We start from the raw sequence: 57,671 nt of genomic DNA, 5'->3' as shown, positions 1-57,671 counted from the left end.
AACCACCTTGACCTCTATCATCAACTTTTGGTAAACCTTCAACTTTGTTCAAGGATTTTCCGTCCGCAGATAAAATGGTCATGTATCCGGTTTTATCGGTTACAATAAAACGACCGTCAGGTAAATTTGCGATTCCCCACGGTTTATTTAAATTGCTGTTTACCACTTCTACGTTGTACGCGGTGTTTGTTTTTACACCTTCAATGCGTGTTTGTCCGGGAAATGCAGGGTTGTATTCCGGTGAATTTTTGGCGGCGGTCTCCGGATTTGGCATCGCCTGGTTTTCGGTTACCGGCGTAGACTCTTCTGTGACGGTATTGTTGCCGTTACACGCAGACAGAAAAAAAACCGCAATATAGGCGGGAATTTTTAAGATGGAATTTTTCATAACAGTGTGATTTTTATTCCATTAAATTTACAAAAAAAAGAAAGAACCGAAATTCCTTCTTTTATCTCAATTCAAACTCCACCGGCTTAAAGGATTTCTCGCTTTCAGGTGAGAAATAAATACCGTTTTCTTTTTCCGAACCTTTCACCTTATAATTAAGGATTTTCCGCGTTTCCGCAATTACGTTTATCCGATATTTCAAACCGTTTTTATCAGCCGGTGATATGGTTTTTTTTATTCTGTTAATTACCACTGCAGCGGGTTTTACATTATCATTTGAAACCTCAAATTCTACAATATAACCACGTTCACCATTAATTTGGTAAGGTTTATAGGTTGCATTTTTAACTTCTGGATAAGATTTTTGTCCTACACAGGAAAATATCCAAGCAAAAAGCGAAATTATTATCAATTTGCTAGAAATATTTTTTATATTTTTGAGTTTCATAATTACAAATCTATCAAAAAAAATGAATTTTAAAAAATACCTAGTAGTTTTCGCAGCGGCAGCGCTTGTTAGCTCATGTTCCCGTGATGATGATCCAACGCCACAGCCGAAACCGGAAACCGCTGTAACGCCGGTTCGCGCCAATGATTTTGTCTGGAAAGGACTAAATTCCTGGTATTACTGGCAAAAAAATGTACCTGCACTTGGCGACAGCTATTTTAAAACGCCAAATGACTACGCAAATTTTGTAAATGCTAAAAAACCTGATGATTTATTTTACAGCCTGCTGTACGATTATCCAAATAAAGACCGTTTTTCCTGGATTGTTTCGGATTATAAAGAACTGATCGCTCAGTTTGCCGGAGTTTCCAAAAGTTCCGGAATGGACCTGAGTTTATATTTGAAAAACTCGGGAAATACCGATGTTGTAGCAATTGTAAACTACATCGTTCCGAACTCACCTGCAGCAGCAGCCGGTTTAAAAAGAGGTGATGTCATCAGCGCAGTAAATGGCGCAGCATTAACCGTAAGCAATTATACCGCTTTGTTTGCGGACCAGTTTTCTGTAACAGTTGCTAAAAATGTTGCAGTATCATCAGCAGGTATTATAACCTCCGGAACTGCAAAAACCGCCAACATAACCGCGGTGACATTAGAGGAAAATCCGGTCGCTTACTACGAAACCAAAAAAATTAACGGTAAAAACATCGGATATTTGGTTTATAACGGCTTCCAGTCTAATTATAACGATGAGCTCAACGCTGCCTTTGGTCAGATGAAAGCTGATAATGTAACCGATCTTATTTTAGATTTACGATATAATGGCGGCGGCTCCGTAGAAACCGCTACAGCACTTGGCCAGATGGTAACAGGACAGTTTACCGGTAGCCCGTATGTTATTTTGGATTTTAACGATAAGCACAACCAGTATGACGAAACCGATAATTTATCTACGACGGTAAATACCTATAGTTATAGCAGTGGAGGCGTACAAAATACCGGTGCAGTTCCAGTAAACAGTTTGAACTTAAACAGAGTTTATGTGCTGACTTCCAGCGGTTCTGCATCTGCAAGTGAATTGACGATCCAGGGACTGAAAGCGTACATTAATGTAACCACAATTGGTGGTGAAACATACGGAAAGTTTGTGGGTTCCATTACCTTATACGATTCTCCAACTTCCGATTATACCGATGTTAATACGCGTAATATGTCGCATACGTGGGCAATGCAGCCGATTACTTTCTCCTATTATAATGGGAAAAAACAGGAAAATCCAGTCTCCGGCGGTATTGTACCGAATTATGTTTTCGCGCCGGCTGATTATTTCGGAAAGCTGAAAGAATTTGGTGATGTCTCCGGTGATGTGGCTTTAGCAAAAGCGTTGGAATTGATTACAGGTGTAAGCGCGGGAGCCAACAAAATGGTAAGTCCGTACAACCCGAAACTGAAGTTCCTGGGCACAAATTCTACTCTAACTCCATTCGGTTCCGAACTTTATTTGGAACATCCGGGAAAATATCTGAAAAAATAATTTGATAGAAAATCGAAAAAAAACCGCTGTTTAAGGCGGTTTTTTTTATGTCTGAATCTCCGGCGTATTCTAAAAGTTAAGTTTTAGTAAAAAATTTTTAAACAACTGAAAATCGCCTGCCGAAATGATATGAATTAAACTTTCCAATAGGGGCTAAGTTCAGAAAGTTCCAGTAAAAGTGGACATTATTTCACACTAAAAAAATTCAACAATAAATACTGCTTTTAGCCCGGATTTTTTCGGTGAAGAATGTTCGGAAAATTAAATTCCGTATTTTTGCACCATGCAATTTCAACTTCAATCAGAATATCAACCTACTGGCGATCAGCCGACTGCAATAAAAAAGTTAACAGAAGGCCTGGAGATCGGTGAAAAGTACCAAACCCTGCTCGGCGTTACCGGTTCGGGGAAAACTTTTACCGTTGCCAATGTCATCCAGAATGTGCAGAAACCTACTTTGGTTTTGGCGCACAACAAAACTTTGGCGGCGCAGCTTTTCATGGAATTTAAGGAGTTTTTCCCCGATAATGCCGTGGAATATTTCGTTTCCTATTACGATTATTACCAGCCGGAAGCTTTCATCGCTTCCACCAACACTTATATTGAAAAAGATTTATCCATCAACGAAGAGGTGGAAAAACTTCGACTTTCCGCCACGGCGAGTTTGCTTTCCGGGCGGCGCGATGTCCTGATCGTGGCTTCGGTGTCGTGTATTTATGGTATTGGAAACCCGAAAGAGTTTCATAAATCTCTGATTTCAATCGAAAAAAACCAGAAAATTACGCGAACCAACTTGCTTCATTCTCTAGTTAATGCTTTGTATTCCCGGACATTAAATGAGTTCCAGCGTGGGACGTTCCGAGTAATTGGCGATGTGGTCGATGTTTTTCCGGCTTACGCAGACAATGGGATCAGGTTTCAGTTTTTCGGTGATGAAATTGAGACCATTCAAAGTTTTGATCCAGCTTCCGGAAACGTGATGGCAAATTTTGACCAAATTCAGATCTATCCGGCGAATCTTTTCGTCACTTCGAAAGAAACGCAGGTGAGCGCGATCCGAGAAATTCAGGACGATATGGTAAAACAGGTTGATTTCTTTAATGAAATCGAAAAACCTTATGAAGCAAAACGTCTGCAGGAACGCACCGAACTTGATTTGGAAATGATGAAAGAACTGGGTTACTGTAGCGGAATTGAAAATTATTCGCGGTATTTTGACGGCAGACTTCCTGGTTCACGACCATTCTGTTTGCTCGATTATTTCCCGAAAGATTATTTGATGGTCATTGATGAAAGTCACGTGACCGTGCCACAAGTTCACGCGATGTACGGTGGCGACCGCAGTCGCAAAGAAGTTTTGGTGGAACACGGTTTCCGGCTTCCGGCAGCGATGGATAACCGACCGTTAAAATTCGAGGAATTTGAAGGAATTCAAAACCAAGTGATTTATGTTTCGGCAACGCCGGCAGATTATGAGCTTGAAAAATCTGGTGGTGAATATATTGAGCAGCTGATCCGTCCGACCGGATTGCTTGATCCGATTATTGAAATTCGTCCGTCTTTAAACCAAATTGACGATTTGATGGAAGAAATCCAGAAAAGAGCTGAGGTTGATGAAAGAACGCTGGTGACGACATTAACAAAAAAAATGGCCGAAGAGCTCACAAAATATTTCACAAAATTTGGCATTAGAACCCGATATATTCACTCCGATGTAGAAACTCTGGACCGAATCCAGATTATGCAGGATTTGCGCGTTGGTCTTTTCGATGTTTTGGTAGGTGTAAACCTTCTGCGTGAAGGTCTGGATTTGCCGGAAGTTTCGCTTGTCGCGATTCTTGATGCGGATAAAGAAGGAATGTTGCGCTCCCGGCGTTCGATGATTCAAACCGTCGGTAGGGCCGCGAGAAACCTGAATGGCAGGGCGATTATGTATGCTGATAAAATGACGAAATCGATGCAGGCAACGATTGACGAAACCAATTACCGCCGCCAGAAACAGATGGAATACAACGAAAAGCACGGTTTGGTCCCAACTTCTCTGAACAAAAAAATATCCGAAGTTTTGGTGGGTCGCAGCAAGGATTTTCCAGATCCAAAATATACTCAAAAAGAAATTTTACAAAAAGTTGCTGAACAAAAGGCAAATTTCGGCAGTGCTGACATTGAAAAATTAGTGGCTGAAAAACAAAAAGCGATGGAATCTGCAGCGCGAAACCTGGATTTCATTAAAGCAGCAAAACTACGCGATGAAATAAATGCTTTAAAAACTGAGTAGTAATAATCATTTATCTATTTCGAAAAAAAATGCGTCTGAAGCAGGAAATAAATTGAACAGGAAATTTTCGATTTGATTTTGATCGTGCTAAAACCAAAAAATATCGTCTTTTAAGGCGATATTTTTTCTATTTAGAATTTGTAGATTTTCTTTAAAGGTTTCATCGGTGCCGCGCTTTGCCGAAGCGGTTTCAGCAAATCCATTAAACCATTGAGTTTTATTTCATAAATGGTGGAAAGCTGCATGCCCAGTTTTCCTTTCGGCATTCCCTGGCGCTGAAACCATTCTAAATAATTGATGGGTAAATCGACCAAAAAAACGCCTTTATATTTTCCGAAAGGCATTTGGGTTTCGCAGATTTCCTTTAAAATTTCCGGTCTTAATTCTGGTATCATCTTAAATGCTGAGGTCAATTTTTTCTTCAATTTCTTTCGGTTCCGGAAGAATCAGCTCATTGTCGTCATCCGCAAACTCGTCTCGGTAAACCTGGATTAAAAGTACGGTAATGGAAATCAGAATCGGCCCGAAAATCAAGCCCATAAATCCGAAAACATTTAAACCTAAAATAATTCCGAAAACGGTATTTAAAGGGTGAATATTTTCCAGTTTTTTCAGTAAAGTAAAGCGCAGCAAATTATCGGTAAGTCCCACAACGATAACACAGTACGCCGCCAAACCAATTCCCGGCCCAACCTGTCCTTCGGCAATCATAAAAATACAGACCGGAACATATATAATCGCCGCGCCAACAATTGGCAACATCGCACCGACGCATGTTAAAGCAAAGAGCAAAAACGGGCTGGGCGCACCGAAAATAAAGTAGCCAATGATGGCAATAATGCCTTGCCCGATGGCGACAACCGGAATTCCGATCGCATTTGCCATCACCATTTTCTGAATTTTTTCGCCCAAAAGATTGACGTTGGATTTTTTCAACGGTGCGGAACTTCGCATCAGTCTTTCAAAAAGTCGGGGTTTTTCGAGCAAAAAATAAAGAATAAAATACATTGAAATCAAAACGGTTAGCGTATTGAAAGTTCCGCTCAGCGCCGAAGTAGAATATTTTCCAACATTATCTTTCAGCTTGGTAAGATTGTCTTCGCTTAAAACATCAATATGCGTTTTGCTGTAGATATAGTCGTGGATTTTATCAATAAAAATATTGAACTTTTCCATGTACGCCGTTGCATTTCCGAGTTTGGCAATCAGCATATCTATAATGAAATATACGGGTAGAATTAAAATAACCAAAGTGCCCAAAATAATCAGTAACGACGCCGCCCAGGGTTTCCAGTTTTTTTCTTCCTGCAGGTAAAGATTGTATTTCCGTGTTATTACGTACAAAGTAATTGCGCCCAGCAAGGACGGAATAAACAGCGATAGATTGTACGCAATAAGAAGCGCCAAAACTACGATGACGAGCAGCAAAAAAATCTGCTTGATAACTATTTCACTAATCTGGTGTTTTTTATTTGGCATTTTCTGGTATTAAAAAAGCAACGGAAATCCATTGCTTTCAAATGTACATTTATTCCTGAAAAGAATGTTAAAATAATTTAATCTTTCGCGATTATCGGGCGCGGTCTGCCGCAAAAAGCAACGTAGAGTGAATACATTACAACCAGAAAAATAGGCATGGTGAAAACAATCCCAATCCCGCACAGGAAAACGCCGCAAATACTTACCAGTAAACCTAAAAGTGAAGTTCCCAGAAATACGCCGTAATTTTCTTTGGCAATATTAAAGGATTTTTTCAGCGCGTCGGAAAAAGAAGCATTTTCAAATAAAAGAATCGGATAGCCTAACATAAAGAATGGAAGAACGAAAAGTCCCGGGACAAAACACATCGCGAATGAAATTCCTAAAGCGATGCTCATTACTAATGTGTACAACACAATGTTCAGAAAATTCTGTTTAAATCCTATAAATATATCAGAAAAATCAAGTCTTTCATTTAAATTATATTTATTCGCAAGGTAAATGATACCCACATAAAAAGGTGCAAGAAGCAAAGTTACCAAACCGGATAAACCGTAATACGTACGAATGCCGGGAATCGACCACATATTTTCAGACAGTGTTTCGGGTGAATTTTGAATTTCTTCTAATAATTCTTCTGACTGGAATCCCGAAATAGGCTGAATTAAAAATGAAATTAAAAACATGAGTAAAAATGCCCCGATGGCATAGAGAAAAATCCCTTTGTAAATATCGAAAGCGTGCGCGATTATAGCGCCTGCCGACCGCTCCGGCCCGTTTGATTGTTTAAAATCCTGAAAAGTTTCCATAGTTGTTTAGATGTTTTTTCAAATTTATCATAATTTGTAAACATCTCACAATTTTTTCGCACTTTTTGGTTCAATTTCTCGGAAAAATTGTTGGTATAATGCATAAATGACAGCATGCCAAAACGGAAAAGTGAGTAAAAAACCAAAACCGAAAAGCAAAAGCCCGGAAAGACTGAAAATTATCGCCACGATTATCGCAATTAAAACGGTGGTAAAATCTTTTTTCAAGGCTTTAAATGTCAACCGGATTCCCTCAAAAGTATTGATATTGCTAAAAAACATCAGCGGAACCGAAAATGCGGTGAGAATCAGCCAAACCACGCCCAAAACTATTAATGAATTGGCGTAGGAAAAAATAATGAGCCAAAACAGGTAAAAACCAAAAAATTTAAAAAAAGCAAAACCCATATAGCCGGCGAAAAGATCGTTCATCACCACGGGCTGTTTCAGGTCAAGCTTGCGGTAAATCTGATAGAAGCCCACATTCAGTGGATTCAGCAGCGCAAGTAGAATAAAAATTCCAAAAACAAAGCCCTGCATTTGTGGCAGCATTGCAACTTCCTGCATCTTTGCGTTGAAAGCCGGCATATCGGTTTTAATTAATTCAGCGTGAGGTGCCAGCGCGTCCCAAAGTCCGAAATATCTGAAAAGATAAAAATAACCCATAAACAGCAGCGAAAAATACAAAAGACTGTACACGAGTTGAAAAAGCAACGTTTTGTTCCAGTACGCAAACGCGGTTTTCAAAATATCGCTCAGGTTGCCTTTCGACGGGTAATTTTTTTCCATGCCGCAAAAATAAGCAAATCCTGAAGATTAAATTTTTAAAACACTAATTTTGCCAGATGCTGGAAAATAACCATCCGAACTTTTTGGTGATGGACGAGCTTTCGCTCTCGAAAGTTCCTTTCTTTTTTATGATTGATTTTTTGGTGGAAAAAGTGGAAATTTTTGCTGAAGACCAAATTTCGGAAAATGGTTTATCAATTGATTTTCAAAATGTTAAAGCCGAAAAATTTGGTCAAACAACGGCTAAAAAATTCGAACTGAAAGTTTTCCCGGAATCGCCAGAAACTTACCAAAAAGGGTTTGATTTGGTTCAGCAAAATTTGCGGCTGGGCAATTCTTACCTCACCAATTATACCTGCCAAACTGAAATTGAAATCAATTTGACTTTAAAGCAAATTTTCGAGCTTTCTGCGGCAAAATACAAGGTTTTATACAAAGATGAATTTGTGTGTTTTTCACCCGAAACATTTATTGAAATTAAAGAAAACCGCATTTCCACGCACCCCATGAAAGGCACCATTGATGCTTCAATAGAAAATGCTGTTGAGGTTTTGAAAAACAATTCGAAAGAAAAAGCGGAACATTACACGGTGGTGGATTTGCTTCGGAACGATTTAAGCCGCGTCGCCGATGACGTAAAAGTTGATGAATTCCAAAGAATTGATTTGATCAAAACCGCGCAGAAAAATTTATACGCGATGAGTTCTGAAATTTCGGGCACGGTAAAACCAAATTTTCGGGGCAAAATTGGCAGTATTTTTCGTGAACTTTTGCCCGCAGGTTCCATTTTAGGTGCACCAAAACGAAAAACTTTAGAAATAATTTTAGAAGCTGAAAACTACAAGCGTGGCTTCTACACTGGCGTTTGCGGCTGGTTCGATGGCGAAGATCTGGATTCCGGTGTCATGATTCGTTTCATCGAAAAAGAAGGCGAAAAACTTTATTTTAAAAGCGGTGGTGGAATCACACATTTGAGTAATTTTGCCGACGAATATCAAGAAATGATAAATAAAATTTATGTCCCAATTCATTGAAAGTATTAAAGTAGACGACCGAAAGATTTTTATGCTGGAGCTGCATCAGCACCGCGTAAATGAGACGTTCTCTTATTTTGGGCATGAAAACCCGCTTAATTTAGCCCAGGTTTTTAAAAATCTGGATCATCAGGAAGAAGGTTTGTATAAATTTAAAGTGACCTACGGTTTAGACGGAAAATTCCGCACACAGATGATTCCGTACGCGATTTCGGAAAAAGCAAATTTCGAACTGGTAGAAAATAATTCCTACGATTACGCTTTTAAATTCGAAGACCGAACCGAGCTCGAACACATGAAACAGCGCTCCCGTGCTGCGGAAATTATCATTGTAAAAAATAATCATATTACGGACACATCTTACTCAAATCTAATTTTCAAAAAAGGCAAAGATTGGTTTACGCCGAAAAGCTTTCTGCTGAACGGCGTTCAAAGACAACATTTACTGAAAACCAAAAAAATTAAGGAATCTGAAATTACACTTCAAAACATTCACGATTTCAGCCATTTTCAGCTCATTAACGCCATGAATAATCTGGATGATCAGCTGATTTACCCGATTTCTAAAATTAAAAATTTGCCGCAAAAACCGGGAGCTGAAGCTTTTTAAAATTTATTTTAAAAACTTAAAATATTCCTTTAAAATTTCTGCATTTTCAATTTCCGAAGTATCAACTTCGAGGATTTTGGGTTTTTCATCAGCTTTAAAGAAATTATTCAAAACGCGAATCAGGGTTTCTTCCTCATCAACTTTCGTGTAACCAAAACCAAAATGTTTCGCCAAGTGTTCCGCATTTTTATGGTGCGTGGTCATGATAAATTCGTCTAACGCATTTGTAGAACTCGGTCCCGGAATAATTTTAAAGATGTCGCCGCCGCCATTATTGAAAATAATAATTCGGGTGTACGGCGGAATATAATTGTTCCACAAACCATTGATGTCGTAAAAAAAGCTGATTTCTCCTGTGACTAAAAGCGTTTGTACCGGACTTTTCATCGCATAACCCATGGCGGTGGAAGTTGAACCATCAATACCGCTCGTGCCGCGGTTGCAGTAAATGTTGTTGTTCGGAAAATCGAAAAGTTGTGCGTAGCGGATCGCAGAAGAATTGCTGATATGTAAATTAATATTTTTTGGCAGTTTAGCGGCTAAAATTTCAAAAAATTTAAAATCCGAGAATGGCCTTGTCAGGCAATATTCAGCGTGTTTTGCATCTTTTTTATCACGCAGCACATCCCATAAATTGTAATAAGCACTCGGTTCCAATTTGATAAAATTGAGCATTTTAGCAAAGAATTTTTCCGGCGTGGTTTTTATTTTTTCGCTTAACGAAAAAAACGTGTCTGGATGCCAAAACTCATCGATGTGCCAATGGTTTTCCGGTTTTGCGTTGCGTAGAAATTGCTTTACTTTCTTGGAAACTACGTTTTGACCAATGGTAATCAGCAAATCCGGTGCGTAAGTTTTATAATCTTCATCGGTAAAATTGAAAATATACCGGTCTATATGCCCAAAAAATTTCTCCTGACGCAAGTTCGAGTTGGCTTCTTTTAAAACAACAACGCTATGATTTTTCACCAGTTGCGATAACTGCATTTCAAGCTCTTCGCTGTGATCGCGCGTACCAACCAAAATCATAATCCGTTTTGCGGTATTCCAGTCTGCAGGGAAATTTGGTGTAAATTCAAACTGTGGTTTCCGGATGGTTTTTTCCACCGGCGGAAGCTTCGGCAATTCTGAAACCAGCTCATACAGCGGTTCTCCCAACGGAATATTAATATGAACCGGTCCCTGGCGCTCAAAACAGGTTTCAATTGCTTTTTTAATGATGCTGAAATTTTCTTCATCAGCATTTTCTTTTTCGTCTTCTAAAAGCTGAAAATCACCGTATGAATGCTGATGATAAAGATCTTTTTGGCGGATGGTTTGTCCATCGAACAAATCAACATAATCGGTCGGGCGGTCAGCGGTGAGAATTAAAATCGGTGTATTCTGGAAAAAAGCTTCGGTAACGGCCGGATAATAATTCGCTGCCGCTGAACCGCTAGTGCACGTTACAGCAACCGGTTTTCTAAGACTTTGAGCCATTCCGAGCGCGACAAATCCTGCACTTCGTTCATCAACGATGCTGAAGCAATTCAGTTCATCCATTTCCGAGAAATGAATCGCCAGCGGCGCGTTTCGGGATCCCGGAGAAATCACAACATCAAAAATGCCGTATTCCTTTAAAAGATATCCTAAAATCTGAACGCTGCGTTTGGCGGAGAATTGCTTCATAGTAAGAGTTGCTTCTTGCAAATTTAACGATAATTAAGTTGAACCAACTTTCAACACTTTAAAAAACATCAGCTTTTTTAGGTGCTAAATATCACTTTTTTTTCAATTTACTTTTTCACCGTTGATTTAAATCTTTCGTAACTTTAACTACCTAAAAATCAAATGCCAATCATTTCCTTTTTAGCATTTCCATTAAATTATTAAACCAAAATAAGATGAGTGCTAATACCAAAAACCTGAGAAATGTAGTCTTGCTGGGCCATTCGGACAGCGGCAAAACTACGCTCATAGAAACAATGATGTACGAAGGCGGGGCGATTAAGCGCCGTGGCAGCGTAAATTTACGCAACATGGTGAGCGACTATACCGACCTGGAACACGAGAAAGGAAAAACTATTTTTTCGCACCAGATGTTTGTAAACTGGCGAAATAACAGGATTAATATGATTGATACACCGGGATTTGATGATTTTATCGGTGAGGTGGTTTCGTCTTTAAAAGTGGCTGACACGGCGATAATTGTTTTGAATGCCGCAAACGGCGTGGAAGTTGGGACCGAACTCGTTTGGGAATGTGTTGAAAAATACAAAACTCCCGCGATTTTTGTCATCAACCAAATGGACCACCCAAAAGCTGATTTCGAAAAAACTTTAGAGCAGGCAAAAGAACGTTTCGGACCGAAGTTACTTCCGCTGCAGTTTCCCTATAATTCCGGTGCAAACTTTAATTCCATCATCGATGCTTTGCGGATGGTAATGTACGTTTTTCCGGCTGATGGTGGTAAGCCCGAGAAAAAACCCATTCCTGAAAGTGAACTGGAAAGAGCAAACGCGATGCACAACGCTTTGGTGGAAATCGCCGCAGAAAATGAAGACGGCCTCATGGAAAAATACTTCGAAGAAGGTAATCTGTCTGAAGAAGAACTCGCCCAGGGAATTACGCTTGCACTCGCAAAACAGCAGTTTTTCCCGGTTTTCATCACCAGTGGCTTGAAAGATATGGGAAGCGGCCGCCTCATGGGCTTTATTGATGACATTGCACCGTCGCCAGCCGATAGACCGGCACGCAAACTGGAAAACGGTGAAGAAATTTCTTATGATCCCAACGATAAAACCACGATATTTATTTATAAAACCACGTCGGAGCCGCAAGTCGGCATGGTTTCGTATTTTAAAGTTCTGAGTGGAAAACTCAAGCCCGGCGATGAACTCGTGAATGCAGAAAACGGAGAAATTGAACGCATTTCGCAGGTTTTTTTAGCCGAAGGGAAAGACCGGATTGCTGTGGATGAACTGGTCGCGGGCGATTTAGGGGTTACCGTAAAACTCAAAAATTCCCGTTCCAATCATACCTTAAATTCCAAAGGCTTGAACCGCAAAATCCGACCTATGGAATTCCCGGAAAGCCGAATTCGTAAAGCGATTTTCACCGATGTTTCATCCGATATGGAAAAATTGGTTGCTGCCTTGCACAAAATTCAGGATTCTGACCCAACTTTGGTGGTGGAACAATCAACAGAACTCAAACAAACCATTTTGCACGGTCAGGGCCAGCTGCATCTGGATTTGGTGACGCAGCGCTTGGAAAAAGAATTCGGTGTAAAAATGAAATTTGCCGCACCGAAAATTCCGTACCGCGAAACCATTACCGGAAAAGCTGATGCGGATTACCGCCACAAAAAACAATCCGGCGGCGCGGGTCAGTTCGCAGAAATTCATCTTCGCCTGGAAAATTATTATGACGGAATGGAAGAACCCACCGGAGTTAACATCCGCCAGAAAGACATTGAAGAATTGCCGTGGGGCGGAAAACTCGCTTTTTACTGGTGCATCGTGGGCGGCGCTATCGACAACCGCTACATCGGCGCTATAAAAAAAGGCATTATGCAGCAGATGGAATCCGGACCGCTGACCGGTTCGCGTTGCCAAAACGTTCGCGTAACCGTTTACGACGGCAAAATGCACAGCGTAGATTCAAATGATATTTCCTTCCAGCTTGCCGCGGCGGGCGCCTTCCGCGATGCTTTTCACCGCGCAAATCCGCAGCTTTTAGAACCGGTCTATGCGTTGGAAATTTTGTGTCCGGATGAAGATACTGGTGATGTAATGGGCGATTTGCAGACACGACGTGCCATCATCTCCGGCATGGATTCCGAAAAACATTACCAAAAAATTCTAGCGTATGTGCCGCTTGCGGAGCTGGACGATTACGGCTCAACCTTGCGCTCAATTACCGGCGGCCGTGCGAAATTCACCATGAAGTTCGCCGAATACCAGCTCGTTCCAATGAACGTGCAGCAGGAAGTCGTAAGGAAAAATGCACCGCTGCAGGAAGCATAAATTTCCGGTAAAATGAAAAAATATCCGTCTTTAGGCGGGTATTTTTTTTAGAAACAACAAGGGTTTGCATGTGCCCCAAGATGGCAGCCCGCTCTCCGCTGTATCTTTATCCCGGACGCTCCCGGGATAAAGGATGCCGCTGCGATCGGGGTTAGGATTTCTTTTTTTTCTTCTTTTAAAGGGTGAAAGATTTAATGAATCATCAAAAAGCTGATGACCCCAAGACCTAGTAATAAAAACAAAAATGCGAAGAAATTTACCATAAATAGTGCGGTCCCCAATATAAAACTGCGGAAGCCTTTGGTTTTGTAAACGCGCTGGTGCGCCAAAAAGAAGTAAACCACGTTGTAAATAAAAAGCGCGGTGATGAGCAAATAAATTAAAAAGTTCACAAACGAGGAGCTGATCATCGTGCTAAGTTTATAAAGCAGATAAAGCAGTAAGATATTCAGCAAAAGAAAAGCGAAATAATGCAGCGTAAAAACGCCGTGGTCAAAATACCACCATCTTTTCTTGTTATGGAAAATCCATAAAAAGAAGGCAAACAACGGCAAATAAATAAAGAGCGCTTTTGGCAGATTGTGAAAAGAAGTCAACGCAAAGTTCTTTAAAATATCGCCCTTTTTTGCGCCTTTTTCTTTCAGTTCAAAAAACTTGTGCGCCACCGGTTTTTTAATGAAATCAAACATTCCAGGATTTATTACACGCGCCGAATCGTAAGCTTTTTTGTGCGTGTAACCTAAAAATTTCATGTCCGCATCCAGCGATTTATCCATATCAAAGGTTTCTGCGAGATTTCCCATGGCAGCCGAATCCACCATGGCGGCAGAAACTTTTTGCAGCGCTACGGAATCTTCATGGCTCATGTTCGGGAGTGATTTCAGGCTGTCGATCTTTTGCTGTAAAACCGCGGCACTTGCGTCGCTGAAAACTTTGGTTTGCTTTAATTCTTTTGAACTGGCGCCTTCATTAAAATCAATATTAAACGGTGGAAATATGGAGAACAGAAAAAAGGTGATAAAACTGATGAAAATATAAAGTTTTACCGGCGGTACGTAACGCTGTCTTTTCCCTTCCAGATAAGTTTGTGTTAATTTTCCCGGCTTGAAGAGCAAATTTTTTATGCTTCCCCAAAACTGACCGTCGTAATGCGTAAGGTCTTCAATAAAATGCGTGAAAAGATAGTGGAACGGTCTCCGCGTTTCGGTGTTTTCCTGGCCACAGTTCGGACAGAACTTTTCTTCGACGATATGACCGCAATTCAGGCAGTTTTTTTCTTCCCGAAGTTTTCCGTGGCTCATTGGCAAATTTTTTATAAAAATATGAAATAATACGATTGCTGTGAAAATTATTTCGATATCAATAAAAAAACCGCTTCAAATGAAGCGATTTTTTGTTTTTGAGCGAATTGCCTTCAATTAAAAGTTTTAAGCTTCTTTCAACTGAACGGTAAAATGCCGGAGAATTTCAGACTCCCACACGATTTTATAACCTTTCGTAATTTCATTCCGGCGGTCGTAAACATTTTTGATTGCCGCGGCAATATAATCCATATGATTATTGGTGTACGTTCGGCGTGGAATTGCAAGTCTCACCAGTTCAAGTTTTGGATAACGGTTTTCGCGCGTTTCCGGATCTCGATCGGCCAGCAAAGTCCCAATTTCCACCGTGCGGATTCCGGCTTCCTTGTAAATTTCATTCGCTAAAGTTTGCGCCGGAAATTCTTCGCGGGAAATATTTGGTAAAAAACCAAGAGAATCAATAAAAACCGCGTGACCACCAATTGGTTTCTGCACGGGAATTCCGTATTCAATTAATTTATTTCCCAAATATTCCACCTGAGAAATCCGGCTTTCAAGGTATTCGAATTCAGTAGCTTCATTTAAACCAACCGCCAGCGCAGCCATATCGCGACCTGCCATGCCACCGTAGGTAATGAAACCTTCGAAAATAATGGTGAAATTGGAAGCTTTTTTAAAGATTTCTGCATCGTTCAGCGCGATAAATCCACCGATATTTACCAAACCATCTTTTTTAGAACTCATCGTCATGCCGACGCCGTAAGAAAAAGCTTCTTTCGCGATTTCTTTAATGGTGCGGTTTTCCTGACCTTTTTCGCGCATTTTTATAAAATAGGCATTTTCCGCAAAACGCGCTGAATCAAAATAAATAGGAATTCGGTAGCGATCTGAAAGTTCTTTCACCGCCTTCATATTTTCCAGTGAAACCGGCTGTCCGCCCGAAGAATTGCAGGTAATGGTGATTAAGCAAAACGGAATTTTTTCCTTCGGATAGGTGTTATAAACTTCCTCCAATTTTTTTAAATCGATGTTACCTTTGAAAAGGTGTGTATCATTAATATCGAAAGCTTCATCAATGGTACAGTCAATGGCGTGGGCTTTTCGGATTTCGATGTGACCTTTTGTGGTGTCGAAATGGGAATTTCCCGGAATCACGTCGCCGTCTTTCACCAAAACTGAAAAGAGCACATTTTCCGCCGCGCGCCCCTGATGTGTCGGCAAAAGATATTTGTAACCGGAAATATTCCGCACTGTTTCGTGCAATTTTTCGAAACTTCTGGAACCTGCATAACTCTCGTCGCCGGTCATCAAAGCGCCCCATTGCTGGTCGCTCATGGCGCCGGTGCCGGAATCGGTTAACAAATCGATAAAAACCTGGGAAGATTTTAAATTAAATAAATTGTAGTCGGCATTTTTCAGCCAGTTTTCTCTTTCTGCACGAGTGGATTGGTGAATTTCTTCGACCATTTTTATTCTGAAAGGTTCTGCGTAAGGTAATTTCATAGGAGTTGAGGTTTAAGATGACGAGAAGATAACTTTCACTTTCTTCTTTAATTTTTATTAAAAAAATTTGGCGTTAAAAAGGCAAAAAATCTGGAATTTCTAAATGAAATCACTCCGGAGCCTTAAAAACGTTGTCATCTGAATGAAAACCGGCAACGCCGCCGCTCACAGCAAACTTCATGGCTTGTGCTGCGCTTACGTTTTCTAAAGTAACAATATTGGTCGCAAGTACGAAAACCACCCAACCGGAAACCGCGTAAGAATGCGGCAAATACACAGAAACATAATCCGGAAAACCGACGGAAGAAAGATCGCTTTGGGTAAGAAAACCAATTCGCCAAACATCGGGATTATCGGAAGTTTTAATGAGAACCGGGACGTTGAATTTCTTTTTGTCGCCAACAAAAGAAGTCATAACATCTTTCAGCGACGTATAAATAAATTTGATTCCGGGTGTATGTTCCAGCAAATAATCGAAACTGTCGACGATGACGCGGCCGATTATAAATTTATTCCCCACAAAACCCACCAAAGTGATGGTACAGATAACGATCAGAAAGGTAATTCCCGGGTAAACCTGCTCGGAAAGTGCCGGTACAATATTATCGATGCTGGAAACTACGTACCAGATTATCCACACGGTGAGCGCGAAAGGTCCGATGATAAGCAAACCCTGGAAAAACGATTTTGCCAGGACATTGAGGATGTTTTCGATTTTCTGTTTGTTCATCTGCTTTCGTAGGAAATACTAAAATTCTACCGGTAAAAATAGGCAAAATTTAGCTTTTTTAATGGGAAATTTTAGCCGTGGATGCTTTCTTTTTTTCCGTACGATTTTATGATTTCAGCTTCATAATCCAGCCATTCTTCCCAGCGTTTGTTCACCGTTTCGGGATCTCCAAGTTTTCGGGCAAAACCAATGAAAGTGGTGTAATGATTGGCTTCAGAAATCATGAGCTCTTTATAGAAGATTTTCAATTCTTCGTCTTTAATGTTTTCGGTAAGGACGCGGAAACGCTCACAGCTGCGTGCTTCAATTATCGCGGCAAAAAGCATTCTGTCGATAATTCGCTCATCGCGCGTTCCGCCCTGGCGGATAAATTTTAAAAGCTGACCTACATAATCGTCTTTTCGCTCGCGGCCAAATTCGTAGCCGCGTGCTTTAATGATTTCGTGCACCATTTGAAAATGCTCCAGCTCTTCCTGCGCGATTTTTATAAGTTCCGTAATAATCGTAGGGTATTCAGGCAGCATGGTGATAAGCGAAATGGCATTGGAAGTCGCTTTTTGCTCACACCAGGCGTGATCGGTAAGTATTTCTTCCAGGTTACCTTCTGCAATATTTGCCCAGCGCGGATCGGTGAGCAATCTTAATTTGAACATGATGAATTTTTTACAAATTTAATAATTTAAAGCACAGCGAATTATGTTCGCCAAAGTTCTTGATATCGTAAAAAATTTTAAGTATATTTACCATATCGGTTTTCTGGTGGCATAAATGTTGAATAAATAGAAATTAACATTAAAAAAATAAATTATGAACACAACAGCATTAACAAACAGATTTGAAAAATTCGGAATTTTCGTATTGACTTTCTTTTTCAGCGTGATGACATTTGCGCAAACAACCACAAATACTCCTGACGTGGGTGTTGATGTAACGACAACAAAAACTACCAGCACTGAAGAATGGTTTACCAACCCGCTTTATTGGGTAATTGGTGCGATTTTGTTAATTATCCTGATTGCGGTGGTAGCGCGCGGAAATAGAAGAGACTAATTTCTTTTCTCTCAATATGAAACTGCTTCGGTTATGCTGAAGCAGTTTTTTTACGCAGAAATTCTAAAATTTTCCAGCCTAAAACGTCCAATTTTTTCAAACCTTCCGCGATGGCAACTGCTAAACCAAAATTCAGCAAAAACATAATCAGTAAAAATGCGCCCCACGGCAGCTTCTCCTGAAGCGGAACAACAATGAAATAGATTAAAGATGAACTCATGCCCTGCGCAAAATAGTAGAAAATAGCGTTTTTGCCGATATAGGTGATGAAATTGTTTTTTCCGATTTTCAGGCGATTGTACAAAACCAAAAGCGTGAGCAGCGAAAACCCCGACCAAAAAATATAGAGCAATTTGGGCGGAAATTTCATTTTGTTCATTCTTAAAAATAAATCTTTACCGTAATTCCAGAAGAGCAGAATTAAAATAAGGAATAAAATTCCGTAGAGAAAAGGAATCCATTTCGTGGGGATTTTTTTGCCTTTCAGCTGGTTCGCCACCAAAAATATTCCGAGGTAAAATGCGACATAACCAACTTGTCCGGTCGGATAGTAATGCGGCAGTAAGTTGAAAATCAGCGTCAAACCAAAACAAATCGCGATAAACCAATTGACGTGTTTTGAAAAAAATCTTAAGATTAAAACGCCAAAAACCGTCAGAATAAAGTAGACTTTCAGATACCAAAAACTTCCCATTACCACAGGAAAAGTATCCGCATTGGTATATTGGTGAAGATACCAGTTTCCGAGATTTTGCCATTGTGGAACTGGGGAAATATTGTTTGGGACATATTTAGTTCCGAAAGTTGAATAGAAATTTTTCATCCATTCAAGGCCGAAAAAATTCAGTCCGAAAACTTTAAAGAGATAATCGAGAAAAAAGAGAAAAGTCACGAAAATCATGTAGGTGATCTGCAGTTTTAGCAGTCGGTACAGGGTTTTTTCAACATTTCCGCCGGAGGTTAAACCGCTTAAAGCATAAAATAATGGAACATCAATGAGCAAAGAGAGCACGCGAACTTCTGTCGGTACATAATATTGCCCGGACCAAAACACAGTGTGGATGAATATGATAGAAAGTGTGGCAAAACCTTTTGCAAAATCAATATAAAGATCTCTTTTCATAAGCGGTTACTGAAAATCAAAAATACTTAAAAAAATGCCTATTTAGCCGGTTATTTTTTAAATGAGTTCAATTTTATTAAATCCGTTCAACTCCCTGAAATTAAATCTGCTGCGAAATTTTTTGCTGCGTTGTGGATAACTCGAAATAATTTCTTATTTTTGCACCTCGAATTAACTAACAAAATTTATAAACAATGTTTGCAATTGTAGAAATAGCAGGGCTTCAATATAAAGTTGAGCAAGACCAAAAGTTGTTTGTAAACCGTTTGAAAGGCGATAAAGGAGGAAAAGTTTCTTTCGATAAAGTTCTTTTAACTGTAAACGGTTCTACAACCATCGGCGCCCCAGCTGTAAGCGGTATCACTGTTGATGCTGAAATTCTTGATCACGTAAAAGCTGATAAAGTTATCATTTTCAAGAAAAAAAGAAGAAAAGGTTACGAAAAGAAAAACGGTCACAGACAGTCTTTAACTCAAATCGTTATCACCGGTATCACTGGTTTTGATAACAACAAAAAAGAGAAAAAAGCTGCACCGAAAGCCAAAAAAGAAGCAGCAGCAACTGAGCCTGTAGCTACAGAAACCCAAACCAGCGAAAGCGCTGAATAATTTTAACCCAAAAACCTTAAAATAAAATGGCACATAAGAAAGGAGTTGGTAGTTCCAAAAACGGTAGAGAATCGCATTCTAAAAGATTAGGTGTTAAGATTTTCGGAGGTCAAGAAGCTATTGCCGGTAACATTATCGTGAGACAAAGAGGTACACAACACCATCCTGGTGAAAACGTAGGTATGGGGAAAGACCATACTTTGCACGCGTTAGTTGATGGTAAAGTAGTTTTCAGAAAGAAAGCAAACGACAGATCATTTGTATCTATTGAACCGAACGCTTAACAAAAAGTGTTTTAAAATATAAAAAATCCCAATCGCAAGATTGGGATTTTTTTTGCTGCTAAAACGGCCTTTTTTTCTATTTTCCGCGATTCAGGAAAGCGTCCCAGCCCTGGGCATTAAGCGCAATTAACTCATTACTTCCGCGCGCTACAAGGAAATTTCCCTGATCCAAATCTACGGCATGACCAATCAACGTGAAATCCGGGTGATTTTTGATCTTCTCAAAATCGTTTGGTGAAATGGTGAAAAGCAATTCATAATCTTCACCGCCGCTTAATGCGCACATGATGGGATTTAAATTTAATTCCTCCGCCGTGGAAATGGTGAGAGAATCCATCGGAACTTTCTCTTCATAAATCCGGAAACCAACTTTACTTTGATCAGAAAGATGCAATGTTTCCGATGACAAACCGTCCGAAATATCAATCATGGAAGTTGGTTTGATGTCCAGCTCTTCCAAAGTTTTTTTAATGTCAGTCCGCGCTTCAGGCTTCAGCTGTCTTTCCAGAATATAATCGTAACCTTCCATTTCCGGCTGCATATTCGGATTTGCTAAAAAAACCGAATGTTCGCGCTCCAAAATCTGTAGTCCCATATAAGCGCCGCCCAAATCTCCCGTTACGACAAGTAAATCATTAACTTTTGCGCCGCTTCGGGTCACTATTTTTTCAGAAACTTCCAGACCAACAGCCGTAATATTGATGATCAAACCTGAATTTGAACTCGTGGTGTCACCACCAACTAAATCTACATTATAATGTTTACACGCCAGCGAAATTCCGGCGTATATCTCTTCCAAAGCTTCCACCGGAAAACGGTTTGAAGCTGCAATTGCGACCAAAATTTGTGTCGGTTTTGCATTCATCGCAGCAATATCGCTCAGGTTTACCACGACGGCTTTATAACCCAAATGTTTCAGCGGCACATAACCGAGATTAAAATGTACACCTTCGGCTAAAATATCCGTGGTTAAAACCACTTTTTGGTTTTCCGGATTAATCACCGCGCCGTCATCACCAATGGAAATTTCCGTGGAGGTATTTTCAAAACTAAAGTTTTCGGTGAGGTGTTTGATCAAGCCAAATTCTCCGTACGCAGAAATAGGCGTGAGCTCCAAATTTTTATCTTCCAGCATAATTTTTTTATTTTTATTTTCAGAAAAATTCGCCGCTATTCGGGCGTTTTTTCATCATTCTTCCTTTTCCAGGTAAAAGTTCCGTGCTTATGAAAGGGCTCAATATTTTCCGGTTTGAACGGCAAATTTTTCAAATCTGCACGCGTAAGCATGGTTACATTTTCGCTTTTAAACTCTTCCAAAACTTCCAGGATATCATCCGGCGGTGTGGTAGATTTTCTCAGCATCGTGTCGATCCAAACGCCGGTTGCTTCGGCGGTGGCGCAATGCGTGCCGTCTGGCAGATAAAATTTATGTACAAACTGGTAAATGCTCGCATCTTCCGACATGCCGGAAATTTCTGCGGTTACAAAAACCGTTTGATCAGCATAAATTTCTTTGAAAAACGAATACCGTTCATGCAGAATTACCGGACCAATTCCCCAGTAACTCAGCTCTTTAAGGCCCATTTTGTGCGTGCGCATAAAAGCCATCCGCGTTTGCGCGCAATATTCTACGTAAGAAGAATTGGCGAGATGCTTATTTGCGTCGATGTCGCTCCAGCGAACCTCAAATTTATAATGAAAATCAGACATATTTTTATGAATTTTTTTTGGGCGCCTTGTTCCGTCTTCCGTTCCCGCTTCCGCCGCGGCGGAGAGCTCCACTCAAGCCGGGGCGCGGGCTGCGTATCGAAACCAGGTTATTTTATAATTCCCAAAATTAAGCAATAATGATGGGTTAGAAAAATGGTATTTTTGCACCAAATAAGGCCGAATTTTTATTTCAGGCTTTCAGATTCTAACGGTTATTTTATGGAAAAAAAGCAAATCATTATTATCGGCGGCGGCGCAGCAGGATTTTTCTGTGCGGCAAACCTCGATGAAACCAAATTTATAGTAACCATTTTAGAACAGAATTCTGATGTTTTGCAGAAAGTGAAAATCTCGGGCGGTGGTCGCTGCAATGTTGCGCACGCCTGCTTCGATCCGCGCGAATTGGTTAATTTTTATCCGCGCGGAAATAAAGAACTGCTCAGCGTTTTTCATAAATTTCAACCGGGCGACACTATGGAATGGTTTGAAAACCGAAATGTTCCCTTAAAAATCGAAGCTGATAACCGTATTTTTCCGGAAAGCAATTCGTCGCAAACTGTTATTAATGCAATGGTGAACGAAGTTCAGAAAAAAGGTTTTGAAGTTCGTACCAAATCCGTTGTCCTCGACATCGAAAAAAATGAAAACCAATATTTGGTAACGACGAACACAGAAAAATATGCCGCTGATTACGTGATTTTTACCACCGGAAGTTCTCCAAAATCTTTAAAATTACTTCAAAATCTCGGTCATAAAATCGTGGATTTGGTACCGTCGCTTTTCACGTTCAACATCAAAAATGAAACTTTAAAGGATTTGATGGGAACCAGTTTCGCAAATGCCGAAGTTTCGATTCCGCAGCTGAAAATGGAAGAATCTGGTCCGATGCTGATTACACACTGGGGACTTTCCGGTCCGGCGATTTTGAAAATTTCCGCGTGGAAGGCGCGCGAATTAGCAGATTTGAAATATAAATTTGAAATCGTGGTGAATTTCTTAGGTCTTGAAAAGGAAACAGCGGAAGAAATCATCGTCAACTTCAAAAAAGAAAATCCAAAAAAGAACATCGGAAGCTCGAAAATTTTCGACATCACTACGCGTTTCTGGCACCGCATTCTGTGGCTTTCAAAAATAGATTTAAATAAAAATATTTCACAAATTTCCGGACCTGAAATGGCAAAAATTCTGGAAAATCTCTGCGAAAACAAAATGCAGGTTACCGGAAAGTCAACTTATAAGGATGAATTTGTCGCCGCGGGCGGCGTGGAGCTGAAAGAAATCAACTTCAAAACAATGGAATCTAAAATTCTTCCCAATTTTTTTATCGCCGGTGAGGTTTTAAATATTGATGCAGTAACCGGCGGCTTCAATTTTCAGGCGTGTTGGAGCGAAAGTTGGCTGATTTCCAAGGCTTTAAATCTTTAATACAAATTTAACATAATGTTGCATTTTTGGTAAGATTTTTATTTCTTAGATTTGCAAAAAATATTTTTAAAATGAGAAAACTACTTCCAATATTTTTATTTCTAACGTTTTTAACGTCATGTCAAACCTTGGTGGTAACACCGCAACACCCAATGAGAACCAATTCTTTGGAGCTTTACAATACGTACCGGGTGCAAACCGCAAACGAGGGAACAAGGAAAGTGAAAGTCCTGAAACAGGATCAAGAAAAGATTTATGGCAAGCTGAAATCTGGAGAAGATGTGGTAATCAACAAATCTGATGTTCGCACCGTGCGAAAAACAGATGTTTTGACTTCGCTTCTTGTGGGTGCCGCGGCAGTTGCTGCCGTTGTTTTTGTGCCGATATAACGACAATTTTTAGAAAATAAAAGGAGCATTGAAAAATGCTCCTTTTTTTATTTGAAAAGCCGGCCAACTATTTTACCAATTTCCACAAAGTCCTTCGCGTTGGCAATGTCCCGAGTATCTTTCCGGTAATCTTCAGCTTTTGGAAGCGATGGATAAATGAGCAGGAAATTACGTTCGCGGAAATGGTCATTCAGGTAATCCGGCAAACGCTGCATTTGCGGGAGATAGGAAACCATATTGCGCTTCGCCATAATCATGATCAAACCATCGTTGTCTTTCATTTTTTCAAAAACTTTTTTGATTTCAAACCAGTTGTTGAAAATAATGAAACTTGCCTCAATGTTCGCCCGTTTCCGGATTTTTTCAATCACCGCGATGGTTTCATCGGTTCCGTAGAAATCTATTTTCGAACCGGAATTCCGAGCAATATTCCACACTTTTAATAGTGAATGGAAAAAAGTCGGCTCTTTTTCGGCATTTTTTGGCAAAATAACAAAATACCGCTGGATGGTCGACGCCGGCTGAATCGCCTGATAAACCAATACATTTGCGGTTTTATTATTCAAATATCCGCTATACAGATTATATACAAAACTCGGTGAAAAGCCTTTTTTGCCCGAAATACCAATCAATAAATCGGTAATGTCATATTCTTTAATCACATTTGAAATTCCGGAAATTACATCGGTGTCATAGCGCGTAAGCGGCGTAATTTTAATATCCGTTGCGGCACCGCCCTGTACAGCTAATTCAAGAATTTTTTCGGCGTTTTTCTTGGAAGAGTCGTTTTTTTCTTCGTTAATAATATTTAAAGCAAAAACATTTTCGGCGGTGCTTTTGGAACGGATCAATAACGCAAGATTGGTCATGGGTTCTACCGTTTCTATTTCGTTGATCGCCATTAAAATATTTTCGGTTTCAGGATTGGTTTCATCCATCGTGTCTTCGTTGTCCTGTTGCAATATTTCTTCAGCATTTTTCTGCGTCACAAATGACGAAATGGTACACGAAACCAAAATCAGCAGGATACTTCCGTTCAGAATACTTTCATCAAGCAAACGGATGGGTTCGCCCAGGTCCGTTTCACCAATGATAATATTATAACCAACCGTAACCGTTGCTAAAGTTGCCGCCGCTGAAGCCGAGCTTAAACCGAAAATAATACCGCCTTCCGCCTTGGAATAGGAAAAGGTTTTCTGCGTAGCTACCGAAGCCAGGTATTTCCCACCAATGGAAATGATCATCATTAAAATGGCGACTTTTATGGTTTCAAAATCTTTGAAAAAAACCGTAAAATCGATGAGCATCCCAACGCTGATCAAAAAGAAAGGAATAAAAATGGCGTTGCCCACAAATTCCACACGGTTCATTAAGGATGAAGTATGCGGGATTAATTTATTTAGTGCCAAACCTGCAAGGAAAGCACCAATAATGGCTTCAATACCGGCGAGTTCTGCTAAAAGCGCCGCAAAATAAATCATGACAAGTACGAAGATATACTGCGAAATTTTATCGCTGACTTTCTTAAAAAACCACCGTGCAATTATAGGAAAACCAATAAGAACCGCAGCTGCGAAAAGTATAATTCCGACTGAAAGTTTTGTCCAGAAAGCTGCATTTACCTGCCCGGTAGTCATCCCAACGACAACTGCTAAAACAAGAAGCGCGGCAATGTCGGTGATCACGGTTCCGCCAACTGTAATATTTACCGCGCGATTTTTTACGACACCCAATTTGCTAACAAGTGGGTAGGAAATTAAAGTGTGCGAAGAAAATAAACTCGCAAACAAAAATGAAGTCAGCCAGTTAAAATCTAAGATATAGTGCGCAGCCACAATACCCATTATAAACGGAATTACAAAAGTATAAGCACCAAAACCCATACTTTTCCACTTGTTTTTTTTGAATTCCGCCATATCGATTTCCAAGCCGGCCAAAAACATAATGTAAAGCAATCCCGTGGTGCCTGTAACCACAATGCTGCTGTCGCGTGTGAGCACATTAAAACCGTTCGGTCCAACTGCGGCGCCGGCGATAATTAAACCGAGAAGATGCGGAACTTTAATTTTATTGAGAAGAAGCGGCGCGGAAAGAATAATAATTAAAACCACCAAAAACTTCAGTACAGGATCTTCCAGTGGAAGGTCAAACTGCGAGACTGTTAACATTGTAAACATCTTTAGTTTTTGATTTTTTCCAGTTCAACAGAAAATTTCGAAACGCAGTCTTTACCTGTGAGCTCGCGGTTTCCTTTAATGCGGTCGGTAATTTCAGCAGGAACCTGCAAGGTGATATCGGATTTGTTAGGACTGGTAGTGTTGTTGAGGGAACTCATCTTTATTTCCGAGCCGGTAAATTTCGCAGTGTAGATATGCTCACTACCACTTTTATTAATGATGATTACCTGCTGCGCAGAGATTATCCACGTATCATTACGTTGGTCACCAATGACGTGTTCTGCACAACTGGATTCTGTACAGACCATTTTTCCGTTCCATTTTCCGAGAATATTTTGCGGTAATAAAGTAGCCGCTATAGTATCCGCAGTGTTTTCCGCGTTTTCTAAGCTGTCGCGCAGTGCCAGTAAACTTTCGTAATCCTGCTTTTTTACAGCAAATTCCGTTTCGCGCAGCAGGAGATTTTTTTCGCGCTCTTTCAGCTGATTTTCTTTTTTAGAATCGTCGCACGAACTTAGGCAAAACCCAAAAAAAAGCAGAAATAGCAGGGAAAATTTCATGTGAAAGTGTTTTTAAAGTTTTCTAAAATTATAAAAATAAATCCGGAATTAAAAATCCCGGAATTTTTCAGCTGCTATTTTTGAAATATTTTAAGCGTTCATTTTCGCAATGGTATCAATTCCACCTTTGGTTTTTTGGCCTATTTTGCAGGTAATTTCTGCATCTAAAGGTAAAAAAACATCCATTCTGGAACCGAATTTTATAAAACCGAATTCGTGCCCGGCTTTCGCAGTATCACCTTCATTACAGTTAAAAACAATGCGGCGCGCCACATAGCCCGCAATCTGGCGGAACACCACAATATGATTGGTTAAACTTTGTACCGCAATCGTAGTTCTTTCATTTTCCGTGGACGATTTTTCGTGCCACGCGACCAGATATTTACCGGGATGATATTTTTTGTAAATAACGTCGCCCGAAACCGGAAAACGGCAAATGTGAACATTAAGCGGCGACATAAAAATAGAAACCTGTATGGCTTTTCCCTGAATGAATTCGGTTTCTTCAACTTGTTTAATCATCACCACTTTACCGTCCACCGGTGCGATTACGTTTTCTTTATGATTTAAAATATCGCGATTGGGAACTCGGAAAAACCAGAAAATTAAGCCATAAATGATGAGCAGCGGCAGAACCACAGCCAGTCCCCACATTTCCAAAAAATAAACCGATAATATACTGATTACAGTGAAGGCAATGCCCGCGACTATCAGCGTACCTTTGGATTCTTTATGAAGTTTCATAACTTAAAATAATTTTTCTAAAATAAAGTATAAATATACGACTGGTGCGCAGATAATAAAACTGTCTAAACGGTCTAAAATTCCGCCGTGACCGGGAATTATATTTCCCGAATCTTTCACGCCAAAATTTCTTTTCAGCTGACTTTCAACCAAATCACCGAACGGCGCGAAAACCGAAACCAAAAATCCTACGATGATAAAATTTCCACGTAAATCCGGAAATTTCATTTCAATAATATACCCGATTATAAGGGTGAAAAAAACGCCGCCGGCAAATCCTTCCCAGGTTTTTTTCGGTGAAATTTTCGGCGCCATTTTGTGTTTTCCGAAAAATTTTCCGGTGAAGAACGCAAATGAATCGCTGCTCCAAATTAAAACAAAAAGGAAGAAAACTTCGAGCGTAAATGTTTCTTCAACCATCGAAAACTTCGGTAAACCTAAAGCGAAACTAAATGGCAGCGCGGTATAAATAACGGTGAAAATTAATTTACCGTTATCAAAGTATAATTCCTTAGGAAATTTAAATAAAGTGATGACCGCAATAACGATGAGGGAAAGTGCTAATATTTCGGAAAGGTTGAAATTGAAATAAAAACCGTGCTGAAAAAACCGTTTGGAAAAATAGTAGAAAACGAGAATTATAAGGGGGAAAACGACCCATTTTTCCCAACTTTTCGGATCGAATTTCATGATCCGTATGCATTCCCCGGCGCCCACGAAAAGGAAAAAAGTCATCAGCCCGTAAAAAAGATTCTGCTGTTTTACCAGTCCGGGAGAAACTGAATTAATCCATTCTGCGCCAAGTGGAGTTGTACACATGATGACAAGCAAGCCATATAAAGCACCACCAAAAAGGCGTAGAAGTAGATTTTTATCCAAAATTTTTTAATTAATGTTGAGCTGGTTTTGCGGCGTATAAAGATTTTTAATCTTCCAGCAAAAGTAAGAAAAGTTTTGTATTATCCTTATTCGGAGTATCTAATTTTGAATTGCTGCCGCTGATGGAAGTGAGATTCCGGATATTTCCGTTGCGTTTGATTTTGCTCATCGCGTCGTTCAGATTTGTCACGATTTGCGAAACATTAGCCATAATAACAATTTTTTCCGGCAGGCGCGAAGAGTGATAATGCAGAATGTTTTTGTGTGACAGCATAATTCTGCCGTCGTAAGCAATCAGATATTCACAGGTGATAAAAGCGCAGTCGTTGAAAAGTTCGAGATTGGTAGTGTAAGGAATGCTGATGACATCGAGGAAATTTTTTAAATCCTGATCCCAGCAAAAAACCGATTTTACCTGCTCGATCTTCAGAATATGATTTAAGGTATTGAGCGCTTCCGCTTCATCTGCACAGTAATTAAAAAATCCGCCGGAATGGGTAAATAATTGCGCAAACTTATAATCGAGGTCAGCATTTTTCAGCTGATCTCCAAGTTTAACCAAATCCTGTTCATTTTCTTCTTCAGGTTGATTCAATATTTTCCCGACCAATTTTTTAAATAGACTCAATTTCGAAATTTATAAGATTGTTATACAAAAATAAAAAATATTTCAAGAAACAATCAATTTTATAAAAGAATCCTGATTATTTCTTTCGGTTAATAATCAGGATTTTTTAGGTTTAAATTTGTGTTCCGGAATCCGGTGCGATTATTTCTTCGCCTTCCGGTTCTCCTTCTTTATGCGCATTGGACACCGGATTTTCGGTCAGTTCCGGATCCCAGGCTCTCTGACCGAAAACTTCTTCTAAATCTTCGCGGAAAATAACCTCTTTTTCAAGGAGTTTTGCTGCGAGAGCATCCAGTTTGTCTTTGTTGTCGCTCAGGATTTGCAATGCTCGTTGATATTGCGTTTCAATGATTTTCGAAATTTCTTCGTCGATCATTTTAGCGGTTTGATCAGAATAAGGTTTTCCGAAACTGTATTCCGACTGACCGGAGCTGTCATAGTATGAAATATTACCCAATTTGTCGTTTAAACCGTAAATTGTAACCATGGCCTGCGCTTGTTTGGTAACTCTTTCCAGATCGGAAAGTGCGCCGGTGGAAATATTTCCAAAAATGGTTTGTTCCGCAGCACGGCCACCTAAAGTTGCACAAAGTTCATCAGACATCTGTTCAGTGGTCGTCAACTGTCTTTCTTCCGGTAGATACCAGGCTGCGCCTAATGATCGGCCACGTGGCACAATTGTTACCTTTAAAAGCGGTGCAGCATGCTCTACCAACCAGGAAATGGTAGCGTGACCAGCTTCGTGGTAGGCAACGCGTCTTTTTTCTGACGGCTTAATGGCCTTATTTTTCTTTTCCAGACCACCGATGATTCGGTCAACAGCGTCTAAGAAATCCTGTGTCATTACCGATTCGTGAGAATTTCTGGCCGCAATTAAAGCGGCTTCATTACAAAGATTGGCAATATCAGCTCCGCTGAAGCCAGGAGTCTGTTTCGCAAGGAAATCACGGTCGATATTATCATCCAGTTTAATTTTCGCCAAATGCACATCGAAGATTTCGCGTCTTTCATGAAGTTCGGGCAAATCAACATAAATTGAACGGTCGAAACGTCCCGCACGCATCAAAGCTTTATCCAAAATGTCAGCGCGATTGGTTGCGGCCATTATGATTACATTCGTATCGGTACCGAAGCCGTCCATTTCCGTAAGCAACTGGTTGAGTGTATTTTCTCGTTCGTCGTTTCCGCCGGTCATATTTCCTTTACCTCTTGCTCTACCGATTGCATCAATTTCATCAATGAAAATAATGGCAGGAGATTTTGCTTTTGCCTGTGCAAATAAATCACGTACACGCGATGCACCTACTCCAACAAACATTTCAACGAAATCGGAACCTGAAAGTGAGAAGAATGGAACTTTAGCCTCGCCTGCAACGGCTTTTGCCAACAAAGTTTTACCCGTTCCCGGAGGACCGACAAGCAAAACACCTTTCGGAATTTTTCCGCCTAATTTGGTGTATTTATCTGAATTTTTAAGGAAATCTACAACTTCCTGCACTTCTTCTTTTGCGCCTTCCAAACCTGCAACATCTTTGAAAGAGACGTTAACTTTGTCTTTTTCATCAAAGAGTTTAGCTTTTGACTTTCCTATTGAAAAAATCTGGCCGCCACCGCCACCACCGCCGCCGCCCATCATCTTGCGGAAGATGACGAAATAAAACAGCGCCATAATAGCAATCCAGAAAATTGCGGTAAACAATAATTCGGTCATTGGATTTTTACCAATGCCATAATCTTTTTTAGTTGCTACTGCGGGATTTTCCGCCTTAATTGTGTCAAATTTTTGCAGGAAAAGCTGCAGATCACCAAAACTTAAAGTGTAATCCGGTTTTGGTGAAAAATCAAAAGCAGAAAAAGGGCTTCTTTCCTGTTGAACCTGCTTGGTCGCCGCTTCCGTTTTTGCGGCCTGAGTTAGAAAAACATCCGCTTTTTCGGTGTCTTTATAAATAAGCACATTATCTACTTTGCCTTGCTCCATCAGCTGGTAAAATCCTTCTTCATCTATGGTATTGGTGTCATCACCATTCATATTAGAAAAGAAAAAGAGAAATAACGCAACTATAACGATGGGGAAGAACCAGTTAAAACCTTTATTATTATTCATATCTTTTTTCAAAATTCTGCGCGGGATTTTCCCCGGCAGATGCTGTAATTAATTTTCTATTTTAGTTATTGCTGCGTCGCCCCAAAGCTCTTCAATATCATAGTATTCGCGGGTTTCGCGCTGGAAAACATGCACCACCACAGAAACATAATCCAATAAAACCCAAAGGTTATTTTCTGTTCCTTCTACATGCCAAGGTCTGTCGTGCAGGTCGTTTCTTACTTTTTTTTCGATGTTTCCGGCGAGCGCAGAAACCTGGGTATTAGAGTTACCGGTGCAGATAATAAAAGTTTGTGCAACGGAATTTTCTATTTTAGAAAGGTCGAAAATCATGATGTCTTCACCTTTTGTATCTTGTATAGCTTCTACGATTTTGTCAATTAGAAGTTGTTTTTCTGGTATCTTATTCATTAAAAATTTTGTATAATCTGCAAATTTATTGTTTTTTTATTTAATTAGTCTGAAATTTGGCCTTTCCAACTCTTAAAGTTTTCATAAATGACCGACTTGTTTTACCTGCGGGAATGTTCTTCAACACAAGAAAAAATCGGGGAATTTATACCTGCAGAAAACCCGGTTTCGGTTGCCGTCTGCACTTTTAATCAAACTAAAGGAAAAGGTCAATATGGAAATTCCTGGGAATCTGGCAAAAACCTAAATATTGCTTATTCTCTGGCTGTACCAACTTCGTCTATAAACCTTCCCGACCATTTGTTCAATTTCCATACCGCTGTTCTGGTGGCCGATTTTCTCGCCAATTTGACCACGGAAAAAGTTCAGATTAAATGGCCAAACGACATCATCATCAAAAATAAAAAAATTGCCGGTTTGCTCGTAGAAAAAAAAATGCTGCTAAATGAGCCTTTTTTTGTGTTTGGAATTGGCCTGAATGTGCTGCAGAAAGATTTCGGAAATCTGTCAAAAGCAGGTTCTTTGCTTACACAAACGGGTGTTTTGCACGATTTGGAAATTTTGACCGAACAGCTTCACCAATACCTGGTTGAAAATATTTCGAAAAATGTAAATTCAAAAAAAACATTAAAACAGCTCAATATAAATTTATTCCGGAAAGATTTGGTGTCGGTTTTTGAAATTAACCAAATAAGACAAAATGGCATTATCAAAGAAGTTGATGAAGCCGGTTTTTTGATAGTTGATCTAGAAAATGACGGATTAAAAAAGTTTTTCCATAAAGAAATTGAACTTCTTTACTGATTCGCGCGCCGGAAATAAAGAAATAATGCGATCGGTCCGAACACCAAATTTGGAATCCACATTGCAACAAGCGGCGTAAGTCCTTTGTTTTGCGAAACTACTTTCAAAACCTCGAAGGAAAAAACAAAGACGAAGGCGAGCGCAATACCAATTGCTAAATTGATACCCAAACCTCCGCGTTTTTTTTGCGACGAAAGCGACAGCGCTAAAAACGTGAGAATGATGACCGAAAAGGGCATCGAAGTGCGCTGGTGAAGTTCATTTAAGTACGTATTCAGGTTGGCGTTTCCTTTTTCTTTTTCGCGGTTCACGAAAGTGACGAGTTCTGGCGTGGTTTTATTTTGACCGAGCAACACATCGGGGAAAAGTTCTTCCGGCGGCAACCCGAAATCTTTGGTCATGCTGTTGCCGTTATTCAGCTTTTCTTTATCATTTTTCAGAAATGTTTTTTCTAAAAAATTGGTCATTGTAAAGCGCTTTTTTTCCGGTTCCCAATAGAAATCTGCAGCGTTCAGCTGGTAAATTAAATTCCTTTTTTTATCGAATTTCTGATACAGAAATCCAGAGCCGCGCTTGTCTTTTTTGTTATAACTTTTAATGAAAATGTATTCGGTTTTTGAAAGTTGCGTGGAAACTTCCGCATTGCCGGTAAACTGGTCACGGCTTTTTGCGGTGTACGTGTAAGGTTCCAACTCGTTTTTTTTGGTATTTGCCAGCGGCAAAACAAAATGATTGATGAGCAAAGCTGCGGCTGCAATAGCTCCTGACGTGATTAAATACGGCCGCGCAAAACGGTGAAAACTCGCGCCGGAACTGATTATCGCAACAATTTCGGTATTATTTGCTATTTTCGAGGTGAAAAATATGACCGAAATAAAGACCAGAATCGACATAAATGTAATAACCAAATTCACGATCCAGAACGGGTAGAAATTAATTAAAAATTCGCTTACGGTGAAGCCGTTCGATTCAATTCTCGGTGCTTTTGCCTGCACATCAATTACCAAAACGATGATACTCAAAAGTCCCAGCATAAACCCGAAGGTGCCGAGGTATTTTTTGATGATATACAAATCGATAATTTTCATGCTTTGAGGGCGGAATTTTTTACAGTCGGTTTTTTAATTGCGGGATAATTGAATCTTTCCATTCATAGAAATCGCCGGCGACAATGTGCTCACGTGCCACACGAACCAAATCCAGATAGAAAGCTAAATTATGTACCGAAGCAATTTGCTTTCCTAAATATTCTTTCGAAGCAAAAAGGTGACGCACATACGCTTTGGAATATTCGGAATCTACATAGCTCGTCCCAAGTTCGTCCAAAGCAGAAAAATCATCTTTCCACTTTTCATTTTTCATATTCATGATGCCGCCCCAGGTGAAAAGCATGGCGTTGCGCGCATTTCTGGTAGGCATTACACAGTCCATCATATCAATTCCCAGTCCGATGCTTTCCAAAATATTCCACGGCGTACCAACGCCCATTAAATATCGTGGTTTTTCTTTTGGTAAAACGTCGGTTACTTCGTTGGTAATGCGGTACATTTCATCTTCCGGCTCACCAACAGAAAGTCCGCCAATTGCGTTTCCTTCGGCATTTTGTTCTGAAATAAATTCCGCGGAAGCTTTCCTTAAATCAGAATAAGTAGAACCCTGAACGATTGGAAATAAACGCTGCTTATGGCCGTAAATTTCCGGATTTTCTTCAGTCCAGCTGATGCATCTTTTCAGCCAGCGATGCGTCATTTCCATCGAAGATTTCGCTAAATTATAATCGCACGGATACGGCGTACATTCATCAAAAGCCATAAAAATATCGGCACCGATCTGGCGCTGGATTTCCATTGATTTCTCTGGTGAAATAAAATGAGTGCTGCCGTCGATATGCGATTTAAATTTTACGCCTTCTTCGTTCAGTTTTCTTGATTTTGACAAAGAGAAAACCTGATAACCACCAGAATCTGTAAGAATTGGTAAATCCCAGTTCATGAATTTATGTAGTCCGCCTGCAGCCTGCATAACATCCATTTTCGGACGCAAATTCAGGTGATAGGTGTTTCCTAAAATAATCTGGGCTTTAATGTCATCTTTTAATTCTCTCTGATGAACGGTTTTCACCGAAGCTATAGTTCCTACGGGCATAAAAATTGGCGTTTGGATATCGCCGTGGTCTGTAGATAAGGTTCCGGCGCGGGCTTTTCCGGGTGTGGTATTATTTATGGTAAAAAATTGGGACTTCATTCTATCGTGCAAATACGGGTACGTTACGGTTTTCTTTTAATCTTTTTTCAATGTAAACTTTTGCGGCGGGGTCTTTTTCTAAAACAATTTTTTGGGCGTCATTTAAAATGCCTTCAATTTCGCCGGTCGCGGTGTAATATTTATAACTTTCGGTAAAAGCTTTACCGGTGGTTTTTTTCTGTTTTAAGGTGTACCGCGTGGCATTGTCGAGGTTCAGGTTTTGAATAACGCTAGTGAGCTGTTCGTTCATTGCGAAATCTGCGATGAGTTCCGACATGGTTTCTTTCTCCACTAAATTTTTCGGTGGATCAATTAATTTTCCGCAGGAAAAAGCAAAAAAAGCCAGAAATAACAGCCAAAATTTTTTCATAACTTCCCGATGAGTGCTTTCCATTTTAAATTTAAAACGCCGAAAACCGCTTCGTGGATGATTCCGCCGTTCATTTTGCTGGTTCCGAGTTCGCGGTTGGTGAAAATTATTGGAACTTCAACAATTTTAAATCCTTTCTGGTACGCACGGAATTTCATTTCAATCTGGAAACCGTAGCCTTTCAGCTTTATGTTTTCCAAACCGATGTTTTCTAAAACCTTTCGGGAAAAACACACGAAACCTGCAGTGGTGTCGTGAATCGGAATTCCAAGAATAGCCTGAACATATTTCGAGGCAAAATAAGAAAGCAGCACTCTTCCCATGGGCCAGTTGACTACATTCACCCCTTTGGAATAGCGCGAACCAATGCTCATGTCCGCTGTTTGACAGGCTAAAAATAATTTATTCAAATCCTGAGGATTGTGCGAAAAATCGGCATCCATTTCAAAAATGTAATCGTAATTATTTTCCAGCGCCCATTTAAAACCGTGGATATAAGCTTGCCCAAGACCGTCTTTTACTTTCCTTATGCTTAGAAAAAGATTTTTTGGGTGCAAAAGCTGCATTTTTTTTACGGCTTCACCAGTGCCGTCGGGCGAGGAATCATCGACCACCAGAATATGGAAATCCTCCTGCAGCGCGAACACGGCAGAGATAATACTTTCGATATTCTCAATCTCATTATACGTAGGTATGATGACGAGTTTCTTCATCCGGAAAATTAATGTGCAAAGATAAACTATTCCGCCGTTATTTTTTCAAATTCTAATTTAGCTAAATCCGCGGTTCAGCTGCTTAATTTTTGGTTGAATTAGCCTTAATATTCTTATTTTTGCAAAAAGGTTTTTCTTGGTTAGAATCGTACAGCAGAATGATTGGGTAGCCTTTATTGTCACAGGCTGCATTTTGCTTTATACTTTCATGTTGCTTTACTTACACCGGGATTCTTCGGTGCGGGTTTTCATATTGCAAAAATTTGCCGATTCTTCCAATAATTTTTTAAGCTGGTTAATTATCAGCGCAGTTTTTGTGCTGTCCTTCGCGACATTAATTTCGCAAACCATTCCTATTGTGCCGGCAAAAATCCGGGAAATGAATCTTTTCGGTTACGAGCTGAATAAATTTGGTTTTACGCTTTGGGTTTTAATTCTGTTCTATTCAGTTAAAAGCGGTCTTGGTTATCTGTATTTTGCGGGAACCGGCAGTCAGGAAAAATGGCCGTATTTTCAGTTTACCGCCTCGAAGTTTTATTTCTTAGCTTCTTTGGTTTTGCTCGTGGCGTGTATTTACCAATTTTACATCAATGCAGATTTATCACTGCTTTACAATTATTATTTTTGGGGTTTTTTCGGTGTTTTTTTATTAAAAATGCTCCTTTACCTCTTCTCTCCTCAATATATCTTGCCTATAAAATGGTATTATAAATTTTTGTATATTTGCACGCTCCAAATAGCGCCTGTCATTGCGCTTTGGAGAATATTATATTTTTAACAAAATTTAATGATGAAAATTAAATCTATCCTTGTTTCACAACCTGCTCCCAACGAGTCGTCGCCTTATCTTGAAATGGCAAAAAAGGAAAAAATCAAGATTGATTTTAGACAGTTCATTCATGTAGAAGGTGTAGATGCGAAAGAACTACGAGGTCAAAAAATTGACTTATCACACTTTACCGGCGTAATTTTTACCAGTAAAAATGCGATCGACCACTTTTTCCGTTTGGCAGAAGAAATGCGTTTCGCTGTGCCGGATTCTATGCGCTATATCTGCCAGTCTGAAGCGATTGCGAATTACCTGCAGAAACATATCGTGTACCGAAAAAGAAAAATTTCTTTCGGTGAGAAAAACTTCTGCGATTTGGCACCACTTTTCAAAAAATTCCCTTCGGAGAAATATATTTTACCTGCTTCGGACATTTTAGGCTCTGACATTCAGAAGGTTATGGACGCTTCCGGCGTGGAGTGGGTGAAAGCTACGATGTACAAAACCGTCAGCAGCGATTTAAGCGATATTAAAATCGATGATTACGACATGCTTGTGTTTTTTACGCGTCAGGGCATCAAATCTTTGGGCGAAAATTTTCCGGATTTTAAGCAAAATGACACCAAAATTGCGGTTTTCGGAGCAACCACAGAACAGGCAGCAATAGATGCCGGTTTCCGCGTGGATGTCATGGCGCCAAGCAAGGAATCGCCATCAATGACCATGGCGATTGAAAAATACATTAGAAATTTGGAAAAATAATTTTCTTCAATTTTAAAATAAATAAAACCGCCTTTCCATGTAAAGCCGGTTTTTATCATTTAAAGACTATAATTAATGAGCAATATAAATCAGGAAAAAATGCCCGAAAAGCAGCCAAAAAATTCCGTTCCGATAGCAAAGAAAATTGACCACGTTCTGGAAATGCACGGTGACAAAAGAAATGATCCGTATTTCTGGCTGAACGAAAGGGAAAACCCGGAAGTTCTGGCGTACCTGAAAGCAGAAAATTCCTACGCGGACGCGGTGATGAAAGATACCGAAGATTTTCAGCAACAACTTTTTGATGAAATGAAAGCGCGTTACAACGAAAATGACGAATCTTTGCCGTATTTTTTCAACGAATACTGGTACATCGTACGTTATGAGGAAGGCAAAGAACATCCGCTTTTCACCAGAAAACATTTGACTTTAGAAAATCCCGAAGAGTTGATTCTCGATGTAAATATTCTGGCGGAAAAGCACAAATTTTTTGAAGTTGGCAGCGTCGCGGTTTCACCTAATAATAAACTTGCGAGCTATTCTTCGGACAACATGGGACGCAGAATTTACGAGCTGAATTTTAAAAACCTAGAAACCGGCGAAATTTTACAGGATCAAATTCCCAACACGACCGGAAAAGCGGTTTGGGCAAACGACAACGAACATGTTTTCTACATCCGGAAAGATGAAAGTCTGCGCGCTTTTCAGGTTTATTTGCATCAACTTGGAACGGATTCTTCGCAGGATGTTTTGGTTTTTCATGAGAAAGATGAAACTTTTGACGTTAATGTTTACAAAACCAAGTCGCTGGAATATATTTTCATTGCAAGTTCCAGCACAATTTCTGATGAACAGCGTTTCATTCCGGCGAACGATGTTTTGGCGGAATGGAAAATCATTCAGCCTAGAATTGACGATCTAGAATATGCGGTGGAACATTATCAAGATGAATTTTATATCATCACTAATGCTGATGACGCTACGAATTTTAAACTCGTAAAAACAAAAGTTGCACAACCGGGAATCGAATTTTGGACAGATGTTATTCCGCACCGCGAAGATGTTTTGCTGGAAGGTTTTGAGATTTTTAATAAATATCTTGTTCTTGAAGAAAGAACTGAAGGTTTGCTGCAGCTGAAAATTATAAATTCTGCCGACAATTCTGCTCATTTTTTACCTTTTTCCGATCCTACTTATACCGCTTATATCGGTTTAAACCTGGAATTTGATACCGATAAACTTCGTTATGGCTACACTTCTTTGACGCAGCCAAGTTCAACTTTCGAATATGACATGAAGGAAAGAACCACAATTCTCCTGAAACAGCAGGAAGTTTTAGGTGGCGATTTTTCACCTGAAAATTATATTTCGGAAAGAATCTGGGCGGAAGCGCGCGACGGAAAAAAAGTGCCGATTTCGCTGGTTTTTCATAAAGATACTCCGAAATCTTCGGAAACACCTTTATTGCTTTACGGTTACGGAAGTTACGGTCACACGGTGGACGCAAGCTTTTCAAACGTGCGGCTTTCGCTTTTAAACCGCGGTTTTATTTTTGCAATCGCGCATATTCGTGGCGGCGAATATTTGGGCCGCGAGTGGTATGAAGACGGAAAAATGCTGAGCAAAAAGAACACTTTTTTCGATTTCATCGATGCGGCGAAACATTTAATTAAGGAAAATTATACTTCTTCAGCGCATTTGTACGCGATGGGCGGCAGCGCGGGCGGACTTTTAGTTGGCGCCGTGATGAATTATGAACCGGAACTTTTCAACGGAATTGTGGCGCAGGTTCCTTTCGTTGACGTTGTTACCACGATGTTGGACGAAACTATTCCGCTGACAACGGGTGAATTTGATGAATGGGGAAATCCGAAAAAGAAAAAATATTACGATTATATGAAATCGTATTCTCCGTACGATAATATCGAAGCGAAAAATTATCCGAATTTGCTCATTACCACAGGTTTTCACGATTCTCAGGTGCAATATTGGGAACCCGCAAAATGGACCGCAAAACTTCGGGATTTGAAAACTGACCAAAATCTGCTTATCTTTAAAACCGATTTAAGCTCCGGTCACGGCGGCGCCAGCGGCAGATTTGAATCTTTAAGGGAAGATGCGCTGGAATATGCTTTTATAATTAAATTAGAGAATAAAATTGATGGAAAATAAATCAGAAAGCCAATTGTGGTCAGAGGTGGAAGAGTTTTTTGTAAAAACTTTTGATACGGAAAAGCATCCGCAGATCGATACGATTTTATTTTTGATTGGTGTGCAGGAACTGGGTAGCGGCCAGCAGAAATATACGAAAGATGATAAGTTGAACATCTTGCACATCGCGGTTTGTAGATTATTGGAGCCTTTTGGGTACTACAAATTTTCGCATTACGATGATGATGGTTATCCGCATTTCGATGAGGTGGATAAGCTTCCGGAACTGAAACCGAACGAGCAGCAAATCCTGATGAAAAAAGCAATCATTCAATATTTCATCGACGAAGAACTTTTTAACTAAAGAGGGCCGAAAAGAAATTTTCGGCCTTTTTTGCGCAAATTTTTTAAAAACGCCTAACTAACTTTCTGGGTTTTCCAAAAGATTTTCCAGCTGCTCGAGACTTTTCAGCACGCGTTCTTCAAAACCGAGTTTCATTAAGGTTTGCATCTCCTCTTCGGAACCGAAATGAATATTGATGGTGAGCTTCATGCCTTCTTCAACGCCTGTAAAACCTACGAGCCAGTTGGAAGTGGGAATTTCCGGATTAATTTCTCCGTGTTCATCGGCCATAAAATCTGTAAAATCAAAACTTCTTCCGCTGTTGATTTCATGAAATTTAAATCCGGCAAATTGGGTTTGGTTTTCAGGATTCGTCATTTTATACTTCCAGAAGCCGTTTGGTGCAAAATTCATTTCCACAGTTTCTGCTTTCCACGGCGCAGGCGCCCACCAGCTTTCCAGCAAATTTGCTTCCGTGAAATGCGACCAAACTTCGGTTGCCTGGGCATTTAAAATTTTCATGATATACACGGTAGCTGCCTGTTCGTCGGTATTGAAGATGACTTTTGCTTTCATTTTTCTTGTTTTCACAAATTTAGATATTATTTAGCAGACCGTTTTTGCGTGATTTATTAAATTTAGAATTAACTATAATTAGTTAAAAAAAAGATTTTTAAGAAAATAAGCACAATATAACGGCTGAAAATTTGTTATAACAGTGTTAAAATCATTAATTTTAACAATTCATATTTAAAATTCCTAATGAACAATAAGTTTATTCCGTTTATATCTGTCCTGATGACGATTTCCATGATTGTCTTTGTAACGCTTCAGCTTTATTGGTTGAAGGAATTGTATGGCGCTTTGAATCAGGACTTTAGTAATAAAGTCTATTCCTCCATGGAATCTTCTGCGTTGAAGATTTCACAGCTTGAAAATGAAAAATACCTGAATCAGGATTTTAAGAATTTCGGGAAAAGCGTTGTCGACAGCAGCAATAAACCAACGCAAACTTACATTCAGCAAAATTCCGATGCCGGAAACCGCGAGACTGTAATTTTCCAGAAAAGCATCGTTGAAAACCAAAATTTTCCAATTTCTCAGAAAGGTGACAGTTTAAAACTGACGAATCTCTACACGGACGAAGGCATTCTTCAGATCAAAAAATCCCCGAACACCACTGAGCCGCTGACTGCGCAAATGAGCAAAGACATTAATAATAATACGTATGCGCTGCGCCAGTTTGTAAAATTAAGCGCCTCGAGTTTGCCGATCGAAAAAAGAGTTGATGTAAAAACGCTGGATTCGGTGTTGTCCAATGAACTGAAATTAAGCGGTTTAAGCACAAAATTCGGGTTTGCAGTTATTGACCGAACCAATAAAATGACAAAAGTGGTGAATACGACTTTTTTGGAGGAAAAAGATAAAAACAATTATACTTATCCGCTTTTTACCGACAGCAAAGACCGGCCACTTTACACGCTGGCGCTGGTTTTCCCGCGGAAAGATTATTCTTTGGCGAAAAATAACCTGCCGATGCTGCTCGGAACTTTCATGTCGTTGCTTACCATTTTGGGAATTTATATCATTTCCATTAATTATATGATGCGGCAGAAAAAAATTGCCGAGGTGAAAACCGATTTCATCAACAATATGTCGCACGAGTTTAAAACGCCTTTGGCAACCATTTCGGTGGCGACAGATTCTTTGGCAAATGATAAAATTGCAACGAATCCGGAAAAGGTGAAATATTATTCCGGCTTGATTAAGCAGGAAAATCTACGAATGAAAAAGCAGGTGGAAAATGTGCTGAATATGTCGAAACTGGAGCGGAATGAGGTTAAATTATTTTTAAAGGAAACCGACGTGCGAAGTCTCATAAAAGAGATTACAGAATCTTTCGGCCTCATCGTTGCAAATCGCGATGGTACGCTGACTCAGGAGTTTAACACCGAAAAATATGTCTTTAAGATTGATGAATTTCACATTTCTAATGCGCTTGTAAACCTGCTGGATAACGCCAATAAATATTCGCCCGAAGCACCGGAAATAAAAGTAAGCACCCGGAATGAAGGAAACTGGTACATCATTGAAATCGCTGACAAAGGGATCGGAATGGAAACCGACAATAAATCCAGGATTTTCGAGAAATTTTTCCGCGAAGAAACGGGTAATATTCACAATGTAAAAGGTCAGGGTCTTGGATTATCTTATGTGAAGAAAATCATTGAACTCCATAAAGGCGTCGTATTGGTGGAATCTCAAAAAGGTCTTGGAAGCAAATTCACCATCAAATTACCGATGGTTTAAAAAAAATAAAAAAGTAGGTGAAAGCCGTATAACATTAAACAAATAAATTATGAGCAACAGAATCTTATTAGTAGAAGACGACCAAAGTTTTGGTGCGGTTTTGAAGGATTATTTATCCATTAATAATTTCGAGGTTACCCTTGCGACGGACGGTGAACAGGGCTTGAAAGAATTTACGGAAAACGAGTTTGATATCTGTATTTTCGATGTGATGATGCCGAAAAAAGATGGTTTCAGTTTGGCGGAAGACGTAAAGCGCATTGATAAAAATATTCCCATAATTTTCCTCACCGCGCGGAATATGCGCGAAGATATTCTGAAAGGTTACCAGCTGGGCGCCGACGATTATATTACAAAACCTTTCGATACCGAACTGCTTCTTTACAAAATAAAAGCGATTTTACAGCGCAGCGCGACGCTTGAAAATGATGAGCAGGAACAGTTTAAAATCAGCAATATTTTCTTTGATTCGATGTTGAGACAGTTGCGCGTAGGTGAAAATGAATACAAACTTTCGCCAAAAGAGAACGAACTGCTGAAATTGCTTTGCCAGCACCGAAACGATTTTATGCCGCGCGATCTGGCTTTGAGAAAAATCTGGAAAAAAGAAAATTATTTCACCGCGAGAAGTATGGATGTTTACATTGCGAAGCTGAGAAAACTGCTGAAAGACGATGACGGTTTGGAAATCATCAATGTTCACGGTGAAGGTTTCCGTCTTTTGGTGAAAAATTAGGCCAAATAGACGGTAATTTTTTGTTTTGAAATTCCGGCAGTTTTTAGCAATTTGCCAAAACTGAAAAATTCGGTCTTTTAGCACCGAATTTTTTTGATTCAAATAAAATTAGCGATTTGCTAAAACAGGAAAATTTGCCGTTAAAGCAGTTAATTTTTTTGCTTTAATCCAATAGCACTTTTAGCAAAAAATAAGCAGTTTGGTAAAACGGAAAAATTTGCTCTTTTACCAGGTAATTTTTTTGATTTAAATAAATGCACTTTAGTGTTGTGCTAAATTGAAAAAATTAGCCATTAAAGCAGGTAATTTTTTAGTTTTTATCTAAAGCCAGTTTTCAGCGTGTTCCAAAATAGAAATATTTGCGGTTAAAGCAGGTAATTTTTAATAATTAAAAATAAGAGCCACTTTCAAAAAAAGTGGCTCTTATTATATATGGTGTATTGTGAAATTATTTTGCTTCCACACAGAAAACGCGGTATTGTATCGGCAGTGCGCTCGGGAATTGCTGTTTGATTCGGGCGAGATCCGCCGCCGCACTTTTTTTGGTAAAATAACTACCGGCCATTACTTTATAGTTTGGTCTTAGCGAGGCATCGATTTCAACTTTCATATTCGGGAAACGTCTGCGGAAAAACATACCGACTTCGCGCGCTTCTTCATTACTTTTTACCACCGCCAACTGAATTTTGTAACCCATAATTCTTGGGTTTCTACGGCAGATTTCGGCATCGGTAAGTTCGCGTTCCGGTACGGCGATTTTCGGTTCTGAGGTTCTGCCCTCATTATTTCCGGAAAATGTAGTGCTAGGTGTGGCACATTTATCTTCGATATTGGCAAGCAGGTCGTTGACGTTCTGGTCCATCACAATGGTAAGTGGCGTACCGTTGATGGTGTCGTTTTTTATAACTTGCTGTGCGGTAAAGAAATTAACCGAAAAAAGGGAAAACAGGGCAAATATCTTAAAATAGTTTTTCATCGAATATATTTTGCACAAATTTAAAACAAATAAAAATTATAGGAGTATTTGTTATTTAGAACCTTTATAAATTAAACCAAAACCTCCGATGGATACGTAATCGGCTGTTAAGATTCTGTTAAAAGTCTTATTTTTGCCAAGTTGAAAGTAAACTCAATATAATTTACTAACCCAAGATTTTATAAATGATTAGTTGGAGAAAGCATTACAAAAGAGGTCTTATTGCAATAGGTCTATTGCTGTCGACCAGTGCTTCTATTTACGCTCAGGGAGATGCAAAAAACGGTGAAAAGCTTTTCAAAGCGCAATGTACCGCGTGTCACGCTTTAGACAAGCAACTTGTAGGTCCTGCTTTAGGTGGCGTAGTAGAGAGACTCAAAACGGAGCAAAATTTAGATACCGATTGGCTTCATAAGTGGATTAAAGATAACAAATCTTTACGAGAATCGGGCGATAAATATGCCATTGAAGTCTATGAAAAATTCAACAAAGTTGAGATGACGCCGTTTCCTAATCTTAGTGATCAGGAAATCGATGACATCTTAGAATACACCACAAATCCTCCTGCTGCAGAGCCAGCTGCTGATGCTACCGCTGCCGGTGCGCCGGGTGCTCCTGCCGGGATGGATGCCGTAACCGCTCTTGAGATTTCCAAAAGAGAATCCATGAACTCTAAAGTGATTTTGATTTCGCTTTTAGCTATTGGTGCTCTTTTGCTTTGGTTGTTGCTAAAACTGCGACAGCTGGTAAAACTTCAGCAAGACGATGATCTGGTAGGTGTAAATGCTAATAAAGCGGTTTCTTTCGGGGAGCTTTACAGAAAATACCATTACGTTGGAAAAGGACTTGTAGTTCTTTTGGGAATTTTTGCCGCCTACGGAATTTGGAACAGCTTAATGTGGATCGGAGTATACAAAGGTTATAAACCGGATCAGCCCATTTATTTCTCGCACAAAATTCACGCCGGTGAAAACAAAATTGACTGTCAGCTTTGTCACTCTTCCGCTAAATATGGTAAAGTTTCGGAAATTCCATCAATGAACGTGTGTATGAACTGTCACCGAAATATTGCTGAATACAACGGTAAATATATGGAGCCAGGAAAAGATAAAGCTTTCTATGACGGTGAAATTCAGAAAATTTATGCGGCTACCGGTTGGGATCCAGCATCACAACAATACACCGGAAAAACGCAGCCTGTTGAATGGACGAGAATTCACAATATGCCGGATTTCGTTTACTTTAATCACGCACAGCACGTAGTTGCCGGCGAAACCGCAATTATCAACGGATTTAACCAAAAAAATCCTGATGCTAAAATTGATGTGGTTTGTAAAGCATGTCACGGACAGGTTGATACAATGAACGTGGTACAGATGGCAAACGACTTCACCATGGGTTGGTGTATCGAATGTCACCGAACTACCGAAGTGGATATGAAAAATGGTTATAATCAGGAATATTTCAAAAATCTACATGAGAAGCTGAAAAAACAGTATGGCTCGGGTGCGAAAGTTACCGTAGATGCAATTGGTGGTCTTGAGTGTGGTAAATGTCATTATTAATAACAAAAATTAGAAGTATCAATGGCTTCAAATAAAATACAATTCAGAAGTATTCAAGAATTGAAAGATCCTACGCTGAACGGGAAACTGGCTCAGAAGGAATTTCAGACAGAAATCCCGGTGGACGAGGTATTAGGTTCGTCGCGGTCTTCGGACTCGGGGACTTCACGTAGAGATTTCCTTAAGCTTTTAGGATTTTCTACAGCAGCTGTAACTTTAGCAGCTTGTGAGGCGCCGGTTATTAAAACAATTCCGTATGTGGTAAAACCGCACGAAATTATTCCGGGTATCCCAAATTATTATGCAAGTACTTATTTTGACGGATTTGATTTTGCTAGTGTTTTAGTAAAAACCAGAGAGGGGCGTCCAATTAAAATTGAACCGAATCCTTTAGCTGGAGATTTAGGTAAAACCCGCGCAAGAACTCAGGCGTCCGTCCTTACTTTATACGATAACGAAAAAGTAAAACAGCCAAAACTTAACGGTAAAGACGAAACTTTCGATAAAGTAGATGATTTCGTTCTTAAAGGTCTTACGGATGCCCAGGGATTTGGTAAAAAAATAGTTGTTTTATCGCATTCTTTCCCTTCACCGACATTTAAAAAATTGTTTGGTGAATTCAAAGCAAAATATCCTACCGCAGAACTGGTAACTTATGATGCTTTACCATACAGCGCAGCATTGGATGCAGCTCAGGAAGTATTCGGTCAGCGTGCTTTACCGGTTTACGATCTTTCAAAAACTCAGCTGGTAGTTTCTTTCCAGGCAGATTTCTTAGGAGATTTTAACGGTGGAAATTTAGATACTTCTTACGCAGCGGCAAGAAAACCAGGAGCGAACATGTTGAGACACATCCAGGTGGAGTCCAACATGACTTTGACCGGCGCTAATGCTGATACAAGAATACGCTTGAAACCAAGTGCAGTAAATAAAGTTTTAGTTGAAGTTTACAACGGTTTGAACGGTGGAGCAATCAGCAAAGAAGCTGGTGAAATTGTAAAAGAACTACAGGCTAAAGGCAGCAACGCTGTTGTGTTTGCCGACGGTTCTAAAGCGGCTCATGTTTTAGCTAACTTAATTAACCAAAAATTAGGTTCTACCGCTTTCACCGGAAAAGCAAGTTTCTTAAAAGAATTTGACGGTGCACGATACAAAGAGTTTTTATCTTGGTTAAATGCAGGTCAGGTTGGTGTTTTAATCGCGAACAATGTAAACCCGATTTATTCCAACATTCAGGGCGAAAATTTCAGAAAATCTCTGGAAAAAGTTCCTTATGTAATCGCGGTTACCGATAAGAAAAATGAAATGTATAAAGCAGCGAAAGCTGTAATACCGGTGGCAAACTGGTTAGAGTCTTGGGGAGATTTAGCGCCTCAGACGGGAATTTATACATTGATGCAGCCTACCATTCAGAAAATTTTTAAATCACGACAGATTGAAGAATCCCTTTTGGTGTGGATGAATGGTAAGGGCAATGAAGCAAACAACTACTATGATTATTTAAAGGTGAACGCTCAAACTTTATTGGGTTCTACAACCTTTAATAAAGCGTTATATAACGGTATTATTGCTGGTGGAAACACCGCGTCATTAAGCTATTCCGGTGGAAATACACAACAGGCAATCACTGAATTGGGAGGTTTTAAAGCTTCTGATTTAGAATTGGTGCTATATACCAAAACTGCTGTAGGTGACGGTACACAAGCCAACAACCCATGGTTGCAGGAATTACCGGACCCAATCACCAGAATGACTTGGGACAACTATTTAACAGTTTCTCCAAAAGATGCGGCGAGATTAGGAATCGATAACGATCTTAACGGCAGAATGCAGCTGAACGGCTCTTTAGTAAATCTTACCGCAAACGGCGTAACCTTGAAAAATGTGCCGGTTTATATTCAGCCAGGCCAGGCAGACGGTTCTATGGGACTTGCTTTAGGCTATGGTAAAAAGAATTCCGGAAAAGTTGCTGAAACAGGGGTAAATGCTTATCCGATTTTCGATGGAAGCAATTTGGTTATTTCTAACGTAAAAATTGAAAAAACCGGCGATCTGCATGAATTTGCAGGCATGCAGCTTCAAAATACATTAATGGGTCGTTACGAAATTGCAAGAGAAGTTTCTTTGGATACTTTCTTAAATGTAAAATTCGATGACGAAAAATTAGGTTGGAACAAACCTTTGGAATATCATACCATCGGAGGTGCTTTACCGGCAGGTAAAATTGACCTTTGGGATGCTTTCGATGATACCGACGGGCCACACTTTAATTTGTCAGTTGACCTTAACTCATGTATCGGATGTGGCGCCTGCGTTGTAGCTTGTCAGGCAGAAAACAACGTTCCGGTTGTTGGTAAAGATGAAGTAAGAATGTCCCGTGATATGTTCTGGTTAAGAATTGACCGTTACTATACTACAGATATTCCTGCTGATGTTGATACCAACAAAGACAGTAAACTTTCTCAGGAAGAAGCAATTACCGCGGACCTTAATGTTCCGGGAATGTATGGTCACTTCATGGATAAAGAAAGTGGAATACTTAATCACCCGGCAGAAAATCCGGATGTGATCTTCCAGCCGGTGATGTGCCAGCACTGTAACCACGCACCATGTGAAACGGTTTGTCCGGTAGCTGCTACTTCTCACGGTAAGCAAGGTCAGAACCAGATGGCTTACAACAGATGTATCGGTACAAGATACTGTGCGAACAACTGCCCTTATAAAGTTAGACGTTTCAATTGGTTTACTTATAACCTTAATGATAAATTCGACTTCAATCAAAACAATGATTTAGGCAGAATGGTTCTTAACCCTGATGTTGTTGTAAGAACAAGAGGGGTAATGGAAAAATGTTCAATGTGTATTCAAAAAACACAGAACGTAATTCTTGAAGCTAAAAAAGAAGGCAGAACTGTAAAAGATGGTGAGTTCTCTACTGCCTGTTCAAACGCCTGTCCGACTGGTGCCTATACATTTGGTGATATGAATGATAAGAACTCTGAAGTTCGCAAATTATTCAGCACCAACAGGAAGTATACTTTGCTGGAAGAAATTGGGACTAAACCCAATGTATTCTACCACACCAAAGTGAGAAATAGAAAAGAAAATAATGTTTAAATAATAAATAGGTAAAAAATGTCAGGACATTACGAAGCTCCGATAAGGGAACCTTTAATTATTGGTCACAAGACTTATCACGATATCTCAGAAGATATCGCCAGACCTATAGAAGAAAGAGCAGGGAAGTTATGGTGGGTTTCTTTTTGGATCGCATTAGCCCTTTTCGTCTACGGATTTGGTTGTATTGCGTACACCATCGGTACCGGTATTGGTGCTTGGGGCCTTAACCGAACCAATAACTGGGGCTGGGATATTACCAACTTTGTATGGTGGGTAGGTATCGGTCACGCAGGAACACTTATTTCTGCTGTACTTTTATTATTTAGACAAAGATGGAGAATGTCTGTAAACCGTTCTGCGGAAGCGATGACGATTTTCGCGGTAGTTCAGGCAGCGATCTTCCCGGTAATTCACATGGGTAGAGTTTGGGTAGGATATTGGGTTTTCCCTTTACCAAACCAATTCGGTTCACTTTGGACCAACTTTAACTCGCCACTACTTTGGGACGTATTTGCAATTTCTACTTATTTCTCCGTATCCACAGTTTTCTGGTTTATGGGGTTGATTCCGGATTTTGCGATGATCAGAGACCGTGCAAAAACTCCGTGGACCAAAAGAATTTATACCTTCCTGTCCTTCGGATGGGGTGGAAAAGCAAAACACTGGCAGCGTTTCGAAGAATTATCTTTGGTATTGGCAGGATTGGCAACTCCACTTGTATTCTCGGTACACACCACGGTATCCTTTGACTTTGCTACGTCCGTAATTAAAGGTTGGCACTCCACCATTTATCCGCCATATTTCGTTGCGGGAGCAATTTTCTCAGGCTTCGCAATGGTACAGACGCTTCTATTAGTAGCTAGAAAAGTAGCACACTTAGAAGATTATATTACCATGTATCATATCGAGATTATGAACATTGTAATTATAGTAACAGGTGGTATGGTAACTGTAGCTTATGCTACTGAATATTTTATCGCATGGTATTCCGGATCAAGATATGAGGATTTCACCTACCTTTCACCAGGGGCGGCAACCGGACCTTACTGGTGGGCGTTCTGGGCATTGATCATCTGTAACTTGGTAATTCCAGCTTTATTCTGGTTCAAGAAAATCAGAACAAACATTTTCGCGACATTTATTATCGCTTTGGTAATCAATATTGGGATGTGGTTTGAAAGATTTGACATTATCGTCATCAATATTTCCAGAGATTATTTACCGAGTTCCTGGACCATGTTTAAACCTTCAATTATTGATGTCGGCGTCTATTTAGGAACAATTGGTTTCTTCGGAGTTTTATTCTTGTTGTACGCCAGAACCTTCCCGGTAATCGCACAGGCAGAATTGAAGACCATCTTGAAGATATCAGGTGAAACTTATAAAGCTAAAGAAGAAGAAGATGAGCACCACTAAAAGAATATACGGCATGTATGCCGACGACGATGATTTATTGGAAGGTGTAAAAGCTTTCAACGATAAAGGTATCGCGATTGCAGAAGTCTACACACCATTCCCTGTACACGGGCTGGATAAGGCTTTAGGTTTAAGAAAAACAAGAATCTCTGATGCTGCATTTCTTTACGCAGTATACGGTTTAACAATTGGTACTTTGGTTACCTGGTATACCATGAACCATGACTGGCCAATGAATATTGGTGGAAAACCTTCATTTACCTGGGGAGAAAATATGCCGGCGTTTGTGGTTCCAATGTTTGAATTAATGGTTTTCTGTGCAGCACACATGATGTCTCTTACCTTTTTGTTCAGAAACAAAATGTATCCGGGATGTCCACCACAAAACCCGGATCCACGTACAACCGATGATAAGTTTATGATGGAATTTGTTACAGATAACGTAGATGCAGTAAAACAGATTTTGATTGATACCGGGGTTGAAGAAATAACTGTAAAAGATGCTTAAGATGACAAAGAATATAATTAAAGTTACAGCAATCTTAGGATTCGCCGCAATTAGCTTAAGTTCTTGCAGCGACGCAAATCCGCCTTTGGTTTATTTTCCGGACATGTATTTTCCTGTTGCCTATGATCCTTTGATGAAGGCTGAAGATGCTTATTCAGATCATGACAACCAGATTCCTGCTTTTGTAAAAAATAACGGAGGTACTGGCCTTGGTTCTGTAAACGGAACCGTAGCGCAAAACGAAGAAGGTATTGCCGATCAGGCTGCTAACAAAGCAATGACTCCAGATGAATACAATGCGGGTTACGACGAGTCCAAAATGCTAACAACTTCACCGTTAGATGCTGCAAACCAAGAAAAAGACATCAAAAGGGGCAAAATTTTATACGATCAAACCTGTGCTGCTTGTCACGGCGTAGCTGGTGACGGTCAGGGACCAATCGTAGAAAGTGGTGCGTATCTGGGTGTTCCGAAATATGCAGACCGGGAACTTACCGTAGGTTCTGTGCACTATGTCTTAACAAATGGTAGAAATGCCATGGGATCATATGCGGGTCAGCTGAAACCTGGTGACCGTTGGAGAGTTTCCCTTTACGTGATGAATGCCTTCAAAGGTGGTACAAGTGCCACGCCTGCAACTGCTTCTGCCGCGCCTTCTGCCGGTGCTGCAACACCTGCTGCGGGCGACACTGCAACACCAGCGTCAACATCTAGTACGAGTCCTAAAAAATAAAAAGAGTAATAAAATGTATAGTTTTTCACCGAAATTAAGATTATATTCAATCATATTCATCATTGTGGGATTGGTGCTTTTTGGCGCAGGTTATTTTATGAACCATGCTGCAGATGATGCACAAATTGAACATATGATGGAAGCTGTTCATGCTGGCGGTAATCATGCACCTTCTAACTCCAGCGAGCTAGTAGGACCGCAGGATCATGCAGCGCATTTGGAGCATGCTAAACTTCAGTTCCACAACCAACCTTTAGCAGCAATCCATACGGTAGCAGTTTTCCTTTTTGCGTTAAGCTGTTGTGCCTTGTTTTTCTATGCGATTCAAACGGCTTCACATGCAGGTTGGTCCATAATCATCTTACGGGTGATGGAGGCTATTGCTTCATTTATTCCATGGGCGGGTGCAATCATCGTGATCATCATGTTGCTGAATGTTTTCCATTTAGGACATCTTTTCCACTGGATGGACCCAGAATTGACAGAAAAAGGCAATGCTCATTTTGATCCTATTTTATTTGAAAAGAAAACGTTTTTAAATATTCCTTTCTATGCCGTAAGAACATTGATTTATGTAATTGGTGCTTCATTCTTCGCCTGGAAACTTAAAGGTCTATCCAAAAAAGTGGATGAAACCAAAAGCAGGACGACCTACGCAACTTACTACAACTGGAATGTTGGTTATATCGCTTTTTTCGGATTCGCTTCCGCAGCGTGGGCTTGGGATTGGTTAATGTCTATTGATCCGCACTGGTATTCTACAATGTATATCTGGTATGCGATGGTAAGTACATTAGCTTCCTCAATTGCAGCGATTTTATTGATCAGTGTTTATTTAAAGAAAAAGGGCTTTTTACCTCAATTTAATGATAATCACTTACATGATCTAGGAGTTTTCCTGTTTGCTTCAACCATGTTATGGACGTATACCTGGTTTGCACAGTTTATGCTGTATTGGTACGCCAATATTCCGGAAGAAGTAAACTATTTCTATGGTAGATTCGAATATTATGGTTGGGCATTCTGGTTGATTTTAGTTCTAAACTTTGCAATTCCTTTATCAGTAATGGTAAGTTCCAGTATCAAGAGAAACTATACCGTAATGACTACGATGGCGATCATCATTATCTGCGGGCACTGGTTAGTGTATTACAATATGGTAATGCCGGGCTCCGTAGGTCCATACTGGGAAAATATCACAGGATTGTTAACTAATCTTGGTGCAGTGCTATTCGGCTTTGGATTATTCGTTTTCGCAGTGATGACCGCATTGTCTAAACGCAAATTAATTCCGGAAGGAAATCCATTCGTTCACGAATCAAAAATTTACGAATATCCGTTCTAAGCGTATATTCATATCAAATACAATCCCGGCCTTTGTCGGGATTTTTTTATAAATTTGTTTCAAACCCAACTCCGATGAGAATGAACTTTTTAACCGATATTTCGCCAAAGGCAATTTTAAAAAAAAGCCGCTTTTTGCTCCTAATTTTTGTTTTTGCCGCGCTTGCAAGCTGTAAGAAAACCACCGTTGATGCAACCAATACGAAGACATTGCAGTCCAGCATCAATGATATGGCATCCAGTTTAACCACGTTGCAGCAGGTAAAGTTTAGCGAAGCTCTATACATTATTAAAACTTTCGGTGTGGAAGCGGAAGGTTCTTATAATGAGTTGAAAGGCTTAGGAAATCTAATAAATGGCAAGAAAGTGCCGGAAATTTTCGCTTTAGCGGATAAAGTCGCAAAAAGCAACGGTATCGACTGGACCAGCACCGGACCACCGTCTTTAGGTGAAATGAACATTTTCGGGAACGAACTCGCTAAAGAGTCCGATCCGAATGAAGTTTCTGCAAACTCTTTAAGCATTTCCATAAATCCGCTCGGTAATGATGAAATTTTAGGTCCGCAATCTTTGCAAATTGTCCCAAGACTGTTAGACAATAAAGGAAATAAGGTTGATTTTACCGGCGCAGCGCTGGAAGTTGTTATGCAGGTTTACAGTGGTGGCGCGCAGGTTTTGCAGGCTAAAAATTTAATGCAGGACAATAATTTTAAAGGTTTTACCTTAAGATACTCCTCGTTACCTTCCCAAAAAATCATCAATAACCAAATTGACATCACCGTAACGGTCAAAACCACGGAAAAGACGTTTAAAATGACTAAGGTCGGTATTGATGTCAATCCGAAAGCCTTACGTATGCCGCCCGGCGATCCCGCGCTAAATCCAGCAAATCCGGATGCACAGTTACCAACCGATTCCATTAGATTTAATGACGATACACCTGTTGACAAAGCTGTAATTCCCGCAGGAGATCCAAAAGCTACGGTTTCACGTTTCCTCAACAATCTTTCCGCTCAAAATTTAAAAGGCGCTTATGCCACAGCCGATAATCCGGCGTGGGGTTCTTACGATCAGTTTTCCAATCCAACTTCCGGTTTTGGTGGAGTTAAAGGTGTGAACGTAAAAAATATAGCAACCACTTCGGTGAATCCAAATGCTGCAAGCGTAAACGCCACGTACGACATCACCGACAAAGACGGAAAAACAACAGCTATCCAGGTGACTTTCGGACTTAAAAATACAAATGGAGAATGGAAGATTTCCAGCTATAAAATCAATCAATAATGAATCAGCAGTTAGTAGAAGATTTAGAAAAAACCATCGAAAATATCCCGAATTTTCCAAAAGAGGGAATTCAGTTCAAAGATATTACGCCCATTTTCCTGAATCCGCAGCTTTACAAAGATGTCATCAAAGATCTTTCGGCCTTCAGCCGTGATAAAATTGATGTGGTCTGCGGAATCGAAAGTCGCGGCTATTTATTCGGAATTGCTATTGCGGTTGCTTTAGACGTTCCGTTCATTTTAATCCGAAAAAAAGGCAAATTACCACCGCCTTTCGTCGGACAAAAATACGATCTGGAATACGGCTCTGCCGAAATCGAAATGCGCACCGGCCAGCTTCAACCGGGCCAACGCGTTTTAATTCACGATGACTTATTAGCAACCGGCGGCACTACAGAAGCGGCAGCGCTATTGATAGAAAAACAGGGTGGTGTGGTTTCGCAGTTCAGCTTTTTAATCGCTTTAAAAGATTTGGCTGGCGAAGAACGGTTGAAAAAATTCAACGCGGAAGTTCACCAGATTCTGAGTTATTAAAAAATGAAAAAAATAGTGTGTTTAGCAGGTAAAATTTCGCGGCGGAATGGCGGCTTCTTTTTTAGAAACTTAATTTTGTATATCGCTCAAAAACAGTTAAATTTGCACTTCAATTTTTATTAAATTATGGCAAAACAGAGACCTCACATCAACAAAAACGATATGGAAGGTAAGGAAACGGTAGAAGTTTTCAAAGATTTAGACCGCGGTGCTTTAGATACCGAAAGATTTCTGGAAAAAAATGCAAAACTTCTGACCATCATTTTTGGTGCTTTAGTGGTCGCTGTATTGGGCTTTTTTGCGTACAAACAGTTTTACGTGCAGCCGCGCAATGAAGAAGCAACTTTAAGCTATTTGTCTGCACAGAAAAATCTTGCTGAAGGTAAAACCGATTTGGCGTTAGGTGGAAAAAGCGCTGCAAACCCAGGATATTTAGGAACTTTCAAAGATTATTCAGATACTGAAGTTGGTAAACTTTCTGCTTATAATGCAGGATTAATTAAATTCAAAGAAGGTAAATATCAGGAAGCTTACGATTTGTTAGACAATTTTTCCAGCGACAGCAAAGTTTTAACTGCTTTGAAATATGGCGCAATGGCCGACAGCCAGTCTAATTTAAATAAAAACGAAGATGCGTTATCACTTTTAGATAAAGCAATTTCTGCAAGCGACGATCCGTACACCAAATATTATTTCACCAGAAAAGCCGGAACTTTAGCTCTTGCAATGAAGAAAAATGCGGAAGCAAAAAAATATTTTTCTACAATTGAGGAAAAATATGAAGATTACGATAACGGGATGTCTGACGCGTACATCGAAATGGTAAAATATTTCTAAAAAAATATAAAATGGCAACTGTAAATCTTTCAGATTATCAACCATTAAAAATCAGCGATGCCAGTTCTTTTAGAATTGGCATTGTTGTTTCCGAATGGAATAATTTTGTAACCGACAACCTGCGCGACGGTGCGCTGGAAACACTCCTAAAAGAAGGGGTAAAAGAAGACCATATTAAAATTTTCAACGTCCCGGGTGCTTTTGAGCTTAATTACGCAACAATGCAGTTATGTAAAACCGGCTATTTCGATGCGCTAATTGCTATTGGTTGTGTCATCCGTGGCGAAACACCACATTTCGATTATGTGTGTTCCGCCGTGGCTCAGGGAATTAAAGACTGCAATATTCTGACGGATGTTCCGGCAATTTTTTGCCTTTTAACTGATGATACCAAAGAGCAGTCGATTGCCAGAAGCGGTGGCGCGCTCGGAAATAAAGGCATTGAAGCTGCCGTTACAGCAATGCAGATGGTTGCTTTTAAACGTGATTTGTAAAGTCCGGCTAGGTAGAATTAAATTTGTTTAGAGTGAAAAAAGCAGTCGTCATTCCTTGCTATAATGAATCTTCGCGGCTGCCGGTCGACGGATATTCTGCGTTTTTAAAGGGGTATAATGACTGTAAAATAATCTTCGTGAATGATGGTTCTACCGATGATACTTTAAGCATTCTTCAGCGACTACAACTAAATTTTCCGGAAAACGTTCAAATTATCGACCTGCCCGAAAACGGAGGTAAAGCTGCTGCGGTGCGGGCCGGAATGTTGGCTAGTAGTGATGCTGGCTTCGAAAAGCTTGGCTATCTCGACGCTGATCTTGCCACGTCACTTGAAGAATGGCTTGCAATTTCTAACAAGATTTCGGATGAAATTGTCTTTGCTTTTGGCTCCCGAATTTCTAAAATCGACAACTTCATTTCACGAAAAAAATACCGTCACTATTCCGGGCGGGTGATCGCTACTTTTATTTCCGAAGCTTTGGGAATTGCGGTTTATGACACGCAGTGTGGGTGCAAAGTTTTCCGTGCAGACATGGTGAGGGCGCTTTTTGAAGATAAATTTATCTCGAAATGGCTCTTTGATGTCGAGATTTTTTTCCGGCTGAAAAATATCCTTGGCGGACCGAAAATGTCGCAGTTCTGCCGTGAAATTCCACTCGAACGTTGGCAGGACGTTGCAGAATCCAAAGTTAAATTCACTTACTTCTTTAAGCTTTGGATCGATCTTTTTTTAATCGCTAAAAAATACCGAAATGCAGAAAACAGCATTTTATAATTCAACCAAATTCTACAAGATCGCGCTTGTTTGCTTAATTGTTACGCGTTTAATTTTAAATGCGCTGATTCCGCTAATGGACCAAACGGAAGCCCGCTATGCGGAAATTGCCAGACTGATGGCCGAAACCGGCAACTGGGTTACACCGCAGATTGACTATAATACACCGTTTTGGGCGAAACCTCCACTTTCTACATGGCTTTCCGCTTTATCAATTAAAGTTTTTGGAGTTAATGAATTCGCCGTGCGTTTTCCTGCTTTTGCAATTTCTATGTTGCTGATATTGCTGTTAAAACCGTTCGCCAAACGCGCAAACCTTCCGTTGGTTCTTCCTGCTTTTATTCTCTTTACGCTGCCGGAATTTCTATTACATGTTGGAGTAGTTTCCACAGATATGACTCTGTTACTCTCTATTACGCTGATGATGGTTTCTTTTTGGGAAACCATGAACGGTGGAAAGCGATATTGGGGATATCTTTTCTTTATGGGAATAGGGCTCGGATTTTTAGCAAAAGGGCCTATTATTTTGCTGTTGACAGGTCCGCCGCTATTCGCGTGGACGGTTTGGTTTAAATCATTTCGAAAACTTTTAGCTTTTCCGTGGTTTATCGGTGTGCTGCTTGTCATCGCCGTGGCGCTGCCGTGGTATTATCTTGCTGAAAAAACAACACCGGGATTTCTGGAGTACTTTTTTGTTGGTGAGCATTACAAACGGTTTTTCGATGCTTCCTGGAAGGGTGATAAATATGGTTTTCCGAAAATCCAGCCTTTTGGTATTATCTGGGTTTTTCTGTTTTCACTGGCACTGCCCTGGATTATTTTTATCGCAAATAAGGCTGTCAAACAACCAAAATTAATTCTTCAAGACCGTTGGCTTTTATTTCTAGCGCTGTGGGTTTTGTGGACTCCGCTGTTTTTCACCTCATCGAAAAGTCTCATCCACACTTATATTTTGCCGTGCTGTGTTCCGCTTGCGCTGTTTGTGGCAACTTATTGGGACAGCATTAAACACAAAAAAGCGTACGTCTGGTCCGCACTTGTTGTTCCGATACTTTCGGTTCTTATTATCCTGCTTTATTTTGTTCCCGGAGTTTTTGAAAACAATACAAATACTGATAAGTACATTTTAAAGGATTATAAAGGTGAAAAACTCTTCTACCTCGGAGAGAAAACGTATTCAAGCCAGTTTTACAGCAAAGGTCGCGTTAAAACTGTTCCGGTTGAAAAGTTAGACAGCCTGAAAAGCGCCGACAAAAACTTCCTTTTACTGGTCCGTAAACGAAATATGGAATCAGTGCAAAATTCTCCGGAACTGATAAAGCTGGATGAAAGTCGGAAAAGTATTTTGTTTAAAGTAAAATAGTTTGCGGCGGCGTCCTCTTAATTGATAACTAGGTATATTTTTTGTTAATGTAAAAAATAAAAATAAACTATTATGAAATGGACAAATGATAGAAGTGGGAATGTAGATGACAGACGAGGCTCCGGCGGGGGCGGCATGCTTGTCGGTGGTGGTTTGGGAACCTTAATTATCGCAGCAATCATATTTTTTCTGGGTGGTGATCCGTCCGCTATTTTATCTTCGGGGACTGGCAGTGCTGGTCCGGCAACCGAACAGCGCGACTTAACGTCTGAAGAACTTAAAGTTCGCGATTTTGTCGAAATGGTGACCGCTGAAAACGAGCAGACCTGGTCTAAAATTTTCCAAGAAAACGGCATGCAGTACGAAGCCGCGAAAGTGGTGATGTTTGAAGATGTAACACAATCCGGTTGTGGCACAGCGCAGGCTGCAATGGGCCCATTTTACTGTCCGGCCGACCAAACTGTATATATGGATATGAGTTTCTTCAAAGAACTGGAGCAGCGTTTTGGTGCTCAAGT

56 protein-coding genes and 1 pseudogene (2 of these 57 cut by a window edge) are annotated in these 57,671 nt (G+C 40.0%); 30 read left to right on the top strand and 27 right to left on the bottom strand.

Annotation, left to right across the window (positions count from 1 at the left end):
- Positions 1-388 carry the 5' portion of a PQQ-dependent sugar dehydrogenase gene (locus OA84_RS00795; RefSeq protein WP_039340958.1) on the bottom strand. The gene continues 851 nt to the left of window position 1, outside the view, so only the first 388 of its 1,239 coding nucleotides appear in the window; its start codon is at positions 386-388; its stop codon lies off the left edge, out of view.
- A 61-nt stretch (positions 389-449) separates the two neighbouring features.
- Positions 450-800, bottom strand: coding sequence for a hypothetical protein (locus OA84_RS00790; protein ID WP_233701804.1), 351 nt, complete (start codon positions 798-800; stop codon positions 450-452).
- Between the two features lie 58 nt (positions 801-858).
- Between OA84_RS00790 and OA84_RS00785 the strand changes: the two genes are divergently transcribed.
- Positions 859-2,370 carry a S41 family peptidase gene (locus OA84_RS00785; RefSeq protein ID WP_039340939.1) on the top strand — a complete coding sequence of 504 codons (1,512 nt, stop codon included), beginning with the start codon at positions 859-861 and terminating at the stop codon, positions 2,368-2,370.
- 283 nt (positions 2,371-2,653) lie between these two features.
- Entirely contained in the window at positions 2,654-4,648 is a 1,995-nt protein-coding gene (gene uvrB / locus OA84_RS00780; protein WP_039340936.1) for an excinuclease ABC subunit UvrB, read from the top strand.
- A gap of 131 nt (positions 4,649-4,779) precedes the next feature.
- On the opposite strand, the gene OA84_RS00775 is transcribed toward uvrB, so the two are convergent.
- From OA84_RS00775 to OA84_RS00760, 4 genes are all read right to left on the bottom strand, one after another.
- Positions 4,780-5,043, bottom strand: a complete 264-nt coding sequence (locus OA84_RS00775) for a DUF3820 family protein (protein WP_039340934.1) — start codon at positions 5,041-5,043, stop codon at positions 4,780-4,782.
- Position 5,044: 1 nt separating this feature from the next.
- Positions 5,045-6,127, bottom strand: coding sequence for an AI-2E family transporter (locus OA84_RS00770; RefSeq protein WP_039340931.1), 1,083 nt, complete (start codon positions 6,125-6,127; stop codon positions 5,045-5,047).
- 77 nt (positions 6,128-6,204) lie between these two features.
- Entirely contained in the window at positions 6,205-6,936 is a 732-nt protein-coding gene (locus OA84_RS00765) for a beta-carotene 15,15'-monooxygenase (protein WP_039340928.1), read from the bottom strand.
- Between the two features lie 45 nt (positions 6,937-6,981).
- Positions 6,982-7,725 (bottom strand): hypothetical protein, encoded by a 744-nt coding sequence (locus OA84_RS00760; protein ID WP_039340925.1) that lies wholly within the window; start codon positions 7,723-7,725, stop codon positions 6,982-6,984.
- 56 nt (positions 7,726-7,781) lie between these two features.
- Between OA84_RS00760 and OA84_RS00755 the strand changes: the two genes are divergently transcribed.
- Positions 7,782-8,759 (top strand): aminodeoxychorismate synthase component I, encoded by a 978-nt coding sequence (locus OA84_RS00755; RefSeq protein WP_039340922.1) that lies wholly within the window; start codon positions 7,782-7,784, stop codon positions 8,757-8,759.
- Positions 8,743-9,369, top strand: a complete 627-nt coding sequence (locus tag OA84_RS00750; protein WP_039340919.1) for an aminotransferase class IV — start codon at positions 8,743-8,745, stop codon at positions 9,367-9,369. The genes OA84_RS00755 and OA84_RS00750 overlap by 17 nt, the downstream gene beginning before the upstream one ends.
- Positions 9,370-9,372: 3 nt before the next feature.
- On the opposite strand, the gene menD is transcribed toward OA84_RS00750, so the two are convergent.
- Positions 9,373-11,037 carry a 2-succinyl-5-enolpyruvyl-6-hydroxy-3-cyclohexene-1-carboxylic-acid synthase gene (menD, locus tag OA84_RS00745; RefSeq protein WP_039340915.1) on the bottom strand — a complete coding sequence of 555 codons (1,665 nt, stop codon included), beginning with the start codon at positions 11,035-11,037 and terminating at the stop codon, positions 9,373-9,375.
- Positions 11,038-11,252: 215 nt separating this feature from the next.
- On the opposite strand from menD, the gene OA84_RS00740 reads away from it, so the two are divergent.
- The gene (locus OA84_RS00740) at positions 11,253-13,376 is read left to right on the top strand and encodes an elongation factor G (RefSeq protein ID WP_039340912.1); all 2,124 of its coding nucleotides are present in this window, start codon (positions 11,253-11,255) and stop codon (positions 13,374-13,376) included.
- Between the two features lie 191 nt (positions 13,377-13,567).
- Here the strand turns inward: OA84_RS00740 and OA84_RS00735 are convergent, their stop codons facing one another.
- From OA84_RS00735 to miaE, 4 genes are all read right to left on the bottom strand, one after another.
- Positions 13,568-14,677 carry a DUF3667 domain-containing protein gene (locus tag OA84_RS00735; RefSeq protein ID WP_039340908.1) on the bottom strand — a complete coding sequence of 370 codons (1,110 nt, stop codon included), beginning with the start codon at positions 14,675-14,677 and terminating at the stop codon, positions 13,568-13,570.
- A gap of 126 nt (positions 14,678-14,803) precedes the next feature.
- Positions 14,804-16,180 (bottom strand): tryptophanase, encoded by a 1,377-nt coding sequence (locus tag OA84_RS00730; protein WP_039340905.1) that lies wholly within the window; start codon positions 16,178-16,180, stop codon positions 14,804-14,806.
- A 109-nt stretch (positions 16,181-16,289) separates the two neighbouring features.
- Entirely contained in the window at positions 16,290-16,910 is a 621-nt protein-coding gene (locus tag OA84_RS00725) for a DUF502 domain-containing protein (RefSeq protein WP_039340902.1), read from the bottom strand.
- Positions 16,911-16,981: 71 nt separating this feature from the next.
- Positions 16,982-17,563: a tRNA-(ms[2]io[6]A)-hydroxylase gene (gene miaE, locus OA84_RS00720; RefSeq protein WP_039340899.1), complete on the bottom strand. Its 582-nt coding sequence runs from the start codon at positions 17,561-17,563 to the stop codon at positions 16,982-16,984.
- A gap of 154 nt (positions 17,564-17,717) precedes the next feature.
- On the opposite strand from miaE, the gene OA84_RS00715 reads away from it, so the two are divergent.
- Entirely contained in the window at positions 17,718-17,960 is a 243-nt protein-coding gene (locus OA84_RS00715) for a hypothetical protein (RefSeq protein ID WP_039340896.1), read from the top strand.
- A 31-nt stretch (positions 17,961-17,991) separates the two neighbouring features.
- Here the strand turns inward: OA84_RS00715 and OA84_RS00710 are convergent, their stop codons facing one another.
- On the bottom strand, positions 17,992-19,083 hold the full coding sequence (locus OA84_RS00710) for an acyltransferase family protein (protein ID WP_039340892.1): 1,092 nt from the start codon (positions 19,081-19,083) through the stop codon (positions 17,992-17,994).
- Positions 19,084-19,277: 194 nt separating this feature from the next.
- On the opposite strand from OA84_RS00710, the pseudogene rplU reads away from it, so the two are divergent.
- Together rplU and rpmA are read left to right on the top strand one after the other, a co-directional pair.
- Positions 19,278-19,688 (top strand): annotated as a pseudogene (rplU, locus tag OA84_RS00705) (50S ribosomal protein L21); the annotation flags it as partial.
- A 29-nt stretch (positions 19,689-19,717) separates the two neighbouring features.
- Positions 19,718-19,975, top strand: coding sequence for a 50S ribosomal protein L27 (gene rpmA, locus OA84_RS00700; protein ID WP_039340885.1), 258 nt, complete (start codon positions 19,718-19,720; stop codon positions 19,973-19,975).
- Positions 19,976-20,051: 76 nt separating this feature from the next.
- Here the strand turns inward: rpmA and thiL are convergent, their stop codons facing one another.
- Together thiL and OA84_RS00690 are read right to left on the bottom strand one after the other, a co-directional pair.
- Positions 20,052-21,110 carry a thiamine-phosphate kinase gene (thiL, locus tag OA84_RS00695; RefSeq protein WP_039340882.1) on the bottom strand — a complete coding sequence of 353 codons (1,059 nt, stop codon included), beginning with the start codon at positions 21,108-21,110 and terminating at the stop codon, positions 20,052-20,054.
- A 35-nt stretch (positions 21,111-21,145) separates the two neighbouring features.
- Entirely contained in the window at positions 21,146-21,685 is a 540-nt protein-coding gene (locus OA84_RS00690) for an acyl-CoA thioesterase (RefSeq protein WP_039341042.1), read from the bottom strand.
- A gap of 219 nt (positions 21,686-21,904) precedes the next feature.
- On the opposite strand from OA84_RS00690, the gene OA84_RS00685 reads away from it, so the two are divergent.
- A complete protein-coding gene (locus OA84_RS00685) occupies positions 21,905-23,110 on the top strand; it encodes a BaiN/RdsA family NAD(P)/FAD-dependent oxidoreductase (protein ID WP_039340879.1) in 1,206 nt (401 codons plus the stop codon).
- Between the two features lie 71 nt (positions 23,111-23,181).
- Complete coding sequence (locus tag OA84_RS00680; protein ID WP_143068759.1) at positions 23,182-23,499, top strand: bacteriophage spanin2 family protein; 318 nt, start codon at positions 23,182-23,184, stop codon at positions 23,497-23,499.
- 47 nt (positions 23,500-23,546) lie between these two features.
- On the opposite strand, the gene OA84_RS00675 is transcribed toward OA84_RS00680, so the two are convergent.
- The 7 genes from OA84_RS00675 to rsfS form a co-directional block, all read right to left on the bottom strand.
- Positions 23,547-25,667: a cation:proton antiporter domain-containing protein gene (locus tag OA84_RS00675; RefSeq protein WP_039341039.1), complete on the bottom strand. Its 2,121-nt coding sequence runs from the start codon at positions 25,665-25,667 to the stop codon at positions 23,547-23,549.
- An 11-nt stretch (positions 25,668-25,678) separates the two neighbouring features.
- Positions 25,679-26,236, bottom strand: coding sequence for a hypothetical protein (locus OA84_RS00670; protein WP_039340873.1), 558 nt, complete (start codon positions 26,234-26,236; stop codon positions 25,679-25,681).
- Between the two features lie 90 nt (positions 26,237-26,326).
- The gene (locus OA84_RS00665) at positions 26,327-26,980 is read right to left on the bottom strand and encodes a phosphatidylserine decarboxylase family protein (protein WP_039340869.1); all 654 of its coding nucleotides are present in this window, start codon (positions 26,978-26,980) and stop codon (positions 26,327-26,329) included.
- Positions 26,981-26,983: 3 nt separating this feature from the next.
- Complete coding sequence (locus tag OA84_RS00660) at positions 26,984-27,859, bottom strand: phosphatidate cytidylyltransferase (protein ID WP_039340866.1); 876 nt, start codon at positions 27,857-27,859, stop codon at positions 26,984-26,986.
- A gap of 46 nt (positions 27,860-27,905) precedes the next feature.
- Entirely contained in the window at positions 27,906-28,487 is a 582-nt protein-coding gene (locus OA84_RS00655; protein ID WP_039340863.1) for an LUD domain-containing protein, read from the bottom strand.
- A 112-nt stretch (positions 28,488-28,599) separates the two neighbouring features.
- Positions 28,600-30,591 carry an ATP-dependent zinc metalloprotease FtsH gene (gene ftsH, locus OA84_RS00650; protein ID WP_039341036.1) on the bottom strand — a complete coding sequence of 664 codons (1,992 nt, stop codon included), beginning with the start codon at positions 30,589-30,591 and terminating at the stop codon, positions 28,600-28,602.
- A gap of 48 nt (positions 30,592-30,639) precedes the next feature.
- Positions 30,640-31,002 (bottom strand): ribosome silencing factor, encoded by a 363-nt coding sequence (gene rsfS / locus OA84_RS00645; RefSeq protein WP_039340859.1) that lies wholly within the window; start codon positions 31,000-31,002, stop codon positions 30,640-30,642.
- 87 nt (positions 31,003-31,089) lie between these two features.
- On the opposite strand from rsfS, the gene OA84_RS00640 reads away from it, so the two are divergent.
- Positions 31,090-31,806, top strand: a complete 717-nt coding sequence (locus OA84_RS00640; protein WP_039340856.1) for a biotin--[acetyl-CoA-carboxylase] ligase — start codon at positions 31,090-31,092, stop codon at positions 31,804-31,806.
- Here OA84_RS00640 and OA84_RS00635 read toward each other — a convergent pair.
- From OA84_RS00635 to OA84_RS00620, 4 genes are read right to left on the bottom strand one after another with little or no spacing between them, the layout of a single operon-like run.
- Positions 31,800-32,894 carry an LptF/LptG family permease gene (locus OA84_RS00635; protein ID WP_039340853.1) on the bottom strand — a complete coding sequence of 365 codons (1,095 nt, stop codon included), beginning with the start codon at positions 32,892-32,894 and terminating at the stop codon, positions 31,800-31,802. The two genes, OA84_RS00640 and OA84_RS00635, sit on opposite strands and share 7 nt — an antisense overlap.
- A 19-nt stretch (positions 32,895-32,913) precedes the next feature.
- Positions 32,914-34,050 carry a tRNA guanosine(34) transglycosylase Tgt gene (gene tgt, locus OA84_RS00630; protein WP_039340850.1) on the bottom strand — a complete coding sequence of 379 codons (1,137 nt, stop codon included), beginning with the start codon at positions 34,048-34,050 and terminating at the stop codon, positions 32,914-32,916.
- A gap of 1 nt (position 34,051) precedes the next feature.
- Complete coding sequence (locus tag OA84_RS00625; protein ID WP_052252047.1) at positions 34,052-34,420, bottom strand: DUF4296 domain-containing protein; 369 nt, start codon at positions 34,418-34,420, stop codon at positions 34,052-34,054.
- Positions 34,417-35,133, bottom strand: coding sequence for a polyprenol monophosphomannose synthase (locus tag OA84_RS00620; protein ID WP_039340845.1), 717 nt, complete (start codon positions 35,131-35,133; stop codon positions 34,417-34,419). Before OA84_RS00620 ends, OA84_RS00625 begins: the two co-directional genes overlap by 4 nt.
- A 136-nt stretch (positions 35,134-35,269) precedes the next feature.
- Here OA84_RS00620 and OA84_RS00615 point away from each other — a divergent pair, with 136 nt between their 5' ends.
- The 4 genes from OA84_RS00615 (at position 35,270) to OA84_RS00600 (ending at position 39,179) form a co-directional block, all read left to right on the top strand.
- Entirely contained in the window at positions 35,270-35,911 is a 642-nt protein-coding gene (locus OA84_RS00615) for a DUF4271 domain-containing protein (protein WP_052252046.1), read from the top strand.
- Positions 35,912-35,923: 12 nt separating this feature from the next.
- Complete coding sequence (locus tag OA84_RS00610) at positions 35,924-36,664, top strand: uroporphyrinogen-III synthase (protein WP_039340840.1); 741 nt, start codon at positions 35,924-35,926, stop codon at positions 36,662-36,664.
- 99 nt (positions 36,665-36,763) lie between these two features.
- Positions 36,764-38,836 (top strand): S9 family peptidase, encoded by a 2,073-nt coding sequence (locus OA84_RS00605; RefSeq protein ID WP_039341032.1) that lies wholly within the window; start codon positions 36,764-36,766, stop codon positions 38,834-38,836.
- Positions 38,826-39,179 (top strand): hypothetical protein, encoded by a 354-nt coding sequence (locus OA84_RS00600; RefSeq protein ID WP_039340836.1) that lies wholly within the window; start codon positions 38,826-38,828, stop codon positions 39,177-39,179. The genes OA84_RS00605 and OA84_RS00600 overlap by 11 nt, the downstream gene beginning before the upstream one ends.
- Positions 39,180-39,236: 57 nt before the next feature.
- Here the strand turns inward: OA84_RS00600 and OA84_RS00595 are convergent, their stop codons facing one another.
- Entirely contained in the window at positions 39,237-39,734 is a 498-nt protein-coding gene (locus tag OA84_RS00595; RefSeq protein ID WP_039340833.1) for an SRPBCC family protein, read from the bottom strand.
- A gap of 186 nt (positions 39,735-39,920) precedes the next feature.
- Between OA84_RS00595 and OA84_RS00590 the strand changes: the two genes are divergently transcribed.
- Together OA84_RS00590 and OA84_RS00585 are read left to right on the top strand one after the other, a co-directional pair.
- Positions 39,921-41,468: a sensor histidine kinase gene (locus OA84_RS00590; protein ID WP_039340830.1), complete on the top strand. Its 1,548-nt coding sequence runs from the start codon at positions 39,921-39,923 to the stop codon at positions 41,466-41,468.
- A 49-nt stretch (positions 41,469-41,517) separates the two neighbouring features.
- Positions 41,518-42,204 (top strand): response regulator transcription factor, encoded by a 687-nt coding sequence (locus tag OA84_RS00585; protein ID WP_039340827.1) that lies wholly within the window; start codon positions 41,518-41,520, stop codon positions 42,202-42,204.
- A gap of 448 nt (positions 42,205-42,652) precedes the next feature.
- On the opposite strand, the gene OA84_RS00580 is transcribed toward OA84_RS00585, so the two are convergent.
- Positions 42,653-43,180 (bottom strand): SPOR domain-containing protein, encoded by a 528-nt coding sequence (locus tag OA84_RS00580; protein ID WP_039340824.1) that lies wholly within the window; start codon positions 43,178-43,180, stop codon positions 42,653-42,655.
- A gap of 185 nt (positions 43,181-43,365) precedes the next feature.
- Here OA84_RS00580 and OA84_RS00575 point away from each other — a divergent pair, with 185 nt between their 5' ends.
- The 13 genes from OA84_RS00575 to ypfJ form a co-directional block, all read left to right on the top strand.
- Positions 43,366-44,745, top strand: a complete 1,380-nt coding sequence (locus OA84_RS00575; protein WP_039340821.1) for a c-type cytochrome — start codon at positions 43,366-43,368, stop codon at positions 44,743-44,745.
- 21 nt (positions 44,746-44,766) lie between these two features.
- Positions 44,767-47,862, top strand: coding sequence for a TAT-variant-translocated molybdopterin oxidoreductase (locus OA84_RS00570; RefSeq protein WP_039340818.1), 3,096 nt, complete (start codon positions 44,767-44,769; stop codon positions 47,860-47,862).
- An 18-nt stretch (positions 47,863-47,880) separates the two neighbouring features.
- The gene (nrfD, locus tag OA84_RS00565; protein WP_039340815.1) at positions 47,881-49,281 is read left to right on the top strand and encodes an NrfD/PsrC family molybdoenzyme membrane anchor subunit; all 1,401 of its coding nucleotides are present in this window, start codon (positions 47,881-47,883) and stop codon (positions 49,279-49,281) included.
- Positions 49,268-49,789 carry a DUF3341 domain-containing protein gene (locus OA84_RS00560; protein ID WP_039340812.1) on the top strand — a complete coding sequence of 174 codons (522 nt, stop codon included), beginning with the start codon at positions 49,268-49,270 and terminating at the stop codon, positions 49,787-49,789. Before nrfD ends, OA84_RS00560 begins: the two co-directional genes overlap by 14 nt.
- On the top strand, positions 49,782-50,522 hold the full coding sequence (locus tag OA84_RS00555; RefSeq protein ID WP_039340809.1) for a c-type cytochrome: 741 nt from the start codon (positions 49,782-49,784) through the stop codon (positions 50,520-50,522). The genes OA84_RS00560 and OA84_RS00555 overlap by 8 nt, the downstream gene beginning before the upstream one ends.
- 13 nt (positions 50,523-50,535) lie before the next feature.
- Positions 50,536-51,867, top strand: coding sequence for a hypothetical protein (locus OA84_RS00550; RefSeq protein ID WP_039340806.1), 1,332 nt, complete (start codon positions 50,536-50,538; stop codon positions 51,865-51,867).
- Between the two features lie 80 nt (positions 51,868-51,947).
- On the top strand, positions 51,948-53,150 hold the full coding sequence (locus tag OA84_RS00545; RefSeq protein WP_052252050.1) for a DUF6694 family lipoprotein: 1,203 nt from the start codon (positions 51,948-51,950) through the stop codon (positions 53,148-53,150).
- A complete protein-coding gene (locus OA84_RS00540; RefSeq protein WP_039340803.1) occupies positions 53,150-53,683 on the top strand; it encodes an adenine phosphoribosyltransferase in 534 nt (177 codons plus the stop codon). Before OA84_RS00545 ends, OA84_RS00540 begins: the two co-directional genes overlap by 1 nt.
- A 126-nt stretch (positions 53,684-53,809) precedes the next feature.
- Positions 53,810-54,520, top strand: a complete 711-nt coding sequence (locus tag OA84_RS00535) for a YfgM family protein (protein WP_039340800.1) — start codon at positions 53,810-53,812, stop codon at positions 54,518-54,520.
- Between the two features lie 11 nt (positions 54,521-54,531).
- A complete protein-coding gene (gene ribH / locus OA84_RS00530; protein ID WP_039340797.1) occupies positions 54,532-55,014 on the top strand; it encodes a 6,7-dimethyl-8-ribityllumazine synthase in 483 nt (160 codons plus the stop codon).
- Positions 55,015-55,046: 32 nt separating this feature from the next.
- Entirely contained in the window at positions 55,047-55,790 is a 744-nt protein-coding gene (locus tag OA84_RS00525; protein ID WP_039340794.1) for a glycosyltransferase, read from the top strand.
- Positions 55,768-57,153: an ArnT family glycosyltransferase gene (locus OA84_RS00520; RefSeq protein ID WP_039340791.1), complete on the top strand. Its 1,386-nt coding sequence runs from the start codon at positions 55,768-55,770 to the stop codon at positions 57,151-57,153. Before OA84_RS00525 ends, OA84_RS00520 begins: the two co-directional genes overlap by 23 nt.
- A gap of 72 nt (positions 57,154-57,225) precedes the next feature.
- Positions 57,226-57,671: the 5' portion of a KPN_02809 family neutral zinc metallopeptidase gene (gene ypfJ, locus OA84_RS00515; RefSeq protein WP_039340788.1), read on the top strand. Its footprint extends 409 nt past the window's final position; the window shows 446 of its 855 coding nt (coding positions 1-446); its start codon is at positions 57,226-57,228; its stop codon lies off the right edge, out of view.

The organism is Kaistella solincola (assembly GCF_000812875.1).
Taxonomy (GTDB): Bacteria; Bacteroidota; Bacteroidia; order Flavobacteriales; family Weeksellaceae; genus Kaistella; species Kaistella solincola.
The sequence above is the reverse complement of the archived record's forward strand: the minus strand, read 5'-3'. Positions and strand labels throughout refer to the sequence as shown.

Coding starts and splice junctions, on each gene's coding strand:
- OA84_RS00635 (WP_039340853.1), bottom strand. CDS start 32,894: ATGAAAATTATCGATTTGTATATCATCAAAAAATACCTCGGCACCTTC.
- OA84_RS00590 (WP_039340830.1), top strand. CDS start 39,921: ATGAACAATAAGTTTATTCCGTTTATATCTGTCCTGATGACGATTTCC.
- OA84_RS00740 (WP_039340912.1), top strand. CDS start 11,253: ATGAGTGCTAATACCAAAAACCTGAGAAATGTAGTCTTGCTGGGCCAT.
- OA84_RS00595 (WP_039340833.1), bottom strand. CDS start 39,734: ATGAAAGCAAAAGTCATCTTCAATACCGACGAACAGGCAGCTACCGTG.
- OA84_RS00640 (WP_039340856.1), top strand. CDS start 31,090: ATGACCGACTTGTTTTACCTGCGGGAATGTTCTTCAACACAAGAAAAA.
- OA84_RS00770 (WP_039340931.1), bottom strand. CDS start 6,127: ATGCCAAATAAAAAACACCAGATTAGTGAAATAGTTATCAAGCAGATT.
- OA84_RS00585 (WP_039340827.1), top strand. CDS start 41,518: ATGAGCAACAGAATCTTATTAGTAGAAGACGACCAAAGTTTTGGTGCG.
- ribH (WP_039340797.1), top strand. CDS start 54,532: ATGGCAACTGTAAATCTTTCAGATTATCAACCATTAAAAATCAGCGAT.
- OA84_RS00755 (WP_039340922.1), top strand. CDS start 7,782: ATGCTGGAAAATAACCATCCGAACTTTTTGGTGATGGACGAGCTTTCG.
- OA84_RS00735 (WP_039340908.1), bottom strand. CDS start 14,677: ATGAGCCACGGAAAACTTCGGGAAGAAAAAAACTGCCTGAATTGCGGT.
- OA84_RS00555 (WP_039340809.1), top strand. CDS start 49,782: ATGCTTAAGATGACAAAGAATATAATTAAAGTTACAGCAATCTTAGGA.
- OA84_RS00750 (WP_039340919.1), top strand. CDS start 8,743: ATGTCCCAATTCATTGAAAGTATTAAAGTAGACGACCGAAAGATTTTT.
- OA84_RS00680 (WP_143068759.1), top strand. CDS start 23,182: ATGAGAAAACTACTTCCAATATTTTTATTTCTAACGTTTTTAACGTCA.
- tgt (WP_039340850.1), bottom strand. CDS start 34,050: ATGAAGTCCCAATTTTTTACCATAAATAATACCACACCCGGAAAAGCC.
- miaE (WP_039340899.1), bottom strand. CDS start 17,563: ATGTTCAAATTAAGATTGCTCACCGATCCGCGCTGGGCAAATATTGCA.
- OA84_RS00540 (WP_039340803.1), top strand. CDS start 53,150: ATGAATCAGCAGTTAGTAGAAGATTTAGAAAAAACCATCGAAAATATC.
- uvrB (WP_039340936.1), top strand. CDS start 2,654: ATGCAATTTCAACTTCAATCAGAATATCAACCTACTGGCGATCAGCCG.
- OA84_RS00730 (WP_039340905.1), bottom strand. CDS start 16,180: ATGAAATTACCTTACGCAGAACCTTTCAGAATAAAAATGGTCGAAGAA.
- thiL (WP_039340882.1), bottom strand. CDS start 21,110: ATGCTGGAAGATAAAAATTTGGAGCTCACGCCTATTTCTGCGTACGGA.
- OA84_RS00760 (WP_039340925.1), bottom strand. CDS start 7,725: ATGGAAAAAAATTACCCGTCGAAAGGCAACCTGAGCGATATTTTGAAA.
- OA84_RS00715 (WP_039340896.1), top strand. CDS start 17,718: ATGAACACAACAGCATTAACAAACAGATTTGAAAAATTCGGAATTTTC.
- OA84_RS00620 (WP_039340845.1), bottom strand. CDS start 35,133: ATGAAGAAACTCGTCATCATACCTACGTATAATGAGATTGAGAATATC.
- OA84_RS00665 (WP_039340869.1), bottom strand. CDS start 26,980: ATGAAACTTCATAAAGAATCCAAAGGTACGCTGATAGTCGCGGGCATT.
- OA84_RS00725 (WP_039340902.1), bottom strand. CDS start 16,910: ATGAACAAACAGAAAATCGAAAACATCCTCAATGTCCTGGCAAAATCG.
- nrfD (WP_039340815.1), top strand. CDS start 47,881: ATGTCAGGACATTACGAAGCTCCGATAAGGGAACCTTTAATTATTGGT.
- OA84_RS00600 (WP_039340836.1), top strand. CDS start 38,826: ATGGAAAATAAATCAGAAAGCCAATTGTGGTCAGAGGTGGAAGAGTTT.
- OA84_RS00685 (WP_039340879.1), top strand. CDS start 21,905: ATGGAAAAAAAGCAAATCATTATTATCGGCGGCGGCGCAGCAGGATTT.
- OA84_RS00535 (WP_039340800.1), top strand. CDS start 53,810: ATGGCAAAACAGAGACCTCACATCAACAAAAACGATATGGAAGGTAAG.
- OA84_RS00580 (WP_039340824.1), bottom strand. CDS start 43,180: ATGAAAAACTATTTTAAGATATTTGCCCTGTTTTCCCTTTTTTCGGTT.
- ftsH (WP_039341036.1), bottom strand. CDS start 30,591: ATGAATAATAATAAAGGTTTTAACTGGTTCTTCCCCATCGTTATAGTT.
- OA84_RS00545 (WP_052252050.1), top strand. CDS start 51,948: ATGAACTTTTTAACCGATATTTCGCCAAAGGCAATTTTAAAAAAAAGC.
- rsfS (WP_039340859.1), bottom strand. CDS start 31,002: ATGAATAAGATACCAGAAAAACAACTTCTAATTGACAAAATCGTAGAA.
- OA84_RS00570 (WP_039340818.1), top strand. CDS start 44,767: ATGGCTTCAAATAAAATACAATTCAGAAGTATTCAAGAATTGAAAGAT.
- OA84_RS00575 (WP_039340821.1), top strand. CDS start 43,366: ATGATTAGTTGGAGAAAGCATTACAAAAGAGGTCTTATTGCAATAGGT.
- OA84_RS00675 (WP_039341039.1), bottom strand. CDS start 25,667: ATGTTAACAGTCTCGCAGTTTGACCTTCCACTGGAAGATCCTGTACTG.
- OA84_RS00775 (WP_039340934.1), bottom strand. CDS start 5,043: ATGATACCAGAATTAAGACCGGAAATTTTAAAGGAAATCTGCGAAACC.
- OA84_RS00765 (WP_039340928.1), bottom strand. CDS start 6,936: ATGGAAACTTTTCAGGATTTTAAACAATCAAACGGGCCGGAGCGGTCG.
- OA84_RS00690 (WP_039341042.1), bottom strand. CDS start 21,685: ATGTCTGATTTTCATTATAAATTTGAGGTTCGCTGGAGCGACATCGAC.
- OA84_RS00560 (WP_039340812.1), top strand. CDS start 49,268: ATGAGCACCACTAAAAGAATATACGGCATGTATGCCGACGACGATGAT.
- rpmA (WP_039340885.1), top strand. CDS start 19,718: ATGGCACATAAGAAAGGAGTTGGTAGTTCCAAAAACGGTAGAGAATCG.
- OA84_RS00625 (WP_052252047.1), bottom strand. CDS start 34,420: ATGAAAAAATTTTGGCTGTTATTTCTGGCTTTTTTTGCTTTTTCCTGC.
- OA84_RS00520 (WP_039340791.1), top strand. CDS start 55,768: ATGCAGAAAACAGCATTTTATAATTCAACCAAATTCTACAAGATCGCG.
- OA84_RS00610 (WP_039340840.1), top strand. CDS start 35,924: ATGAAAATTAAATCTATCCTTGTTTCACAACCTGCTCCCAACGAGTCG.
- OA84_RS00785 (WP_039340939.1), top strand. CDS start 859: ATGAATTTTAAAAAATACCTAGTAGTTTTCGCAGCGGCAGCGCTTGTT.
- OA84_RS00710 (WP_039340892.1), bottom strand. CDS start 19,083: ATGAAAAGAGATCTTTATATTGATTTTGCAAAAGGTTTTGCCACACTT.
- OA84_RS00605 (WP_039341032.1), top strand. CDS start 36,764: ATGCCCGAAAAGCAGCCAAAAAATTCCGTTCCGATAGCAAAGAAAATT.
- menD (WP_039340915.1), bottom strand. CDS start 11,037: ATGAAGCAATTCTCCGCCAAACGCAGCGTTCAGATTTTAGGATATCTT.
- OA84_RS00670 (WP_039340873.1), bottom strand. CDS start 26,236: ATGAAATTTTCCCTGCTATTTCTGCTTTTTTTTGGGTTTTGCCTAAGT.
- OA84_RS00550 (WP_039340806.1), top strand. CDS start 50,536: ATGTATAGTTTTTCACCGAAATTAAGATTATATTCAATCATATTCATC.